Annotated in this window: 45 protein-coding genes and 1 pseudogene (2 of these 46 running past the window's edge); 24 read left to right on the top strand and 22 right to left on the bottom strand. The window is 62.4% G+C overall.

The genetic code is table 11. The features are described from left to right. From ACTHN9_RS22485 to ACTHN9_RS22475, 3 genes are all read left to right on the top strand, one after another. On the top strand, positions 1-420 hold the 3' portion of the coding sequence (locus ACTHN9_RS22485; RefSeq protein WP_440538983.1) for an efflux RND transporter periplasmic adaptor subunit. Its footprint begins 630 nt before the window's first position; the window shows 420 of its 1,050 coding nt (coding positions 631-1,050); its start codon lies off the left edge, out of view; it ends in the stop codon at positions 418-420. Then, the gene (locus ACTHN9_RS22480; protein ID WP_440538982.1) at positions 417-3,494 is read left to right on the top strand and encodes an efflux RND transporter permease subunit; all 3,078 of its coding nucleotides are present in this window, start codon (positions 417-419) and stop codon (positions 3,492-3,494) included. Before ACTHN9_RS22485 ends, ACTHN9_RS22480 begins: the two co-directional genes overlap by 4 nt. Before the next feature lie 226 nt (positions 3,495-3,720). After that, the gene (locus tag ACTHN9_RS22475; protein ID WP_440538981.1) at positions 3,721-4,698 is read left to right on the top strand and encodes a YncE family protein; all 978 of its coding nucleotides are present in this window, start codon (positions 3,721-3,723) and stop codon (positions 4,696-4,698) included. Positions 4,699-4,776: 78 nt separating this feature from the next. On the opposite strand, the gene ACTHN9_RS22470 is transcribed toward ACTHN9_RS22475, so the two are convergent. The 10 genes from ACTHN9_RS22470 to ACTHN9_RS22425 form a co-directional block, all read right to left on the bottom strand. Then, positions 4,777-5,151 (bottom strand): DUF3579 domain-containing protein, encoded by a 375-nt coding sequence (locus ACTHN9_RS22470; RefSeq protein WP_440538980.1) that lies wholly within the window; start codon positions 5,149-5,151, stop codon positions 4,777-4,779. 86 nt (positions 5,152-5,237) lie between these two features. Further along, the gene (locus tag ACTHN9_RS22465; protein ID WP_440538979.1) at positions 5,238-6,248 is read right to left on the bottom strand and encodes an ABC transporter substrate-binding protein; all 1,011 of its coding nucleotides are present in this window, start codon (positions 6,246-6,248) and stop codon (positions 5,238-5,240) included. Between the two features lie 72 nt (positions 6,249-6,320). Then, positions 6,321-7,697, bottom strand: coding sequence for a sensor histidine kinase (locus tag ACTHN9_RS22460; protein WP_440538978.1), 1,377 nt, complete (start codon positions 7,695-7,697; stop codon positions 6,321-6,323). Beyond that, positions 7,694-8,371 (bottom strand): response regulator, encoded by a 678-nt coding sequence (locus ACTHN9_RS22455; protein ID WP_440538977.1) that lies wholly within the window; start codon positions 8,369-8,371, stop codon positions 7,694-7,696. Before ACTHN9_RS22455 ends, ACTHN9_RS22460 begins: the two co-directional genes overlap by 4 nt. Positions 8,372-8,609: 238 nt before the next feature. Further along, the gene (locus ACTHN9_RS22450) at positions 8,610-10,172 is read right to left on the bottom strand and encodes a methyl-accepting chemotaxis protein (RefSeq protein ID WP_440538976.1); all 1,563 of its coding nucleotides are present in this window, start codon (positions 10,170-10,172) and stop codon (positions 8,610-8,612) included. Between the two features lie 424 nt (positions 10,173-10,596). Then, entirely contained in the window at positions 10,597-10,905 is a 309-nt protein-coding gene (locus ACTHN9_RS22445; RefSeq protein ID WP_440538975.1) for a hypothetical protein, read from the bottom strand. A gap of 457 nt (positions 10,906-11,362) precedes the next feature. After that, positions 11,363-12,412, bottom strand: coding sequence for an ABC transporter substrate-binding protein (locus ACTHN9_RS22440; protein ID WP_440538974.1), 1,050 nt, complete (start codon positions 12,410-12,412; stop codon positions 11,363-11,365). A gap of 84 nt (positions 12,413-12,496) precedes the next feature. Continuing rightward, positions 12,497-13,372: an ABC transporter permease gene (locus ACTHN9_RS22435; protein WP_440539051.1), complete on the bottom strand. Its 876-nt coding sequence runs from the start codon at positions 13,370-13,372 to the stop codon at positions 12,497-12,499. 5 nt (positions 13,373-13,377) lie between these two features. After that, positions 13,378-14,220 (bottom strand): ABC transporter ATP-binding protein, encoded by an 843-nt coding sequence (locus ACTHN9_RS22430; protein ID WP_102644655.1) that lies wholly within the window; start codon positions 14,218-14,220, stop codon positions 13,378-13,380. A 250-nt stretch (positions 14,221-14,470) separates the two neighbouring features. Further along, complete coding sequence (locus ACTHN9_RS22425) at positions 14,471-15,895, bottom strand: DcaP family trimeric outer membrane transporter (protein WP_440539050.1); 1,425 nt, start codon at positions 15,893-15,895, stop codon at positions 14,471-14,473. A 346-nt stretch (positions 15,896-16,241) separates the two neighbouring features. Here ACTHN9_RS22425 and ACTHN9_RS22420 point away from each other — a divergent pair, with 346 nt between their 5' ends. After that, positions 16,242-17,774: a methyl-accepting chemotaxis protein gene (locus tag ACTHN9_RS22420; protein ID WP_440538973.1), complete on the top strand. Its 1,533-nt coding sequence runs from the start codon at positions 16,242-16,244 to the stop codon at positions 17,772-17,774. A gap of 87 nt (positions 17,775-17,861) precedes the next feature. Here ACTHN9_RS22420 and ACTHN9_RS22415 read toward each other — a convergent pair whose 3' ends face one another. Next, the gene (locus tag ACTHN9_RS22415; protein ID WP_440538972.1) at positions 17,862-18,068 is read right to left on the bottom strand and encodes a hypothetical protein; all 207 of its coding nucleotides are present in this window, start codon (positions 18,066-18,068) and stop codon (positions 17,862-17,864) included. 463 nt (positions 18,069-18,531) lie between these two features. Here ACTHN9_RS22415 and ACTHN9_RS22410 point away from each other — a divergent pair, with 463 nt between their 5' ends. From ACTHN9_RS22410 to ACTHN9_RS22400, 3 genes are all read left to right on the top strand, one after another. Then, entirely contained in the window at positions 18,532-20,334 is a 1,803-nt protein-coding gene (locus ACTHN9_RS22410; RefSeq protein WP_440538971.1) for a methyl-accepting chemotaxis protein, read from the top strand. Positions 20,335-20,570: 236 nt separating this feature from the next. After that, positions 20,571-21,689 carry an extracellular solute-binding protein gene (locus ACTHN9_RS22405; protein WP_440538970.1) on the top strand — a complete coding sequence of 373 codons (1,119 nt, stop codon included), beginning with the start codon at positions 20,571-20,573 and terminating at the stop codon, positions 21,687-21,689. Next, positions 21,686-23,461 (top strand): diguanylate cyclase domain-containing protein, encoded by a 1,776-nt coding sequence (locus tag ACTHN9_RS22400; RefSeq protein ID WP_440538969.1) that lies wholly within the window; start codon positions 21,686-21,688, stop codon positions 23,459-23,461. Before ACTHN9_RS22405 ends, ACTHN9_RS22400 begins: the two co-directional genes overlap by 4 nt. A 74-nt stretch (positions 23,462-23,535) precedes the next feature. Here the strand turns inward: ACTHN9_RS22400 and ACTHN9_RS22395 are convergent, their stop codons facing one another. Together ACTHN9_RS22395 and ACTHN9_RS22390 are read right to left on the bottom strand one after the other, a co-directional pair. Further along, positions 23,536-24,471 carry an ankyrin repeat domain-containing protein gene (locus ACTHN9_RS22395; protein WP_440538968.1) on the bottom strand — a complete coding sequence of 312 codons (936 nt, stop codon included), beginning with the start codon at positions 24,469-24,471 and terminating at the stop codon, positions 23,536-23,538. Continuing rightward, positions 24,471-24,566: pseudogene (locus ACTHN9_RS22390) on the bottom strand (LysE family translocator); the annotation flags it as partial. The gene ACTHN9_RS22395 and the pseudogene ACTHN9_RS22390, both read right to left, overlap by 1 nt. A 265-nt stretch (positions 24,567-24,831) precedes the next feature. On the opposite strand from ACTHN9_RS22390, the gene ACTHN9_RS22385 reads away from it, so the two are divergent. Beyond that, complete coding sequence (locus ACTHN9_RS22385; protein WP_440538967.1) at positions 24,832-25,884, top strand: serine endopeptidase; 1,053 nt, start codon at positions 24,832-24,834, stop codon at positions 25,882-25,884. A 12-nt stretch (positions 25,885-25,896) separates the two neighbouring features. On the opposite strand, the gene ACTHN9_RS22380 is transcribed toward ACTHN9_RS22385, so the two are convergent. After that, the gene (locus ACTHN9_RS22380; RefSeq protein ID WP_440538966.1) at positions 25,897-26,514 is read right to left on the bottom strand and encodes a LysE family translocator; all 618 of its coding nucleotides are present in this window, start codon (positions 26,512-26,514) and stop codon (positions 25,897-25,899) included. 217 nt (positions 26,515-26,731) lie between these two features. On the opposite strand from ACTHN9_RS22380, the gene ACTHN9_RS22375 reads away from it, so the two are divergent. After that, entirely contained in the window at positions 26,732-27,874 is a 1,143-nt protein-coding gene (locus ACTHN9_RS22375) for a hypothetical protein (protein WP_440538965.1), read from the top strand. Positions 27,875-28,108: 234 nt separating this feature from the next. Here the strand turns inward: ACTHN9_RS22375 and glgX are convergent, their stop codons facing one another. Further along, a complete protein-coding gene (gene glgX / locus ACTHN9_RS22370; RefSeq protein ID WP_440538964.1) occupies positions 28,109-30,292 on the bottom strand; it encodes a glycogen debranching protein GlgX in 2,184 nt (727 codons plus the stop codon). A 194-nt stretch (positions 30,293-30,486) separates the two neighbouring features. Here glgX and ACTHN9_RS22365 point away from each other — a divergent pair, with 194 nt between their 5' ends. Beyond that, a complete protein-coding gene (locus ACTHN9_RS22365) occupies positions 30,487-30,906 on the top strand; it encodes an MEKHLA domain-containing protein (protein ID WP_440539049.1) in 420 nt (139 codons plus the stop codon). A 60-nt stretch (positions 30,907-30,966) separates the two neighbouring features. Here the strand turns inward: ACTHN9_RS22365 and lhpH are convergent, their stop codons facing one another. Beyond that, the gene (gene lhpH / locus ACTHN9_RS22360) at positions 30,967-31,980 is read right to left on the bottom strand and encodes a trans-3-hydroxy-L-proline dehydratase (protein WP_440538963.1); all 1,014 of its coding nucleotides are present in this window, start codon (positions 31,978-31,980) and stop codon (positions 30,967-30,969) included. A 37-nt stretch (positions 31,981-32,017) separates the two neighbouring features. Continuing rightward, the gene (locus ACTHN9_RS22355; RefSeq protein ID WP_440538962.1) at positions 32,018-33,148 is read right to left on the bottom strand and encodes a branched-chain amino acid ABC transporter substrate-binding protein; all 1,131 of its coding nucleotides are present in this window, start codon (positions 33,146-33,148) and stop codon (positions 32,018-32,020) included. 212 nt (positions 33,149-33,360) lie between these two features. On the opposite strand from ACTHN9_RS22355, the gene ACTHN9_RS22350 reads away from it, so the two are divergent. Continuing rightward, the gene (locus ACTHN9_RS22350; RefSeq protein ID WP_440538961.1) at positions 33,361-34,401 is read left to right on the top strand and encodes a lysozyme inhibitor LprI family protein; all 1,041 of its coding nucleotides are present in this window, start codon (positions 33,361-33,363) and stop codon (positions 34,399-34,401) included. A 20-nt stretch (positions 34,402-34,421) separates the two neighbouring features. Here ACTHN9_RS22350 and ACTHN9_RS22345 read toward each other — a convergent pair whose 3' ends face one another. Then, the gene (locus tag ACTHN9_RS22345; protein WP_440538960.1) at positions 34,422-35,177 is read right to left on the bottom strand and encodes an SDR family oxidoreductase; all 756 of its coding nucleotides are present in this window, start codon (positions 35,175-35,177) and stop codon (positions 34,422-34,424) included. Positions 35,178-35,346: 169 nt separating this feature from the next. Then, positions 35,347-36,885, bottom strand: coding sequence for a MocR-like pyridoxine biosynthesis transcription factor PdxR (pdxR, locus tag ACTHN9_RS22340; RefSeq protein ID WP_440538959.1), 1,539 nt, complete (start codon positions 36,883-36,885; stop codon positions 35,347-35,349). A gap of 326 nt (positions 36,886-37,211) precedes the next feature. On the opposite strand from pdxR, the gene flgE reads away from it, so the two are divergent. After that, entirely contained in the window at positions 37,212-38,441 is a 1,230-nt protein-coding gene (gene flgE, locus ACTHN9_RS22335) for a flagellar hook protein FlgE (RefSeq protein ID WP_440538958.1), read from the top strand. Between the two features lie 28 nt (positions 38,442-38,469). Here the strand turns inward: flgE and ACTHN9_RS22330 are convergent, their stop codons facing one another. Further along, positions 38,470-38,970: an Ohr family peroxiredoxin gene (locus ACTHN9_RS22330; RefSeq protein WP_440538957.1), complete on the bottom strand. Its 501-nt coding sequence runs from the start codon at positions 38,968-38,970 to the stop codon at positions 38,470-38,472. Positions 38,971-39,340: 370 nt separating this feature from the next. Here ACTHN9_RS22330 and ACTHN9_RS22325 point away from each other — a divergent pair, with 370 nt between their 5' ends. The 4 genes from ACTHN9_RS22325 to ACTHN9_RS22310 all read left to right on the top strand — a co-directional run bounded on the left by ACTHN9_RS22325 (position 39,341) and on the right by ACTHN9_RS22310 (position 45,078). Then, on the top strand, positions 39,341-40,336 hold the full coding sequence (locus tag ACTHN9_RS22325) for a LysR family transcriptional regulator (protein ID WP_440538956.1): 996 nt from the start codon (positions 39,341-39,343) through the stop codon (positions 40,334-40,336). A gap of 258 nt (positions 40,337-40,594) precedes the next feature. After that, the gene (locus tag ACTHN9_RS22320; RefSeq protein ID WP_440538955.1) at positions 40,595-42,157 is read left to right on the top strand and encodes a DHA2 family efflux MFS transporter permease subunit; all 1,563 of its coding nucleotides are present in this window, start codon (positions 40,595-40,597) and stop codon (positions 42,155-42,157) included. Between the two features lie 58 nt (positions 42,158-42,215). Then, complete coding sequence (locus ACTHN9_RS22315) at positions 42,216-43,754, top strand: efflux transporter outer membrane subunit (protein WP_440538954.1); 1,539 nt, start codon at positions 42,216-42,218, stop codon at positions 43,752-43,754. Between the two features lie 31 nt (positions 43,755-43,785). Then, positions 43,786-45,078, top strand: a complete 1,293-nt coding sequence (locus ACTHN9_RS22310) for an HlyD family secretion protein (protein ID WP_440538953.1) — start codon at positions 43,786-43,788, stop codon at positions 45,076-45,078. A gap of 3 nt (positions 45,079-45,081) precedes the next feature. Here ACTHN9_RS22310 and ACTHN9_RS22305 read toward each other — a convergent pair whose 3' ends face one another. Then, positions 45,082-46,089: a LysR family transcriptional regulator gene (locus tag ACTHN9_RS22305; protein ID WP_440538952.1), complete on the bottom strand. Its 1,008-nt coding sequence runs from the start codon at positions 46,087-46,089 to the stop codon at positions 45,082-45,084. A 238-nt stretch (positions 46,090-46,327) separates the two neighbouring features. On the opposite strand from ACTHN9_RS22305, the gene ACTHN9_RS22300 reads away from it, so the two are divergent. From ACTHN9_RS22300 to ACTHN9_RS22290, 3 genes are all read left to right on the top strand, one after another. Further along, positions 46,328-47,338, top strand: coding sequence for a hypothetical protein (locus ACTHN9_RS22300; RefSeq protein ID WP_440538951.1), 1,011 nt, complete (start codon positions 46,328-46,330; stop codon positions 47,336-47,338). A 10-nt stretch (positions 47,339-47,348) separates the two neighbouring features. Then, complete coding sequence (locus ACTHN9_RS22295) at positions 47,349-47,786, top strand: phosphate ABC transporter substrate-binding protein (protein WP_440538950.1); 438 nt, start codon at positions 47,349-47,351, stop codon at positions 47,784-47,786. A 66-nt stretch (positions 47,787-47,852) separates the two neighbouring features. Then, positions 47,853-51,068, top strand: coding sequence for a bifunctional diguanylate cyclase/phosphodiesterase (locus ACTHN9_RS22290; RefSeq protein WP_440538949.1), 3,216 nt, complete (start codon positions 47,853-47,855; stop codon positions 51,066-51,068). Between the two features lie 86 nt (positions 51,069-51,154). Here ACTHN9_RS22290 and ACTHN9_RS22285 read toward each other — a convergent pair whose 3' ends face one another. Next, positions 51,155-52,072 (bottom strand): DUF5621 domain-containing protein, encoded by a 918-nt coding sequence (locus ACTHN9_RS22285; protein ID WP_440538948.1) that lies wholly within the window; start codon positions 52,070-52,072, stop codon positions 51,155-51,157. A gap of 1,208 nt (positions 52,073-53,280) precedes the next feature. Between ACTHN9_RS22285 and tssB the strand changes: the two genes are divergently transcribed. The 5 genes from tssB to tssF form a co-directional block, all read left to right on the top strand. Then, positions 53,281-53,817: a type VI secretion system contractile sheath small subunit gene (tssB, locus tag ACTHN9_RS22280; RefSeq protein WP_440538947.1), complete on the top strand. Its 537-nt coding sequence runs from the start codon at positions 53,281-53,283 to the stop codon at positions 53,815-53,817. Between the two features lie 62 nt (positions 53,818-53,879). Continuing rightward, entirely contained in the window at positions 53,880-55,373 is a 1,494-nt protein-coding gene (gene tssC, locus ACTHN9_RS22275; protein ID WP_440538946.1) for a type VI secretion system contractile sheath large subunit, read from the top strand. A 78-nt stretch (positions 55,374-55,451) separates the two neighbouring features. Next, positions 55,452-55,940 (top strand): Hcp family type VI secretion system effector, encoded by a 489-nt coding sequence (locus ACTHN9_RS22270; protein ID WP_440538945.1) that lies wholly within the window; start codon positions 55,452-55,454, stop codon positions 55,938-55,940. Between the two features lie 73 nt (positions 55,941-56,013). Next, entirely contained in the window at positions 56,014-56,472 is a 459-nt protein-coding gene (tssE, locus tag ACTHN9_RS22265) for a type VI secretion system baseplate subunit TssE (protein WP_440538944.1), read from the top strand. A 5-nt stretch (positions 56,473-56,477) separates the two neighbouring features. Next, positions 56,478-57,671, top strand: the 5' portion of a protein-coding gene (tssF, locus tag ACTHN9_RS22260) for a type VI secretion system baseplate subunit TssF (protein WP_440538943.1). The gene runs 570 nt beyond the window's last position; 1,194 of the gene's 1,764 nt are visible here — the first part of the coding sequence; the start codon lies at positions 56,478-56,480; the stop codon falls past the right edge of the window.

Below are 57,671 nucleotides of genomic sequence, written 5' to 3'. Positions count from 1 at the left end.
AACGCCGCCAGCGTGAGAGCCGTCGGCGGGGACCAGGGCTGGCCAGCCACGGTCGTGCAGCGCGGCTCGATGGTCGATCCCGCCACGGGTCTGGTTCCGATAGAAATCGCGTTGCCGCCCGGCCGGTTTCTGCCCGGCGAGGCAGCCGATGCCACGATCACCGTCGGCCAAACTCAGGGCTATGTCGTCCCGCACGCCGCCATTCTCGTCGACGATCACGGCAGCACGTACGTCGTGCAGGACGACGGCCTGAAGGCGCGTAAGGTCGCGGTCAGTATCGCCGGTTCGCATCAAGACCAGGACGTGATTCGCGGCACCGAATTGAATCCTGCCCAGCCGCTCGTGCTGTCCGGCAATTATCAGCTCGACGACGGCATGAGCATGCGCGTCGAGCCGCAGGACAAGAAGGGGGCGCAATGACGTTCGCAGGATGGCTTCATCGTCATCGCCTCCCCGTGCTGGCGGTGGCGTTCGTGTTGACGCTGGCCGGTCTTTACGCTGCGATCAGCTTGCCTGTCGGCCTGTTTCCGCTAACGAGCTTTCCGCGCATTCGGATCGAAGTCGATGCGGGCAGCATGCCGGCCAAGCAGATGCTGGTGGACGTCACGGAACCGCTCGAAGCGGCGGCGCGCGCGGTGCCGGGCGCTGTCGACGTGTCGTCGACCACCTCCCGCGGTTCGGCGGAAATCTTCGTCGATTTTCCGTGGGGCTCGGATATGAATCGGGCGCTGCTCAGTGTCGATGCGGCGTTCGCGCAGAAGATGTCCGATCTCCCGCCAGGCATCACCTATGGCGCGCTTCAAATGAGCCCGAACGTCATCATGCCGTTCGTTTCGTATGCCCTGCAGTCCGACACCAAGACGCCTTCGGAATTGCGGCAAATCGCCCGTTACCAGATTCTGCCGATGCTCACGGGCATTCCCGGTATTCGGCGGGTGGGCGTATTAGGCGGGCAAACGCCGGAAGTCGAAGTGTCGATCGCGCCGCAAACGCTTCAAGCTTACGGGTTGACGATGGCCGATGTGGCGCAGGCGTTGTCGTCCGCGAATACCGTGGCGGCGGTCGGCCGGCTCGAGGATAACGACTTGCTCTACTTGGCCGTCAGCAATAACGCCTTCGCATCGCTCGATTCGGTTCGCCAAGCTACGGTGCGCACGGGCAAGGGCAGCGTCGTGCCGCTGTCGCAGATCGCGCAAGTGAAGCTGGGAACGGAACCGCAATGGCTGCTCGTCAACAATAACGGTCATCCGGCAGTGACGTTCGATGTCTACCAGCAAGACCGCGCCGATTCGCTGAGCCTCGCCAAGACCGTGCAGGGGCGGCTCGACGCCTTCATGAAGACGCAGTCGAACGCGATTCATCTCTACAAGTGGTACGACCAAACGCAACTCGTGCGTTCGTCGATCGCCGCGCTGGAGGAAGCGATTGCGATCGGGCTCGTGTTCGCCGCGGGCGTGTTGTACGCGTTCCTGCGCAATTGGCGTGTCACAGCTGTCGCGATGATCGTGGTGCCGATGTCGGTGCTCTGCAGCGTGTTGATTCTCTACCTGCTCGGCATGACGCTCAACATCATGACGCTCGGTGGGATCGCCGCCGCGATCGGGCTGCTGATCGATGATGTCATCGTCATGATCGAGCACATTGCGCGGCGCGCCGGGCATCCCGATCAGGCAGACCCGAACGCGGGCGTGCTTCATGCGGCGCGCGAATTTCTTTCGCCGCTATTCGGTTCGACGCTCGCCACCACGATCATCTTTGTGCCGCTGGCATTCTTGGACGGGGTGACGGGGGCGTTCTTCAAGTTTCTGTCGCTGACGATGGCGTCGTCGCTGATCATTTCGTTCTTCCTGACGGCGTTCACCGCGCCGCTCTTGGCTCGGGCGATGATCGACTTCAGTGCGTGGTCGGATCCCGGCCACGGCAAAGACACATGGATGCGCCGCACGCATGCGCGCTGGCTCGACGCGATGTTTCGCGCGCCGTGGCTTATCGTGCCGGGGCTTGTCGTGCTGGCCGGCGCGGGCTACTTGGCTTACCACCACGTCGGCACGGGCTTTTTGCCGCGCATGGATGAGGGCGGCTTCGTGCTCGACTATCAAACGGCTCCGGGTACCTCGCTTGTCGAAACGAATCGCGAACTGCAGCAGGTGGAGGGGATTCTCAAGCGTAATCCTTACGTCGATACGTATTCTCGCCGGACCGGCGCGGGTCTCGGCGGCGATTTGACCGAGACGTATCAGGGCGACTTCTTCGTTCGCCTCGTCGATCCGTCCAAGCGGCCGACCATCTGGAAGGTGATGGACGACATCTCGAGCCAGGTGACGCAGCGCGTCCCGGGCGTCGATTTCGATACGCACCAGTTGATGAGCGACATGATCGGGGACATGGTGGGACGCCGGCAGCCTGTCGTCGTTCAACTGAGTGCGAAAGACCCGGACGTGCTCGGCGCCATCGCGAAGAAAGTGGCGGACACGGTCGCGAAAGTGCCCGGCGTCGAACCCGCTTCGGTCGACCCGGGTGTGGTGCCCGCGGGCGACGCGCTCGACATTCGCGTCGATCCCGCCGCAGCGGCGCTCAAGGGAATGACGCCGGCCGACGTGAAGGAGCAGGTGGACCACTATCTGGAGGGCGCCGTGGTGACGCGTTACCTCGGTGCGGTACAGGATGTTGGCGTGCGGCTGTGGCTCAAAGCGCCCCATACGCCGATTTACCGCGATAGCCTCGCCGATCTGCCGATCCGCGCGCCGAGCGGTGCGATCTTTTCGTTGGGCGCGGTGGCCACGACGCGCTTCGTTTCCGGCCAACCGCAATTGACGCGCGACAATCTCCGGCAAATCGTCGCCGTAACGGCGCAAATTGGCGGTTCGCACGATCTCGGTTCGACGATTGCCGCGATTCGGAGTGCGTTGGCCAAGCCGGGTGTGATTCCCGCGGGCGTGACCTATACGTTCGGCGGCGCTTACAAACAACAGCAAATGGCCGTGCGCGGCATGATCAAGGTGTTTGCCGCCGCGGTGACGGCCGAAATCATCTTGCTGCTGTTCTTGTACCGCGAACTGTTCGTGCCGCTCGTCATCATGGGGACGTCGCTGTTTTCGACGGGGGCGGTATTCATCGGCCTATGGGCAACCGGCGTCGAGCTGAACATTACCGCCATGATGGGCATGGTGATGATCATCGGGATTGCGACGGAGATGGCGATCTTCCTTGTCTCCGAATATCAGTTGCTGCGCGAGACGATGGGCAAGCGCGAGGCGCTGCGCGAAGCCGCGCTCAATCGTTTGCGCCCGATCGCGATGAGTACGCTGGCGATGATTCTCGCGCTGGTGCCGTTGGGCGCCGCGGTCAGCGGATCGGGCGATCAAATGCTGCAGCCGTTGGCGATCGCCATCATCGCCGGGGCATTGGTGCAGTTGCCGCTCGTGCTACTGGCGATGCCCGTGATGATCGGATTGATGGGCCGGCGCGGCGATCGCGAGCCGGCCGCGCATTGATTCGAAACGAGGGGCGGCCGAGTACCGCCCCTTTCCCGGCGCACCGTCGCGCCGCGCTCAGGCGCCCGATCGAGTCCGGTCGGCGCGCAACTCTTCCCTTTTTCGAAAGGTTGCCATGACGCTTCGTTCTCAATTTTTCGCCCCCGCTCTGTGCTTATTCGCCCTTTGTGCCCAAGCGGCGCCATCCCCCGCTGCGCCGGGATTGTCCGGGCAGGGGCCGACGGCGGTGACCTCGACCGTAAGCCCATCGTATTTGCCCACGTTAGTGGGACGTAGCACCGCCTGGAACCCGAAGTACACCGGCGACTTCGACCATTTCGGCGTCGACACCAAACGCAACAAGCTGTTGCTCGCCGCGGAGGATCACGGCACGGTGGAAGTGTTCGATCTCATGACGGGTGCGCACGAGAAAACGCTGACGACCTTCGGTACGCCTCACGCGATCCTGTACCTGCCGCGACTCGATCGATTCGTCATCACGGACAGCGGCAAGGGCGGGACGAAAATTCTCGATGCGGCGACCTATAAGGTGGTGGGTCACATCGCGCTGGCGCCTGGCGCGGATTCGATGGCATACGACAAGGGAACGAATCGTCTGTACATCGTGAGCGGGGGCAAAGACGCCGGCATGACGTCGTGCTTGATCAACGAGGTCGATCCGGCAACGGGCAAGGTGAAGAGAATGTTGCATATCGATGCCGATCACGTCGAGGCGATGGTGCCGGAGGCATACGGCGATCGGCTCTTCGTCAACGTTCCGAGCGAGAACCTGGTAGCCGTCGTGGACAAGAAGACCCTGACGGTTGTCGCTCGCTGGCCGCTCGCAGGGGCGAAGACGAATCTGACGATGGCGCTGGACGAGGCCGATCATCGTCTTTTCGTCGGCACGCGCAACCCGAGCAAACTCTTCGTGCTGAACACGGAGACGGGTAAGACCGTGGCGACGCTAGATGCTCCCGCGACCTCGGATAGCCTTTTTTACGACAAAGCGCACAAGCGCATCTATATCGCGGGCGGGGACGGTCGTCTTGGCGTTTATCGACAAGACGACGCCGATCGGTACACGGAACTGGGGCAAGTCGCCACCGCGTCGGGCGCGAAATCGGGCATGCTTTGGGCACCGCTCGATCGCATCTATCTAGCCGTGTCACCGGGCGATGATCGCCGCGGTGGTGCGGTGATGTGGCTTAGGGTCCAGCCTTAAGCGCCGCCGTTTCGTCACAGTCGCCGGATGCCGATCGGCGCGAGGGGATTGCCCGTGCGGAATCACGGGGACGTGCGATCACTTTGTGCTGGCGGCAAGGGTCAAATCGTTGTCGTCCGCGAAACCCAAAAGGAAGGCAAAGGCATCGGGGCAGGCTTCGCGCAGCGTCGCGTCGATCGACAAGGATTTGACGCCATTGTGTATGATCGGGCCCGCGAAGTGTCGCGGGCCCGATGTCGTTCGTGCGCCGCGCTCGTCGACAAAAAGCGCGACCACACCGGCGAGTCGTTCAGCCCAGTCGGAGGGGCGAAACGTCCGGCCTTGGCGCGTGACGCCGATAATCAAATACCGCGTGGCCGCGGTGGCACATGCGCTTGAATCGTCATCGATCGGTCGTGGCCGACTCGCCTCGTGGCTGCGCGTTGGCGGCGGCGTGACCTTCTCATCTTGCATCGTGCATCCCATCGAACCGAATCAAGACGACGATGGTAGGTCATGCAAGCTGACGCCCGGCTGTCGGGCGATCTCGTTGTTTACGCCTATTTTGCAGGCTCGTCCAAGTACGCCGTGGTATACGTTTTCGACAGATCGATATCGGTGGATTTCACGCTCGGATCGATCGTCGACATGATGGCGAGTACCGTGCGCGGACCGCCGGCCGGCATCCGGCCGTCGATCGAGAACGCGGGCCGATAGCCTTTGAGCGCGGCCACGTAGAGCGCCTTTCGCTTCTCGTAGTAGCTGCGCGGCAATTGTGCGACGATCTGCTCCGCGCTGTGCGTATGGATGTATTGCAGTGCGCGCACGAAAGCATGAGCGAGCTTGCGCGCCGCGTCGGGATGCTCGTTCACCCACGCGGCGCGCATATAAAGACACCCGGCCGGATAGAGACCGCCCAGCGTTTCCCGTGTGCCCACCTCGGTTCGCAAATCGATCAGGACCTTGGCTTCGCCGCTCGAAATCAACTCCGACGCAGTGGGGTCGGTCGTCATTCCCGCCACGATACGGTGACTGCGCATGGCGTCGATGAAGGTCTTGCCCGCATCGACGGGCAACAAACGATAGTCGCTTCGATCGAGTCCGAACTTCTTGGTCAGATACTGCGTGAGAAAATCCGTCGACGATCCGAGTCCCGTAACGCCAAGCGATTTTCCCTTGAAATCGGCCGGGGTTTTGATATCCGCGGCGTGCGACGCGGCCACGAGTTCGACTTCGCCGGGTGCCGATGAGAACTGGACCAGCGATTCCACGTCGGTGCCCTTGCTTTGCAGATCGATCGTGTGATCGTAAAAGCCCACGACGCCTTGAACCGCGCCCGCGATCAATTCATCCTCGGCATTGACGCCCGCCGGTTCGGTCACGACGTCGACGTCCAATCCCGGCTGCTCGAAATAGCCGAGCCGCTTCGCGAGGATGGCGGGTAGATAGATGATCTTGTCGATGCCCCCGACCATGAGCGTGATCGACTCGTCGGCATAGGCGGCGCGCGTTGCCCAGGACGCGCCGAGCACGAGCGCGGCCATGGCCGCCGCGCGTCTTACAGTACTCATCGTGGTCTCTCCACTTCGTATTTGGTGTAGTTCGTCGCTCGGCAAAACCGCAAGCGACGTCTCGACTTTGGCTCAGATTTCATCCAACGGCAGCCGAACGGTCACGCTCAACCCACCCGTGGCAGGCGTCGTGAGTTCGATTTGAGCGCCGCATGCTTTCGCCGCTTCGCCGACGATCGCGAGGCCGAGCCCAAAGCCGTCGTTATCCGACATATTGCCGCGACTGAAGCGCTCGAACACGCGCGCTTTCAACACATCCGGTATGCCGGGACCGGTATCGTCGACTTGCAAGAGGGCGCCCCCGTCTTTATCGGGGCCGACATGAACGGTCACATGGCCGCCACGGGGCGTGTAGCGAATCGCGTTGTCGACGAGATTGAACGCGATGGCGTGCACGAGCGTGGGATAGGTCCAGATCGCAACCTCGGCGCTCGTGGCGCTCAGGCCCAGATCGATTTCCTTGTCGTCGGCGAGAACCGACAAATCCACCAGCACCTCTTGCGCGAGATCGAGCAGCTTCGCCTTCTTGCGCGGAAGCTTAGAGGCGCGGCTCGATTCCGCGTGAGACAGGCTCAGCAACTGATTGATGAGGTCTTTTTGCCGGCGCGCGCATGCACGCACGGCGCGCAAGGTCTCGCTCAACTCGGGGTCTTGCGTCAGATGGGCCGCGTAATCGAGCTGCGTACTCATGATCGCAACCGGCGTGCGCATCTGATGGGCCGCGTCGGCGATGAAGCGCTTTTGGATGTTGACCTGCGCGGTCAAGCGCGTCGCGTACTGATTGATGGTGTCGACGATCGGACGCAGTTCGCGCTGAAGCTGCATGGTGCCGAGGGGGCTGAAGTCGTCTGTTTCCCGGGCCTGCAAATCTCGGCGCAAAGCGAGAAGCGGTTTGAGTTCGAGCGTGAGCCCAATCACCATGAGCGCGAGTGCGATCGCGAGCAGCGCAGACTCCTGTACGAGCACGGGCCGCCATAGCGTTTCCAGCAGATGATGGAAGGCATGACGGCTCTCCGCCACGCTGACGAGAACGGCGGTCGTGATGCCACCCCGATATAGATGGCGAGTCAACGTGACCATGCGCAACGCGTCGCCGTGGTACTCGACGCTGCTGTAGCGAGGCGAATCTTCCGGCGTGGGAGAGCTTTTCGTCAGATCGGGCCAGCCGGCCAGCACTTCACCCGACGCCGTTCGCACTTGGAAGTAGACGCGGTCTTGCTCGCGGGAGGCGAACATTTGCAGCGCGGCGGGAGGCGTTTCGGCACTGATCCGGTCTTGCTGCCACCGGACTTGGCCGGCCATCACTTCGGCCGACGCAAGCAGGCGGCGGTCTTGGACGAGCAGGGCGGTGCGCCGGGCGTTTTGCCAAGATACGACGGCCATCAACGCCAGCACCAGCGTCATGGGTACGAGTACCCACAAGAGCAACCGCACACGCAATTGGTTCATGTCGCGGCATTCGCGTCGCGCAGCAGATAACCGAGCCCGCGCAAGGTCAGGATGCGCGCTTGCGAACCCGATAACTTTCGCCGTAGACGATGCACGTACGTTTCGATGGCGTTTTCGCTCGCTTCGCTGCCGATGTCGAACACCTTGACCATCAATTGCGCCTTGGTCACGGTTTTACCTTGTCGCAGCATCAGCGTTTCGAGCACGTGATGTTCGCGCAGCGTGAGTTCGAGCGTCCGGCCGGCGGCGCGGAATTCGTGCGTGTCGAGATCGAACTGAAGATCGGCGCATTGAACGACGGATTGGCTGCTGCGGCCGTGCCGGCGGATCAAGGCCTTGATGCGCGCCACCAGCTCGCGCATTTCGAACGGCTTGCCGACATAATCGTCCGCCCCGAGATCGAGGCAATCCACCTTGGCATCGATCGAGGCGTTGGCCGTGACGACAAGCACCGGCGTATCGTTGCGGCGCCGACGAATACTGCTCAGGACGTTGCGCCCGTCCATGCCGGGCAGGCGCAAATCGAGCAGCAGCAAGTCGTACTGGGATTGAGCGATGCGATCGATGGCGGCCGCACCGTCGTGCACGCACTCGACGTCGAATCGCTCCGCCTGCAGCGCCTTGCTGAGCCAAAGCGCGAATTCTAAATTGTCTTCTACGAGCAGCAGTTTCATCGAGGCCACCAACGTCTCACGCACATTATTCTCGGCGATCGGGATCCGGCGGCGGGGAGTGTGGCTGGGTTCTTTCCAGCGACTCACCTGCCATACCAACGGCTTCACGAGTGAGTGGAGATGTTCGCGTAGCTGAGAATATCGTTACCGCTATCGGGTGCCGTTTTACCGGGGGGCACTTATGGCAATTTAAGTGCCGCTCGGGGTAATCCACAATCGGTTATTTCCCTGCATCGTCCTACTTTATGACCCTCGCGTTCTGGTGGACCATGAATACCGAAATGGCGCTATTGAGTTCCGTGGCCTGCTGCTCGAGCGACTTCGCGGCGGCCGCCGCCTGCTCGACGAGCGCGGCATTTTGCTGGGTGACGTCGTCCATCTGCATCACGGCTTGATTGACCTGTTCGATACCGCGGCTTTGCTCCGTCGAAGCTGCCGCGATTTCGCCGACGATGTCGGCCACCTGCTTGATCGCTTGCCGGACCGAGCCCACAGTTTCGCCCACTTCGACGGCCTGCTGCGCGCCATCCTGAATCATGGCGACCGACGATACGATCAAATCCTTGATCTCTTTCGCCGCTGCCGCCGAGCGTTGCGCCAAACCGCGTACCTCGTTTGCCACGACCGCAAAACCGCGCCCCTGTTCGCCGGCCCGCGCGGCCTCCACCGAAGCGTTCAAGGCGAGAATGTTCGTTTGGAACGCAATGCCTTCGATGGCGTTCGTGATATCCGAGATCTTCGTCGAGCCGCCACTGATCTTCTCGATTGCCGCAACCATGCCTTGTACCGCGTCGTTGCCGCTCTCGGCCATCTCGGCAGCCTTGATCGCCAATGCATTCGCTTGCTGCGCATTCTCGGCGTTCTGCCGCACGGTGTCGGTCAACTGCGTCATCGTCGATGCAGTCTGCTCGAGTGAAGCGGCCTGCTCCTCGGTTCGCGCGGATAGGTCGGCGTTGCCGCTGGCGATTTCCTCCGAAGCGACTTGCACCGACTCGGTCGCCGACCGGATCTCGGACACCACGTCCGCCAGGTTGCCGTTCATGGCGCGAAGCGCATGCAACAGCATGCCGACCTCGTCGCGCCGATCGGTCTCGATGCGCGAGGTCAAATCGCGCGATGCTACGGTCTGAGCCACGTGCACCGCCTGCCGCAGCGGTACGGTGATGCTGCGTGCCGCCAGCCATGCGACGGCGATGCCGCCCGCGACACCGACGCCGCAGAGCGCGAGCAGCCATACGACGCTGTTGGCGTAAGTGCCGTGCGCTTCGGCTGACGTTTCGTTGCTCTGCGCGTTCTCGTAATCGCTGAACCGCACCATGATTGCGATCCAGCTGTTCAGCGCGGGGACTGCATCGTCCATCATGGTCTGGCGTGCGCTAGGATCGTTCGCTAGCCCGAGACCGAGCACCTTGTTCGCATTCGGTAGTGCGCTGTCGTGTGCCGCTTTCAACGCTTTCAGAAAGTTGCGCTCGTCGTCGCTGACGCCTGGATCGTCGCCGAACAAGGTGTCGAGCTTTTTCGCCGCGCTTTCATAGTTCGCGATGCTGCTATCGAATGTCCGCTTCTCGGCGCCTTTGCGCGAGTCGTCGGAGAGCGCGACGCAATTGCGCATCGCGGCGGCTGCCTCCTGGGCGCTTTCGAGCGCCCGGGAAACGAGGCGGTTCTCGTTGCCGCTGACATCGACGGCGTCGGTCAACGCGCCGTCCATGGCATTGAGTTGGACGATACCCACGATGGCCACGCCAATCATGAGGGCAATGAGTACGCCAAATGCCAAGCCGAGCCTGGTTCCGATCTTCATGTTCGACGGGCGCACGTTCATCGTCGTCCCATCCGAAAATGGCGGGGGGGCCAGAGGCTTTTGTTCAACTCGTACAGCGAATACGGCACAATCGACACTTCATGTCCCCCTGGGCGAGCGCAAGCGGTTCTGCGCCCGATACAAGCAACATGGCGGGCAAGTCCGACCGCCAAGTGCCGCGATTGATCTCCGATACTGACGCCCATCTTGTTCTAAAAGGCTGCACTGGGCCGGTGCGCGTCGTTGCCGTGCAGCGACGCCGCCGGGCGCACAGGCCAACACCCGGCTGAACGTACTTCGAGCACGACCGGGCGAACCTTCCGCGTTCACACTCCATTCGCTCGGTACAGGGATGGTAGAGAGGACAAGCTGTCTACCGGCTGTCAGGCAGCAAGCGAAAACGCCGGTATTTACCCCAGGCGCTTTACCGCTGTACGCTGCTGCGCTGCGCAAGCGCTGCCAGCATGACGTTCGTTTGCTCCATCAGGGTCGTGTGGTACCCGGGCGGCGTGACGATGTCCTCGGTGCGGGAGAGCAGCTCCTCGATGCCTTTCCGGAACGACGAATCGATCTTTAGGCACTGGTCGCCCGCGAGTTGCGGCACCACGGCGTCGACGAATTTGCACAACACGGCCAAGCGGGCACCGAACCGCGCCACCGCCTCGCTGCTTTGCTGCGCACCCAACTGCCTGCCGGGAGGCCGCCCTGTTTGCGCGGTGTCTTGTGTTTTCATGTGACGTCGCGTCCTATGGCGAAAGCGGCAATCTTCAAAATCTAACTCCCCACTGGAAACATCCCGATTCGGAAAGCCCGGAATCGACGCTCGATATATAGCACTCGAAGACTTGCACTCAGCTTGCGTGCCCAAGCACGCGTATGTGGGATTGTTCCGATTGTTCTGTCAGGAAATGCTTAACGGTTCCGGCGTCAGTCGATTAACCGGATTCCCGGGTGTCAGGTGTGGCGATGGTTCGCTTGGGTCCAAAAAAACAATGCTCCGCTCGGGAGGAGAGACCGAGCGGAGCGGATTCGTGCGGCCGTGAAAGGCTGGCCCAATCAGCGGCTGCACGAGTTGGAGAGATCCGATGAGCGGGTATGGCTCCAACGATTTGGCTTAACCTCTTACCGGGAGGCATTCGCCGCCATAGGCGATGGCCGGCGGCATGCCGTCCCGGGTGTTTCACCTTCCGTTATTTCCCTGCACCGCCCTCCTTTGCGAGCATCGCGTTCGCTTTGATCACATAGTCGTTCGTATAGGTCTTGGCCAAATCGACAGGCTTATCGATCTTGCCCGCTTGCTTTTCGACGGCCAGTACGGTTTCCGGTCCGTTCTTCGGCATCATGCCGTCGGGCAGGAACTGACCTTTATCCTGCGCGAGTGCGTCGATGTACTCTTGTTTCGTCGAAAGCTGATTGCTGACGAAATCGGGCGGCAGATGATCGGCGATATCGGCGGCGCTATGCGTGTTGATCCAGTGCATCGTGGCGACCATCGCATTGACGACGGCTTGCGTCTCGGTGGGATGCGCCTTCACCCAATCCGCGCGCGCGAGCACGCTGGCCGTGGGCCAATAGCCGCCGAGCCACTTGTTCACGCCGGGGCCCGTCGCCAGATCGATCGCGGAGACGCCGACCTTCATCTTCTCGACCGCGTTGACGGTCGGCTGCGTCGTCATCCCGCAGACGATGCGATGGTGCTTGAGCGCGCCGATCAGGGTCGGGCCTGCGCCCACGCCCACGCGCGTGAAGTCCTTCGAGGTCAGGTGATAGCGTGCCGCCAGATAGAGCGTCAAGTCGTCGGTGCCCGAGCCGACGTCCGTCACGCCGACGCTCTTGCCCTTCCAATCGGCCGGCGTCTTCACGCCCGAATCCGGCGTACACATTTCACGTTCGCCCGGGGCACCGCTCAATTGGACGATGCCGATCACGTCCTTGCCGTGCAACTGAAAATCGATCGTATGCAGGTACCAAGCGCCCGCCATATCGACTTGGCCCGACACCACGGCATCCTCCGCGCCGACGCCGCCGGCCGTCTCGGTGCTCAATTGCATGTCGACGCCGTACTTCTTGAAGTATCCGAGGTTTTGGGCCAACTGATACGGCAGATAGATCTGCTTGTCGATGCCGCCCACCATCATCGTGACTTTCGGCAGCGGGGTGGCCATGGCGGCCGAACTGAAGACGCCGGCTGCGCAAGCCAAGCCGGCCAGCAACATCGTCGCGCGTGATTTCTGCTTCATGACACACATCTCCTTGGTTATTGGAGATCCCGTGACGGGATCTCTTATGAAGTAGTCCTAACCGATTTACACGGAACCCGAGCGTTAGACGCCGGGCCGATTGCCGTCCGTCAGCGACGGCGGCTGCCATGACAGCAGTTTCTTTTCGAGCATGCCCATCAACACTTCCGCGCTGAGCGCGATGATGCCGATGACCAACATCGCGCCGAACACGCCGTTCGCGTCGAAGGTGTTTTGCGCCGTCGCGATCACGAGCCCGAGGCCTTGCTGCGCGCCGAGGAATTCGCCGACGATCGCGCCGATGATCGAGAAGCCGAGCGCGACGTGCAGGCTCGCGATGATCCAGGTCATCGCCGAGGGAAACACGACGTGCCAGATCACTTGGAAACGCGAAGCCCCGAGGATGCGAACGTTGGCGATCAGATTGCGATCGACGCTGCGCACGCCTTGGAAGGCATTGAAGAAGACCACGAAGAAGACGAGCACCGCGGCGAGCACGACCTTGGAGGGCATACCGAGGCCGAGCCACATGACGAACACCGAACCCAGCACGATCCGGGGCAGGGCGTTGACGACCTTGATATACGGGCCGACGACATCGGCAAGATACGGAATCTCGCCCAGTAGCACGCCTAAGAAGACGCCGCCCGTCACGCCGACGGCGAAGCCGAGCAACGACTCTTCGAGCGTCACCCAGATCTGCAGCCAGATCGAACCGTAAGCGGTGCCTTTCTGGGCCCAATCGACAAGACGCGCGACGATCCCGCTGGGGGAGCCGAAGAAGAACGGATCGACCACGCCCCAGGAGGTGAGTAGTTGCCAGCCGCCCACGATCAACAGGAACAACACGATGCGGCCGATCAACACGGAGGTTTTGCGACGCTGTGCCCTGCGCCGTGCGTTGCCTGCGACGTCGGTCGGGTCCGTAGGCGGCGATTTGAGTTTGACGCTGGAGTTCATGCTGGTCATGCCGCATTCCCCTTGAGATTCGAGACAGAGGTCGTGCGCGAATAGGCTTGCTCTACTTCCTCGCGCAGGGACTCCCAAATTTGTTGATAGAGATCGAGGAAACGCGGGTGGAACCGAATTTCCTGCACTTCGCCGCGAGGGCGTGGCAGATCGATATCGAAGACGGCCTTGACGGTCGCGGGGCCCGCCGTCATGACGACGACGCGATCCGCCAGGGCAATCGCCTCCTCGAGGTCATGTGTGACGAAGATCACCGACGGACGCGTGCGTTCCCACAAGCGCAGCAGCTCGTTGGACATGATCGCCCGCGTTTGCACGTCGAGCGCGGAGAACGGCTCGTCCATGAGCAGCATCGACGGCTTGTTGATGAGCGCGGCGGCGAGGCTGACACGCTTGCGCATGCCACCCGACAGTTGATACGGGAAATAATCTTCGAAGCCGGCGAGCCCGACGGTGCGCAGCCATTCGCGCGCTTCCTCGGTGGCTTGTTTTTTCGGCACGCCGCGAAAGATCGGACCGAGCGCGACGTTCTTCAGAATGGATTTCCACGGCAGCAATGCGTCGTTCTGGAAAACGAAGCCCGCCCCGTTCGTGATGCCGTCGACCACCTCGCCCGAAACGCGCACAACCCCGGCGCTGGGACGATAGAGACCCGCCGCCAGCGTGAGGGTGGTGGACTTGCCGCAGCCGGTGGGGCCAACCACCGCGCAGAACATGCCGGGCTCGATGACGAGGTCGACGTCGCGCAGCGCGGTCTTTTCCGAGCCGTCGCGCGTTGGAAAGCGCTTCGTTACGCCGGAGAACTGAACGCCTCCTCGCCGCGTTGATGTGTCTGACATAACCAACCTTATTTCGTGAGCCCATCGCCGATCGATGGGCGGATTGCATGGATGTTGCGCCGCCGGATTTTTCCGTTTCGCGCTTCTGGGTGTTGGCCCGCTAACGAGACGGGAATCGGAAAAAGCGGCGACTACTTCTTCTTGGTACAGCCGTCATTGCTCGAGTGAATCAATCGGTCGCTTCTCCTTTAAAGGGCGGCATACGGGACCGGGTTTTCCGCATGCCGCCGAAAGCTGAGGATCGTGAGGGTTAGAAATGCCAGATGCCGCCGGCTTCCATCCGCCAGGCCGATTGCGTGCCGAGGCCCGTGCCGGATTGGAACGTCTTTTGGCCGTACATCGCTTCCAAGCCGACGTCCACCGTCGGAACCGGGCGGTAGATCAAGTTGACGTGCACCGTCTTCGTGGTGACGGCGTTCGTCGGATCGGCGGGCAAGAACGAAGCGAGTTTCTGGTGGTTGTAGCCGAAGCCGAGATTCGAGCGCAGCTTGGGCGTCCACCAGTGTTGGAAGAACAGCTCGGCGCCCGCGTCGGGTTGGATCTCGATGTTCGTTGCGCCCGTGGGGTTCGCCGTGGTGCCGTTGTTGACCGCGAGCACCGACGCGACGTTTGCGCCGAAATCGTCGGGCAGGTAGCGGCCCAGCGCGCCGTACCAAACCTGGCCGCCGAAGTTGTCCTTGCTGTGCGGGAGATTGAACGTGACGCCCATCAAGGCCGCCGCGCCGAACTTCGTTTTACGCGAGCCGTTCTGATCGGTGAAACCGAGGTCGCGGGCGATGCCCGACACTTGGAAGTGTCCCCAGTTGCCCTCGCGTTCGTACTTCACGGAAAGGTCGGGGAACGGGTTCGTCTTGGTGTTGGCCTCGATGTTGTCGCCTGTGTCTTGATAGCCCGTTTGCGGGTTTTCCAGTGCGAAGGACAGCGCGCCGCCCTTGCCGAGCGGCATGGTGTATCGGACCTGCGGCGTGCGTGCGGCGGGCAAGCCGGCGGGGCCCGCGTTATCGAACGATTCCAACGAATCCGGATCGTCGATAAAGTTCGAATTGGCCATACCGACGAGGAACGGCCCGATCGTGCCATAGGCGGTGACGATCCGCGCACCCCAACTGTTGTTCTGAAGCGCTTGGTTGTTGTCGCCGCCCGATGTGAAGCCGTAGAAGTCGAGCCCGAAGTTCGTCGTGATATTGCCGTACGGGCTCGGTGTGCTAGAGCCGACGACTAGACGCGACACCTTGTCCTGGAAGTGAAACGTGCGTTCCGATTGCGCGCGGGCATTGCTGCCTTTGGGATCCAAGTTGCCGATTGCGAATTTCGGCCCGAGGTTTTCGGTCGGATCGTAGATGCCTTGGAAGTTGATGAACCCGCCGATACTCAGAGACGTATTGGTACCCGGCACGAGGAACGAATGCGGCATCGTTCCGCGCTGCACGTATTCCGCGGACGAACTCAGCTGCTCCGCTTTCATGGGCGTCAGTTGGACGCCGGGCGCTTGGGCCACGGCCACGGGCCGGGCCAATTGCTTGGCTTGCGTCGCTTGGGTGGCCGCTTGTTGCGCCTGTGTGGCCTTCAGTTGCGCAATCTGCGCCGACAGGTCATGGATTTCCGCTTCGAGCTGACTCAGCTGGTCCGCGTGTGCGGCCGGTGCGACAGCGATTCCGGCGATGGCAAAGCACATCAATTGCGCTGCTATCGATGTCGGCTTTCTCGTCCACCGCTGCCGTTGGTCGATTGAATTCGCCCACCTTTTCATCAATGTCTCCTGCATCTGATTGTTTTAGCGAGTACTGCTCGTGGAGTCGTTGCCGAGGAGCAGTGACCGCATAGTAGGGAGCGCAAGCTGTCTACCGGCTGTCAGGAAATGGCCGTTTCCGTCCGTACTTTCCCCAGGCGCACCGCGCTTCCTGGCGAGCGTGGCTGCGCTGTTACAAACCTGTCGAGCACTGACAGCTTTCTTAGGAGTGGGCTGAATACAATGCGTCGAAACGACCGCATGCCGGACGGAGACCCTTGAGTGTTTTTTTATGACGACAATTAAATTCAGGATTTACGCCGCTTTTATTGCGTGCGTCGCGTTAATGGTTGCCATCGGTTTGTCTGGACTAGTCGGTGCATGGCGAATCGCGAAGAATAATGAGGAGTCCTATGCGTCCGCGACGGTGCCGATTGTGCAACTGTCCAAGGTCCGGGCCGAGCAATTGAGGGTGCGCGTCGCGCTGCGGCGCATGCAGGCGTTGCGTACCGACACCAGCGTTCGCGAAAGCCTTCCGGGGTTGGAGAGGCATTTGACAGCGCTCGATTCGACGTGGAAGGACTACGCTCGAGGAAATTTCAACGATACGAACGAACAGGCTGCCGTCGCGGCAATCGAGCGGCAGATACCGGCTTTCAAGGCGAGCGTGGAAGCCATCGCCGCGATGCTCAAGGCCGATAACTTCGACGCGGCAGACAGCGCGGTGGCGTCGGCGGAGGCCCAGTCCAATGCGCTGGGCGCCGCGCTCGAAGAGGATGCCGCCGTCAATGCGAAGAAGGCTGAAGGCTTTGCGAACGACAGCAAATCGACCTTCGACGAGGTCCTATGGGCCAGTATTGCCTGCATTGCAGTTGGGGTCCTGATTGGCGTGGGCGTATCGATCTACATCGTGCGTGCGATTACGTCTCCGCTGGGCCAAGCTGTCGATGTCGCCGAGCGAATCGCCGACGGCAAGCTCGAGAACCGAATTGCAGCGTCGAGCCGCGACGAGTTCGGAAAGCTGCTGGATGCGTTGAGAAAGATGGATGGTCAGCTCAGCAAGACCGTACGCGAGATCATGGCGAGTTCCGAGACTGTCAACCTAGCGGCCGACGAAATCGCGAGCGGCAACGCCGATCTGTCCGCGCGCACGGAAACGCAGGCCGCTTCACTGGAAGAGACCGCGTCGAGCATGACCGAGTTGACGGAAACGGTGAAGCACAACGCCGACAATTCCCGCGAGGCAAATGCGCTGGCCGCGAATGCGACTTCGATGGCCGATGCGGGCAATCAGGTCGTGCAGAACATGGTGGGCACGATTGCACGGATCAGCGAGAGTTCGACGAAGATTTCGGAGATCACGGGCGTGATCGAGGGCATCGCGTTCCAGACGAACATCCTGGCCCTGAACGCCGCGGTGGAGGCGGCTCGGGCGGGCGAGCAGGGGCGCGGTTTCGCCGTCGTGGCGTCGGAGGTGCGAAGCCTGGCGCAACGCTCGGCCGCTGCCGCGAAGGAGATCAAGGATCTGATCGGTACCTCCGTCGAGATGATCGAAGACGGAGCGAGGCAGGCGGCCGATGTGGGCACGACGATGGAAGACGTCAAGAATGCCATTCGGCGCGTTGCGGAAACGATCGGAGACATTGCAATCGCTTCCGACGAACAAAGCCGTGGAATCGAGCAGGTGAGTCAAGCGGTCGTACAGATGGACGAGGTGACGCAGCATAACGCGGCGCTGGTCGAGCAGGCCGCGGCCGCCGCTCAATCGCTGACGGAGCAGGCCGCCAAGCTCCGAACGGCGGTGTCTTCATTCCGGCTCGAGTAGGGCGGAACGGAGGGCGATTGCACCGCGACGGCTTAGTGACGGCTCAGTGACGGCGCCTGCTCGAGCCGCGTTGGAGGCGCGGCGCGGTTAGCCGCGGCCGCGCGATCCGTCGCTGCCGAAGCCCGTGCCCCAGCCGCCGTAGTGTCCGTCCGAGCCGTAGACGGCGTGCGGCGCTATCGATGCACCGGGCGGACCGCCGCTCGTGGACGTGCAGCCTGCAAAGAACCCGATGGCAAGCAGGGCGGCGATTCCTTTGAGGATTCGTCTGGACGGGGAGGATAATGACGATGTCATAGCGAACTCCTATTCGTTGCGTTATTGGCCCCGCGGGGCGCCGGGATAGGGGTACGCGCAAATAGCGGGCCCTCGCCCGGGGCGATGGTGCGCTTTGGGCGTCCCATGCAAAACCTGTGGAATGAATTGTCGTGTTCGGACCTTAAATTTCACTGAGCTGAAGATGAGAAAACGGGTACGACGTCGGCACGGAAAATCCGCGATCCCTTCTGCCGCCGCAACCATCGAGGGCTCACGACATGCGCATCGGTGGACCACGCAGTCCAAACGCCGTTTGTCACATTGTCGTAACAATTAAGCAGTTGCATAACGAAACCGACGCATTGCAAGTCGCTTCGCCGCCAATGTCGACGCCAATTCTTCGCACGATCTGGCTCAAGTTCCCATTGCACTCTGCCGTTATCTCCGTCGTAGCGGTATCGCTTGACATTCGCTTTGTGCGAACTCTCGGAGACATATGGCAATGCTCGGAACCATTCGCGGTCGGATCCTCGCGACTTGCGTCGCAATCGTCGTCACTGCCCTCGCGGTGACAGGCGGGCTCCTCTATTACGTCGTCAAGATTCACAACGACGAGAGCATCGACCAGAGCTTCAAGGCGATCTTGACTGGCCAGGCCCTCGCCATCGACGGATGGGTCGAGAGCCGTACGCGCGAAACGCAAGCGCTGGCGGATACGATCGCCGTGGGCGAGGGCGATCCCGTGCCGGCGTTGAAACTGCTCGCCAAATCGGGCGGCTTCGAAGTCATGACGCTAGGCTTGCCCGATAAATCGGCGTTCTCGAACGTGCCGCTTGCCCCGACCTACGATCCGACGGCTCGCCCCTGGTACAAGCAAGCGGTCGCAGCCGGCCATCTCATCGTGACCGGGCTGTATCGCGACGCTTCCTCCGGCAAGCCTGCCGTCGCTTTCGCGGTGCCCATTATCCGTGACGGCAATGTGAAAGCCGTCATGGCGGCGAGCCTGTTCATGCAAAGCGTGAGCGAAATCGTCACGGCGGTGCACCCCACGCCGGCCAGCTTCGCGTTTCTGGTCGACGAAAAGGGCGACGTCATCGCTAGCGCGAAGACCGATCTCATCATGAAGCCGGCGACGAACATGGCGCCCGAGTTGACGCCGGAAGCATTGAAAGCGCTGCAGAACGCTTCGGAGTCCTTGGTCGTGCACATCGACGGTGCGGCGAAGCTGCTTCGCGCGCAGCCGATCAAGGGCAGCGACTGGAGCCTCGTGCTGGCGTTGGACAAATCTGACGTCACGGCCGGGATGCGCGCCGTCGCGACGACGACGCTCGTCGCGATCGTGCTGGTTGCGTTGATCGCGGCGGCGCTCGTCGGCATGTTGACGAATGCGGCCTTCAAGCGCGTGCTGCTCGTGCGCGACGCACTGACCGACGTTGCGAGCGGCAGCGGCGATCTCGCCCGCCGGCTGCCCGTCAACGGCAACGACGAGGCATCGCAAATCGCCCATGCTTTCAATTTGTTCGCCGAAAAGATCAGCGTAATCCTCAGACATATTCGCGATTTCAGCGAATCGGTCAATGTAGCGAGTGCCGAGATCGCGCAGGGCAATCAGGATCTGTCGAGCCGCACCGAACTGGCCGCATCGAATTTGCAGAAGACGGCCGCCGCGCTCGAAGAGATTTCGGGAACGGCGCGCAATTCCGCCGATGCCGCCACCCAAGTCAGCGAACTCGCGGAATCGGCATCGAACGTCGCGATGCGCGGCGGACGCGTGGTGGGCGACGTCGTATCCACGATGGACGCTATCACCAAAGCGTCGACCGAAATCGCCAATATCATCGGCGTGATCGACGGCATCGCTTTCCAGACGAACATCCTCGCATTGAATGCAGCCGTGGAAGCGGCGCGAGCCAGCGAGCACGGCCGCGGCTTTGCCGTGGTGGCCGGCGAAGTGCGTGCGCTCGCGCAGCGCAGCGCACAGGCGGCCAAGGAAATCAAGCAGTTGATCAGCTCGTCGGTGGAGCGAATCGAGGCTGGCTCGAGTTTGGTGCAAACGGCCGGCGCGACGATGGATGAAATCGTCGAAGGCGTGCGCGGGATTACGAACGTGATCGGCGAGATTTCGGTGGCCGCCACGGAGCAGAGCACCGGGCTCGGCCAAGTCAATCAGGCGCTCGCGCAGCTCGACAACACCACGCAGCAAAACGCTGCGCTCGTCGAGCAATCGGCCGCGGCCGCCCAAATGCTGCGCGAGCAAGCCGCAAAGCTGGCCGAAGCCGTGGGAGAGTTTAAGCTGTCGGCTTAATGTCGCCCTTGCGTTACGCCGGCTAGCCTCGGGCCGGCAAACGCATATCGGTAGCGCTTTTGCGACGGCTTACGTGTCGCTTAACGCTTCCTGTTGCGTGCATGACGGAGAACGGGCATATTGACGCGTGATCGTCGTAAAGGCGGCCCTCCGTCGTTTAGGACAGCTCGCCGGCCTCGCCGGCTCCGCGCCGACCTTCGAATGCATTCAATAACGTGTCATACGCGAGGCGACGCATGAGCGTGGTCGTTCTCCGAGCCATATGGGGATGGGTGGCCCGCCTTCGCGCAGGCCGCTTTGTGGCGCCGTTCGCCGCACTATTTTTCTTGCTTTGTTTTTTTTGGACCGAAACGCTGGCGGATTCCGCTTCGCCGCGTCAGGCCGTGCTGCGCGTGCTCGCTTGGCCGGGCTATGCGGACGACGATTGGGTGAAAGCCTTCGAAAGGCGCTTCCACGCCAGAGTCGAAGTCACCTTCGTCGATTCCGACGAAGCGCTATGGGCACGCATGAATAGCGCCGTGCCACCGCCGTACGACGTACTGGCGGCCAATACCGCGGAAATAGAACGTTATGCGCGTGCGGGGCTGCTCCAGCCGCTCGATCTTTCGCTGATACCGAATCGCGGCGGGCAGCAGCCGTATTTCCAGAAGCTCGATGCGATACGCGGGCTCGTGAACGCGCATAGTGCCTACGCGATTCCGTTTACCTATTCGTCGATGGGGCTCATTTACGATCGCAAGCAGATCGCAGTCGCACCGCATTCGATGCTTGCGCTTTGGGATCCGCGTTATCAAGGTAAGGTACTCGATTTCAATAGCGCGCAGCACAATTTTTCGTTGACGGCCTTGGCGCTCGGCTATGCCGATCCCTTTCATCTCTCGCCCGAGCAGATGCGCACGGTCGCGCACAAGCTCGTCGAATTGCGCCGCAACCTGCTCACCTATTACACGCTGCCCGAGGAGGCGACCGCCCTATTCACCCAACATCACGCCGCCCTGATGTTCGGCAATTACGGCACGCAGCAGGTCGAACAGTTGCGCCGGGCCGGGGCCGACGTCGGTTATGTGATCCCGGACGAGGGGGCGCTCGCATGGCTCGATTGCTGGGCCATCGTTACGCGAACGGGCAATCGGGAGCTGGCCTACGATTGGATCGACTTCATGCTCCAGCCGGCGATCGCCGCGCAACTGACGCAACGGGAAGGGCTGGCCAATACGTTGACGCCGGTGCCTGGCGAGCCTTCCACCGGGCGGCAGCGTCTCGTTTGGATCCAGCGTGTGGAGAGCATCGGCCAGCGAGAGGTGCTGTGGCGGCGCATCGAAGCGGGCGATCGGCTCGGGAGTTTTCCGAAATGATCAAGCTCGGTCTGACCTCCCGGCTTTCGGTCTTGCTGGTTTGCATCGGCGTGGCTGCCTCGGGGGCGACCGGCTATTACGCCTATCGTGCCAACCGCGCGATGATCATGCAGGAAGCGGAGCGCAGCTTGTTGACTTCGACGCAGTTGCTGAGCCAGCGCTTCACGGCGGCGCTGGGCGACGTCGGCGCCGATGCGCTCGTGCTGGGCACGATGCCGTCCGCCGTTGCGGTGGCGCGCTCGGATCAAGGTTCCGATGCCGGCCGCGCAAGGCTCGAACAGGTGTTCCTGCGCTTCATGGCGCACCACCCCGAGTACCTGGAGATCCGTCTCATCACGCGTTTTCGCCATGGGCTGGAGCTGATTCGCGTCGAGCGCGGCGCGAATGGCGCGCAAGGCGCCGTTGCCGTTCCCGATAGCGAATTGCAGGAAAAAGGGCAGTTCGCCTACGTGTTCGATACCCTTGCCGTGACGCCGGGCGATGTCTATCTCTCCCCGATCGGCCTCGCGCCCGCGTCGGCTTCGGATGAGAGCAAGCAACGGCCGTCGATGCGGGTGGCTTCGCCGATCGTCGACGAGGAGGGGCGCAAAGTGGGGGTCCTCGTCATCGATGTGGATTTGACGCAGGTGTTCCGGCGGCTGGAACTCGATTTGCCGGCGGGCTATCTCGTCTACCTCGCGAACGAATGGGGCGACTTTCTCATTCACCCGGATCCGAGTCAGACGTTCGGCTTCGAGCGCGGCCGGCGGGTGCTGATGCAAACGAGTTTTCCGGCCACCCGCGCGATGTTTGAAGGCGGCCGTACGACGCTGACGTTCGATGGGACAGGGCAAGGGGATTTAGCGTCGGCGCATGCGTTTGCATTCGTGCGGGCGCCGTTCGGCAATGTCGCGGGAAACCGTTTTGTCGTGTTGGGGCTCGGGCGCGCCATGGCGAACGTGCTCGTTTCCGCGAACGCGCTAGGCGCCCAGATCGTGCGTATCGTGCTGATCTTCAGCGCCGTCGCGATCGTTCTGGCGACCCTGTTCGCCCGAGCGTTGGCGCGCCCGCTGAGGACGCTGGCCCATGCGGCGACGCACGTATTCGACGATTCGGCCGTCGAGCGATTGCCGATCCGGCGCTCCGACGAGATCGGCGTGCTTGCGCGCTGTTTCGACGTCATGCGCGCGGAAATTCATTCGCAAATGAAGACCCTGCAAACGAAGCAGCAGGAACTGACCCATCTTGCGGGACACGACGTACTCACTGGCTTGCCGAATCGAATGCGATTCATGGAGCAGCTCGAAGCGTCGATTCGACTCGCGTCGGCCGACGGCGAGCGCCTTGCGGTCATGTTCGTCGACCTGGACGGCTTCAAGCAGATCAACGATCGACTGGGGCATTCCGCCGGCGATCGAACGCTCGCCATCGTTGCGCAGCGCTTGCGCGCGGTTTTGCCCGAGCGCGATGTCGTGGCCCGCCTCGGTGGAGACGAGTTCATCATCCTCGTGTCGGGCGTGCGCAGCATCGAGGCGATCCATGAGACGGCGGAGCGCGTTCAAGCCGCGCTGAACGAAGTGGTCATGCTCGGGGAGCATCCTGCTGTGGTGGGCGCGAGCGTAGGGATCAGCGAATTCCCGGTGGACGGCGACCGAGCCGAGGAACTATTGGCGAAGGCCGACGCCGCGATGTATGCGGCGAAGACATCGTTGCATCGGTCCTACGTTCGTTATCAAGAATTGACGGCAAACGAACCGTCGGCCGACTACGATGAAGTGAGCCGGCGCGCGTAATACGATACGTTGTGAAGATCCGAATAGGGCGCCGGCCGCTGACAGGATGGACCGCTTCATGGGCGAGCGCTAGGCTAGCCGCTGTGCCCGTGCCATGAATCGACCAGCCACTCGACGCGCTTTTGCACGAGCGGCACGAACGTCTCGGCCCAGAACGCGCCGCTTACGATCCCGCTGCTCATGCCGCCCCTAGCGAATCTTCGAATACTTACGTTCGATCGCGCATCCAAGGGGTGACCCGTGAGCGCGAGAAAGGCGGCCCGGACGATCGCATCGATTGTCTGCGGTTGCTCCGGTAATGGAACATGACACAGCGCCTGGCGCATCTCCATCCATAAAAACGGATCGCCTCGCAAGCCCCACTGCCGCGGTGCCGGGTCGAAAACATCCGACACCACAGCCCAATGTCGCTCGATAGGGATGCGGCACGCGCGTGCAGCGAGGCTTCGTAGTAGAGGCCGGAAGCGGTCGGACCAGAACTCGCGATTCGACGCGCCGCACGCGGCGATCGGAATCGCCGCCGTGGCGTTGCCCGTGATGGCCACGAACGCGCAAGACAGCCGTTCTTCGAAGTCGACGCCCGAGTCGACGTCCGGGTCGTGGTACGAGTCCGAGCCAAAGCAATCGAGCAGGCGGTCGAACACCACTTGATTGCCGTCGTACGGTTCGAACAGCGTTGGCGTCTCCGCAGCCATTTTTCGCATGAGCTGCGCCAGTGTCCGACGACGCTCGAGTAGCAAAAAGTGAAGGTCGTCGCGCCCGGGATGCCGGCTCGCCGCGATGTCTCGGGCGCTCTGGTGCCGATCGTTGGTTCTCAGCGTCGGGTCGGCGCCGAGGGCCAGGAGCTTGCCGACTACCGCGAGGCTTGCGCCATGCCACGCAGCTTGATGAAGCGGGGTGTAGCCCTTCGGTTCGCTTGCGCAATTCACCCCTTCGGGCTGCTCGGAAAGCCATGCCAGCAATTCGCTCCATTGGCCCTCGTACGCCAGCCTGGCGATTAGCGACTTCATTAAATCCCGGCCTTCGGCGCGGTCAAGATCAGCCTAAGCCCGAGCGCCGCGATCGCGCCTGCGGCAATCCGATCGACCCACTGCTTCGCGCGCACGAGCACGAAGCTCGGCCCGGGAATCATGGCGCCTAACCATAGCGCGACTAGAATGGCGAAAACGGCAGCTGTCGCAGTCATCGAACGCTCCTAGAAAGAGAGAAAGGGCTCGCAAAATGCGATTCTAAGCCGTCGATCGCACCCTGCGATAGCCATAAGTTCTGGCATCATGCCTCGTGGTGAATAAAGCGGGAAACGCGTTCTCTTTTGTTCGCGCTCCCCGCGCAATCGGCAATACGCAGGTTAAGAGCGGAAGGTAAAAGACATGACAAAATCCACCAAGGGGTTGCGGCTCGCGGAGGTATGGTTTCAGCGTGCGCTATGGATCATTGCGATCGTATTCGCGGGTTTTTTGATCGGATTGGGTGGGCGGATCGTCGACGATCTGCCGCGCGTCGAGAATGCCCCTGCCCGCGACACGTTCGTCGACCAGCAAGCCACCGCGCCGCTGCAACAGCGGCTCGCCAAAGTTCGAGCGGCTCTGACGGCGAATATGGATGCGACCGATCAAGCGTCGCTGCTGCTCACCGCGGCCGAGCAAGACACGCAGCAGGCGCGCGAAGCCTTCCGCACGACCATTGCCACGCGCCATGCCACCTCGAACGCGGAGCAAGATCCCGCCGTTATCGCGCACGCGCAAGCGCTCGAGGCGGCCACGCAACGCGAGCGTACCGCGCAGGCGCGGATCGATACCTTGAAGCAAGAACGGCTGACGCTGGATCGCGAGCGCGACACCGTAACGAGTTCGCTCGCGACGCTGGGCGCACAGGCCGACGACCGCTACCAAGCTTCGTTGCGCAAGTTGGAGTTGCGCGTCTTCGGCATGCGCCTGCTCTTTACATTGCCTTTGCTGCTGATCGCGGGATGGCTATTCGCTAAGCAGCGTCGCAGCCGCTATTGGCCATTCGTTTGGGGCTTCATTTTCTTTGCGCTGTTCGCCTTTTTCGTCGAACTGGTGCCGTATCTGCCGAGCTATGGCGGTTATGTTCGCTACACGGTCGGGATCGTGCTGACCGTCGTGCTGGGCCGCTATGCGATTCGCGCGCTTTCGCAATATGTCGAGCAAAAGCGAAAGGAGGAAGCGCAACCGGGCGTGACGCGACGCGAATCGCTCGATTTCGTGAAAGCCTATGCACAGATCGTGTCCAAAATCTGCCCCGGCTGCGAGCGTCCGATCGATACCGCCGATCCGCACGCGAATTTCTGTCCCCATTGCGGGATTGGCGTGTTCAACCTCTGCACGCACTGTCAGACACGAAAGAACGCGTTTAGCCGCTTCTGCCACGCATGCGGCGGATCGGAGGGGGCTTCGGCTTAGCCTGACCCTCGCTCACGCCAATCCATGCCGAAAGACCGGCACGATCGACGCGACTAGCAGGGCCGCCATGCTCCAATTGAACGCGCGCAACGCGCGAGCGCCCGACAGAAATCGCCTCACGCCGAGGCCGAATGCGGCCCAGATCGTAATGCTCGGCAAGTTGACGATCGCGAACGAGATCGTCAGTAACGCGGCGTTGATCAGTAAGTTGTCGTTGAGGTGAAATGCCGTGACACCGCTGACGGCCATCATCCACGCCTTGGGATTGACCCATTGAAACGCCGCGGCTTGTAGGAACGTCATCGGCCGCTCGTTGGCCTCGTCGACCGAAAACGAACGGGACGTCGCAATTTTCCAAGCGAGATAGAGCAGGTACGCCACGCTAGCGATTTCCATCGCGGCGTACAGCGCGGGCACGCGCGTAAAGACTTGGCCGAGCCCCAATGCGATCGCAATCATCATGATCATGCAGCCGCACGTAATGCCGAGCATATGCGGCAGCGTTCGGCGCAAGCCGAAATTGACGCCCGACGCGAGCAGCATCGTGTTGTTCGGCCCCGGCGTGATCGACATGACCAAGGCAAACATCATGGCGGCCGGGAGGGCGGTGTACGAGAGTGAAAGTGGCATTGCGCCTCGCGAATCGATCGGAAAGGGAGTCTGTCGGCAATAAAGTCTACGTGCAGCGAACCGTACAGTACCGATACAGATTGCGAGTTAATTGGCGGTACGGTGCAGGCCTATCCAGGGCACGGAACGTGCTGCGACCCCGATGCGTTCGATCGATTCGTCACGACCAACCCGCACGAGAGGGGCCGGCCCGTTGGGAGGCTCCGGGAGAGAAGCGATGGCTGAACTCACACCCTTGGCGTCCCCCGTTTTGCCGGGAGACATCCCCGAATGGCAGCCGCATCTTGCGGTCGTTTCTTGGAGCGCCGTCTTCGCGGGCGCGGTCGCGGCGGCGGCGTTCGGATTGATCTTGCTCACGCTCGGTGCCGGACTCGGGCTCGCGGCACTTTCGCCCTGGCGTTCGGCTAGCGCGAGCGCGGCCAAGTTCGGCATTGCCGCCATCGTCTGGGTGTGCGTCACGCAGATTTTGACGTCTGGGCTCGGCGGCTATCTCGCCGGGCGATTGAGGCATCGATGGCCGGCCGTGCACGTCGATGAAGTCTATTTCCGCGATACGGCGCATGGGTTTCTATCGTGGGCGCTTGCGACGCTCGCAACGGCCGCGCTCTTCGCTGCGATGTTGCCCGCGGCCGAACATGCAGGGGGACAAGCGGTGGCGAAAGCGGCGGCATCGGCGGTCATCGATCGAGGCGATGCGAACGCCGCGATGAATCGATGGCCCGTCGGCTACTACGTCGATGCGCTGTTCCGTCCACCGGCTTCGGTATCCGCCACCACCGCCTCCTCATCCTCCACTGCCGCGACATCGTCCGCCTCCGCGGCCGCTGCTCCAGCGATTTCGGCCCCTGCTTCGAGCGCCGCACCGAGCGCCGCGTCGAATGCGTCGGCGCCCGTCGCCGCCGCCCCTTCGGCGACGGCGGGTGGCAGCAACGCCGCCGCCGGTACGATCGTCACACCCGTCGCAACACCGGCGCTCACCGCCTCGGCCGCTTCGGAGCCCCCCGTCGCAACGGGCGAACCGGTGCCGAGCGGCGAGCCGCCGAAGCGCGAAGTGGCGCGAATCTTCCTGAACAGCTTGGCGACGAACGACGCACTCTCGGCCGCCGATATCGCTTACGTGGCCAGGATCGTGTCGCGCTACACCGGCATGGCGCCGCCAGCCGCCGAGGTGCGCGTCGCTGCCACCTACGCACAGCTTCAGCAAAAGATGGTCGCGATCGAAGGGGCGGCGAAGGACGCGGCGAACAACGCCCGGCGTGCAAGCGTATTTGCCGCGCTGTGGCTCTTCGTGTCGCTTTTGATGGGTGCGTTCTCGGCGTGCTTTATGGCCGTCTTCGGGGGACGCCTGCGCGATGTCTGATCCCGCGCCGAACGCCGCCCGAACGGTACGGAGGATTGGCGATCGGGGAGAGGATGGGTTTCATCCCCAATCGGATTTCAAATCGAACTAGGAGGCCGCATGCGCTCGATTCTGCTTTATTTGCTTGGTGTACCGATTCCGATCATCATCTTGATCGCGTTGCTTTATCACTAGCTAAGACAAAGCGATGAACGGCGCAGTCGCCAACGGCGCTGCGCCGAGCACGGTTCGCCTTCAATCGGGATCTTCCGTGAGCTTCTTTTCCAGGCTCATGAAGATCCGCTGCGTCTGGCCTTTCGCGTGCAGCGCGAATAGGAGCAGCGAGCGTCCCGTGACTTGATAGACGTCGCCCGATTCGAATTCGGGCAGTTCTTCACGCACGGGCACGTTCGTGTCGATGAGACAACTCCATTGATCGCTACCGGGGATGTCGGGCAATTTGAAGTCGACGATGTCGTGATGGGCGTTGAGTACGATCAGCAGCGTCGCGTCGGAAGCCGGCTTTCGAATGCCGCTCGTTTGCGCGCGGCCGTCGATGAGCAAGCCGAAGCACCGCATCGAGGGATCGCTCCAATGTTCTTGCGTCAGTTCGGTCCCAGCCGGACTCATCCAGCGCACTTCGCTGAGCTGCTGCCGTTCGTCGAATTGGCCGGTCAAGAACCGATTGCGGCGCAGGACCGGCAGCGTATGACGCAACGTCGTCAGCTTGATCGTGAAATCGCGCAATGCTCGCCCGTCGTCGTCGATCCCGGCCCAGTCCACCCAGCTTATTTCGTTATCCTGACAATAGGCGTTGTTGTTGCCGCGCTGCGTGCGCCCGAACTCGTCCCCGGCAACGATCATCGGCGTGCCTTGAGAGAACAGCAGTGTCGCGAGCAGATTGCGCTTTTGACGCTCTCTCAAGTCCCGAATTTGCGCGTCGTCGGTCGGGCCTTCGGCGCCGCAATTCCACGATTTGTTGTCGTCGTGCCCGTCGCGATTGTCTTCGCCGTTGGCTTCGTTGTGCTTTTCGTTGTACGAGACGAGATCGTTCAACGTGAAGCCGTCATGGGCCGCCACGAAATTCAGGCTGGCCCAAGGGCGCCGGCCGCGCCGGTTGAACTTGTCGCCGGAACCGGTGATGCGGCTCGCGAGTTCGGGCGCCATGCCGTCGTCGCCCTTCCAGAAGGCGCGCACCGTATCGCGGAAACGGTCGTTCCATTCGGCCCATCCGGGAGGAAAGCCGCCCACCTGATAGCCGCCCGGGCCGCAATCCCACGGCTCGGCAATGAGTTTGACGCTCGAGAGCACCGGATCTTGCCGGCAACTGTGCAGGAAGCCGCCGCCTTCGTCGAAACCATACGGTTCGCGACCGAGGATCGTCGCCAGATCGAAGCGAAACCCGTCGACGTTCATTTCGACCACCCAATAACGCAAGCTGTCCGTCACCATCTGCAGCACGCGCGGATGCGACAGATTCAGCGTATTGCCCGTGCCCGTATCGTTGATGTAGTAGCGCTGCCGATCAGGCATGAGGCGGTAATACGATGCGTTGTCGATCCCGCGAAACGATAGCGTCGGCCCGCGTTCGTTGCCTTCCGCCGTGTGGTTGTAGACGACGTCGAGCATGACTTCGAGCCCGGCGTCGTGATAGCGATCGATCATTTCCTTGAACTCCGCGATCGCCCCCGCCCCTCGCGCGAAAAAACGCGGATCGGCGGCGAAGAAGCCGATCGTGTTGTACCCCCAGTAGTTCGTCAGGCCCTTGTCGAGCAAGTAGCTGTCGTTGACGAACGAATGAATCGGCATCAGTTCGATCGCCGTCACGCCGAGGCCTGCGATGTATTCGACGACTTCCTTGCGACCGAGTCCTTCGAAGGTGCCGCGCAGTCGGGGCGGCACGTCGGGGTGAAGTTTCGTATACCCACGCACGTGGAGTTCATAGACGATGGTGCGATCCCATGGCACGCGCGTTCGCGTCGGGTGTGTCCAAGAGAAGTTTTGATCGACGACGACACATTTCGGCACGAAGGCGGCACTATCGCGCTCGTCGAACGTCAGATCGTCGCCGTCGGCGCCGATCGTGTAGCCGAATACGGCAGGATCCCACGTCAACGAACCGACATGCGCTTTCGCGTATGGATCGAGCAGCAGCTTATTCGGATTGAAGCGGTGACCCGCCTCGGGCTCGTAAGGGCCGTGGACGCGATAGCCATAGACGGCACCGGGTTCGAGGCCGGGGACATAGACGTGCCAGACTTCATCGGTATATTCGGGCAACTCGATCCGTCGCAGCTCGCGTTGGCCGTGCGCGTCGAACAGACACAGCTCGACCTTCGTTGCGTTCGCCGAAAAAAGCGCAAAGTTCACGCCTGCGCCGTCCCAGGTCGCACCGAGCGGAAACGGGAGACCTTCGGCAATCGATGTCGTGGTTTGCATGGCGGTCCTCGGCGGTTGGTTGGCGCGAGAGCGGCGCAAGGTTCATTCCCGATGCTTCGGGGCGAGGGCGTTCTTTTATTTCTATAATGGCGAGCTTTTTTCATCGAACCAGAACGATGTCCGACGATATATCCCCATCATCCCAAGGATCTCAATCGCTCCCGCTTCACAGCGATCTCGCCTTCTATCGATTGATGGCCGACAGCTATCTTCGATTGCTCGGTCGCCCGCTGGTGCCCGGCGACCTGCCTGTGGGAGAAGCCGCGCAGTGGCTTTACGAGCAAGCCCCTTTTGCCGTCCTCGCCCACAACGTCGCACCCGATCCGGTCTTCATGTATGCCAACAAGGCGGCCCAGCAACGCTTCGGATACAGCTGGGACGAAATCACGCGGCTACCGTCTCGGCTCTCCGCCGAGGCGCCGAACCGCGAGGAGCGTCAGCGATTCCTCGAACGCGTGCAGCGGCTCGGCTACGAGACCGGTTACAAAGGCGTGCGCATCACCCGGTCGGGGCAGCGCTTCATGATCGAGGAAGCCACGCTGTGGCAGCTCGTCGATGACGAGGGCAATCTGCACGGTCAGGCCGTCGCGATTCCGAGGACGAGCGATATTTGAACGGAGCGTCCGGATTCGGCCATGCGCCCCGCGTGCCGGAATACGCGGGGGCGGTCATCTTTAACTTCCCCGAACGAGAAACCCATAGGTCAGCGGATCGCGCTCGTCGATGATCCAATTCGCGAAGCCGCAGATATACGCGCTGCCCTCGACTTCGGGAATGACGGCTTCGATGTCGCCGACCTTCGTCTCGCGCAGCACGCGCCCCTTGAAGATCGTGCCGACGATCGATTCGTTGACGAGTGTGTCGCCGGCCTTGAGCAGCCCGCGCTGATACAACTGCGCCACGCGTCCACCGGTTCCGGAGCCCGTGGGCGAGCGATCGACTTCTCGGTCTGCGAATACGCAGCAATTGGCCTGCGTGGAGCCGGGATAGCGGGGTGCGTTCGCGACGATCGTGCCGTAGATATGGTTGATCTCGGCAATCTCGGGATGGACGACCGGATACTTCGCGTTGGCCGCTGTTTTTACCTCGGCGCCGAACCGAATCAGCCGCTCGACGGCTGCTTCGCGAATCGGGAGATCGAACGGCGCGCCATCGACATAGAAATAGAACGCGCCGCCATAGGCGATGTCGCCTGTTACCGTGCCGAACGAAGGCGTATCGACCGCCACGTCGCGCATCCAAATGAACGACGGCACGTTGACGAAGCGCACGCTCGATGCGTGTGCACCGTCCCACTTCACGAACGCCTCGATGAACCCGCACGGGGCATCGATTCCCACACGCGTTTCGGGCTGAGCCCGTTGCACCCATCCCAGTTCGACGGCCGCCGTCGCGAGTGCGATGACGCCGTGTCCGCAGTGATCGCTGTAGCCTTCGTTATGGAGGAAGATCACGCCGAAATCGGCATTCGGCGAGACGGGCTCCGTGAGATAGCCCCCATACATATCGGCGTGGCCGCGCGGCTCGAACATCAACGCGCGGCGGATCTCGTCGGCGTGCTCCTTGAGCCACGCGCGCCGCTGGACGATGGTGTCGCCCGGCAAGCGCGGCAGCCCGCTCGTGACGATCCGAAACGCTTCGCCGCCGGTGTGGACTTCGACGGTGGAAATCGATCGATTCAGTTTCATGCGGCGCTCGCGTTCGTGGGTGAAGACGAGCAGCCTATCACTTCGCGTCCTTGCTGTACGGGGCGGGCAGGCCGTCGCGAATAACATAGACCGTTGTCGGCGCACCCTCGAGATCGCCATTCGCATCGAACGAATAGGTGCCGGCCACGCCCTTATAGTGTTCCTTCTTCAACTGTGCGATCAGCTTGGCTTTGTCGGTCGTCGTGCCGGCCTTCGTCATGGCATCGGCGAGCATCTTCACGCCGTCGTAGTAGTTGACGCCATAGACCTGCGGTTGCGTATGGTATGCGTCGAGATACTTCTTCAAGAAGGCACGGCCGGCTGCCGTCGAATCGAGCGCGACGCCGCCTTGCGAGCAATAGACGATCGATGCCGCGGGACCGGCCACTTTGCCCATATCGGCCGAGCAGATTCCGTCGCCGCCGAGCAATTTCGCGCGCAGGCCGCGCTGCAGCATTTGCTTGGCCATCGGTGCGCCTTGCGACGCGTAGCCGCCGAAGAAAATCACATCGGGATTCTTCGATTTGATCGTGGTGAGAATGCCGAGGAAGTCCGTGGCCTGCGAGTTCGTATATTCGCGGTCGACGATTTTCAGATTGTTCTTCTTCGCCGCCTTGATGAATTCTTCGGCCACCCCTTGCCCATAAGCGGTTCGGTCGTCGATCACGGCAGCGGTTTTGGCTTTGAGCGTCTTCGCCGCGAATTCGCCCATCGTGCCGCCGAGCTGCGAATCGTTCGCGCCGATGCGGAAGATATTGTCGAAGCCTTGCTTCGTGAGGTCGGGGTTCGACGCGACGGGCAGCATCGGTATGCCTGCGCTGTGATAGACGCGCGACGCCGGAATGGCCACGCCCGAGTTGTACGGGCCAACCACCGCCACGACGTTTTTGTCGACGAGATTTTGCGCGACTTGTACGCCGACCTTCGGATCGGCCTGGTCGTCCTCCGAAATCAATTTGAAAGTCACCGGTTTGCCGGCGATTGTCACGTGCTGTTCGTTCAATTCTTCGATGGCCAGGCGCGCACCGTTTTCGTTATCCTTGCCGTTCGCCGCTTGCGGGCCGGTGAGCGGTGCGGAATGGCCGATCAACACGTCTTCTTGAGCCTGTGCCGCCGTTGCAATACCGAGTGTGGAAATCAATGCAATGAGCGTAGCGAGATAGCGCATAGTCGGTTTTTCATGTCGGGTTGATGGAAAAACCAATGTAGTTCACATTCCGGGCGAACGACAACCGCACTATACCGAGCTGTGCCTGCTAGTGCGGGTAAACTCTGCGTCGCCGCGGGCCGGATAGGCAGCCTACGAATAGTGGTAGGTGCCATTTCGTCAGCGCGCCGAATGGTAATCGCATCGATATGATTTTTTGACGAGGAATAGTCATGCTTGGACGTTCGCCGAAATGGCTTCGTAAGTTTCCGCTTCCCTATTTGATCGGCATCGCGGCACTCGCGACCTTCCCGCTCGCATGCGGCGCGGCAAGCTTCGATTGCACAAAGGCGGCGACGGGTACCGAAAAGGCCATTTGTTCGAATCCCGAAGTGTCGCGCTTGGACAGCGAACTCGCGACAGCATGGCGCGGCGCGCTTGCGGGAAGCCATGACGCCAAGGCGCTCAAAGCCGGCCAACTAACCTGGCTGCACGAACGCAACGCCTGCGGCGAAGATGCGTCATGCTTGAGCGACCGCTATCGCGAACGGCTTGCGGTACTGGCGGGGGCGCCGCTCGCGCCGAACCGCTGGGATCAAACTTGGATGCTCGATACGGATAGCCCGTCGGTAGGCGGAACGTTGACGTTTACGGGCACGCCGCCGCGTTTGCATTTTTCTATCTCGGGGTATAACGGCGGCCATTTGGGAGACAACGAGGGCGATGTCGTGCTCCAGGGCGAGACGGCCGTTTATCGCGATTCGGACGGATGCAAGCTGACGTTCAAGCGCGAGCACGACAGCATTGCCGTGACCGAAGACAGCGGTCCCCTCACTTGCGGCGAAGCGATGGGCGTATCGTTCGACGGCAAGTATCTGACCTTTGCGGCGGCCAACGCCAAGCCGTCCCCGGACCTCGTCAGCCTGAACGTGCTGGACAACCGCAGCGAAAACGACGCAGCCCGCGCACTGTTAGGCGCGGACTACGACACGCTGCTTTCCACGATCAACGTCGGCGGCGACGTAGACGACCTAGATCGTCTCGGGGCCAAAGTGCAAAGCTTTTTCGTGCGCGGCCTGGCCACGTCGAATGCCGCTATCGTCATGCATCGCGGCAATGCGCTTTGGATCGGCTTGCTGGTGATCGATGCGAAGAACGATGTTCGGATGCGCTACTACACGAACGTGCCTGAATGGAAGAAGCGCGTGCCGAAGACGATTCTCGCCTGGCGCGACCAGATCGATCCGAAGCTGCCGACCGATATCATGCGGTGAGTCCCGCCTATCGCCGGCATTCAAGCTTTCGCGGTGGAGCGGCGGCGCCACTCGGCGAAATCGATGCGACCTAGACGCGCCGGCCCCAAAGGAACGAGCGAATGCGCCTCGACGCGTCCGCCGAAATAGAGCGCGTCGGGATCGCGAATCACTTCTCGTGTGTCGCCGACGGCCTTGAGATAACGTGCGACGATTTCGTCGAACGGCGCACGCTCCGGGCCCGCGATTTCGATGGTGCCGTTTCTCGGCTGAGCGATGGCCGCGTCCGCGACGGCCGCCGCGACGTCATCCGAGGCAATCGGCTGGAATAGCCCCGGCGACACCCGTACCGTGTTGCCGTTCGTGCAGGAATCGGCGATCCCGCCGATGAACTCCATGAACTGCGTCGCACGCACGATCGTGTACGGTACGCCCGATGCTTTGATCAACTGCTCCTGCGCGACCTTAGCGCGGAAATAGCCGTTTTCGGGCGTTCGATCCGTGCCGACGATGGACAGCGCGACGTGATGGCCGACGCCGGCTGCCGTTTCGGCGGCGAGAAGATGACGGCCGGACGTTTCGAAGAATTCGAGCACGGCGCGATCTTCGAACGAAGGCGAATTCGAGAGGTCGACGACAACCTGTGCACCGCTCAGCGCTTCGCGCAGTCCTTCGCCGGTTATCGTGTCGACGCCGCTTTTCGGGGAGGCCGCGATCGCATCGTGGCCGCCTTGGCGAAGAATAGCGACAGTTTTCGAGCCGATTAGGCCGGTACCGCCGATGACGACGATCTTCATGGTCGATCCTCCAGAGTTCGTTGGCGGCAAGGAACCGCACTGAGTCCATCGTAGGTGGGTGCGGGCGGTCGCGGTAGATCCGCGAATGCGCTCACGGTGTTGTCCTTTCGGCACCAATCGAGATCGCGCGTCGCCGAGCGCCGCCTTGTTGCCGGTCGGCCGTACCCTTTCATACCGCCATGCGCAGCGCGGCGGCGGCCCGCTGTGCCGCTCGCTCGATCTCGCCTTCGTCGAAAGCGGCAAACCCCATGACGAGCGCGTGCTCGCGACGCTGCCGCAGCGTGTATTTGCCCAATGGGGCCGCGTCGATGCCCGCGGCCGCCAGTTTCCGTATGGCGTCGGGCTCGACGTCGCGCACAAGACGGGCGGCCACATCGAGCCCGGCCCGGATACTCGAGACGTCCACCAGGCCTTGCCAATACCTGGCCGCGGCCGATTCGAACGCCTGCGCTCGGGCCGCGTAGATTTTCCTCGTCCGACGCACATAGCGATCGAAACTGCCTTCGCGCATGAAATCCGCGAGGACGGCTTGCGTGAGACCGTTTGCACCGCGCGAGGTGATCGACACGGCTCGCGTAAAAGGCTCGACGAGCCGCGACGGCAGCACGACGAAGCCGAGCCTGATCGCGGGAAACATCACCTTGCTGAATGTGCCCGCCATCACGACGTGCGCCTCGGCGCCCGGCAGGCTTCGCAGTGCGGGCAGCGGGCGCGAATGAAAGCAATATTCGCTGTCGTAATCGTCTTCGAAAACGATCGCGCCGGTCTCGGCAGCCCAACGCAAGAGCGCCGCCCGCCGCGCTTCCGACATGGGCACGCCGAGCGGGGCATGGCGCGACGGTGTGACGTAGGCGAGCACGGCCGAAGCGGCTTGGCGTATGCCATCGTGCACGCGAAGACCCTCGAGATCGACGGCGACGTCGACCATCCGCACGCCGCTCGCGTGCATGATTTGCCGTGCCCCGACGTAGCCGGGGTCTTCCATCCAGACCGACTCTCCAGGCTTCGTCATCAATCGCAAGCACAGATCGAGCGCATGTTGCACGCTGCCGACGATGACGATCTGCTCCCACGGCACGCTCACCCCGCGCGCGCGAGCCAGATGCTCCGCGATGGCGGCGCGTAGTGCCGGGAGTCCCCCCGCGGGGCTCTCCCCGAGCGTGAGCAGCCGCGAGCGGCGCAAATGACGCGTGTGAAGCGAGCGCCAATGATCGATCGGAAATAGGCGGATATCGCCGCGATGCGGATGAAACGGGCGCGACAGCGTGTCCGAGACGGCCAGGGGAAAAGGGCTGACGTGCGCTTCCAATCGTTTGATCCAGGGGGCGCGCGCCGCCCGCCCCGTTGAACCCTCGACGACGGTCTCGGACTCGCCAGTTGGCTCGGGACGGTGCGGTGGCTCGGGGAGCAGGCGGTTGACCCGCGTGCCGCTGCCCTGGCGGCTCTCGAGATAACCCTCCGACAGCAATCGCTCGTAGGCGCTTGCCACGGTGCCTCTAGCCAGCCCGTATTGCTGCGCGAGCGTGCGGGTGCCGGGCAGTAGGCTGCCGGTGGGCAGGCGGCCCGCGACGATCGCCTGCCGCAGCGCTTCGTACAACCATCGTTGTAGGCCTACCGTGGCATCGGGAGCACCGAGGAGAAGGGACCATACGACAGTGGGCCGGCCGCGTTCGGCCGGCTCCGTGAGGGGACTGCATCGATCGTTCATACGAAAAGAAGTCGGACGCCTTTGCGTCGAATAAGGCTTCGGCGGGTGGCGCGGCGCAACGTGCTGCCCGCCTGAAGGCGGCTGCCCTTGCCGAAGGGCACGCCATGCTTAGACGCGCGGCGCACGCCGCGTGTGACATCCCTCATTCGATCGGCCTCGCGAAGTGGCCTATTGCGCAAGTGGGCAACTGGCTCATTACACGTCGTTGCGCCGGCTGCAAGATTCCGGCAACCGATTCGTCGGCCCTGAAAGCGTTCAGCGATATCGGGCCCGCGTAGTCAACGCGCGTTCTCTAACGGCGACTCGTTCGACCAAGGAAGCACACCATGAGCTATCAAACCGGCCTCAGCGGCTTGGATGCCGCCTCGACGGATCTCGGCGTGATCGGAAACGACATCGCCAATGCGAACACCGTGGGATTCAAGAGTTCCACGGCGCAATTCGCCGATATGTACGCCAATTCGATCGTCGGCGCGGTCGATAACCAAGTGGGTATCGGTACCCATCTATCGACGGTCGAACAAGATTTCTCGAACGGTACGTTCACGAAGAGCAACCTGCCGCTCGATATGGCAATCAACGGCAATGGCTTCTTTCAACTGTCGGATAACGGCGCGCTGACCTATTCGCGCAACGGCGTGTTTCATCTGGATAAGAGCGGCGCGATCGAGAACGCACAGGGTCGACAACTCATGGGCTATCTTCCGATGGCGAACGGTGCGATGAACACGGGGACGACCGGCCCGATCGTTATCTCCACCGCCGACGCGCCGCCTGTTGCCACCGCGACAATCGCCGCGCAGTTCAATTTCGATTCGCAAAACCCCACCCTGTCGAGCGCCTCGTTCAATCCCTCGAATCCGTCGACGTTCAACTACAGCCAAACGGTGCCGATCTACGATTCGCTGGGCGGGACGCAATCGGTGACGGTCTATTTCGTCAAACAAGCGCCGGGAAATTATGAGGTGTTCGCCACGTCGGGTTCGCCCCCGACGCCGGCCGGCCCGAGCGCGACGGGCGATCTGGGTACGATGACGTTCAATAACTCCGGCGCGTTGACGTCGGGCGCAAAGCTCAGCTTTACGATCCCCAACGGCGCCGATGGCGGCGCGACGACACAGGCGCTTGCGCTCGATTTGACCGGTACGACCCAGTACGGCGGCAAGAACGCCGTGCTGGGCCTCCAACCCGACGGCAGCAGCACGGGCCAACTCACGTCGATCGCCGTCGGCACCGACGGGGTGTTGACGGGTTCCTATTCCAACGGCGCGAGCCGCGCGCTTGGGCAAGTCGCGCTCGCCACGTTTGCGAACCCGAACGGCCTCGTGAATCTAGGAAACAATCTCTATTCGCAAACGACCGAATCGGGTGTGGCTCAGATCGATCCGCCGGGTTCGCCCAATCATGGGGTGCTGCAAGGCGGAGAAACGGAAGATTCGAACGTCGACCTAACCGCGGAGCTGGTCAATCTGATCACCGCCCAGCGCAATTATCAGGCGAATGCGCAAACGATCAAGACGCAACAAACGGTCGATCAGACGTTGATCAACCTTTGAATCTCGCACCGCAACCGAGCGGCCGTCTTCAATCGACGACGGTCACGATGTTCATCGTGCCTTGCCGGGCCATCTTCGCATAGGGGCACAAGCGCTCGGCGTGGCGAACCATCTCTTCGGCCGCGCTCCGTTCGATGCCCGGCATTCGCACGCGCAGTTCGATCAGCAGCGCGTAGCCGCCATCCGTGGGATCGCGGGCGAAGGCGACTTGAACCTCGACGGCCATGTCGGGGATGTTCGTCCCCATGCGTTTGCAAAGCAGATTGAGCGCGCCGTGGAAACACGCCGCGAAGCCCGCTGCGAACAATTGCTCCGGATTCGTGCCGTCGCCGGGACCGCCGAATTCGGTCGGAAGGCGCAGCTCGAGATTCAGATTGCCGTCGTCGGAGCGCACCACGCCGGACGCCCGGGCGTGCCCCGTCTCCCCGCCCGATGCCGTCACCGTGGTCGTATAGAGCGGATAGAAATCTCGGCCGCGATAGCGGTCGAGAAGAGAAAGCGGGGGCGCTTGAAGTTTTTTATCGTCCATCTGGCTGCTCGAACTCAATGAAACACGTTTCGTCGGCCCCGATCGGGGCATCGCGGTGCGGCACAAGGGCCGGTTTGGTCTGTCGCTTTTAACGGCGCCGCCGCCTCGATTCCCCACGAGCGTCATGGGCCGCCCCGCCGACTCCATCGTAGGGGAGCCGCCTGGAAGGCGGTAGGTCTCGGACAGGCGCACACTGTTTCCTATTCGACACCAATCCGGGCGTTCGGTCTCGCCTACAGTTCGTCAGACACGCATTGTTCATCTTTAACCGGTTCCGGATCGAATCGATGTGCTTTAGACTGGACGCTTGTCTACGCCGTATGCGCGGGCGGGCCGGTGCGCCCGCCGCGCCCAAGTGTCGGAGCCGTCGATGGATCAATCGGAGATCTCGGAGCGCGTGTTTCGAGTCGGCGCGCCTATTCGCGCCGACGACCTATCCGCCTGTTTCTCGACCAGTTACGCGGGCATCATCGCGTTCATGGCCGTGGCCACGGAAGGAAGCTTCGCGAAGGCCGGAGAACGCTTGGGGATCGGCCGATCGGCGGTGTGCAGAAACGTGCAGAAGCTCGAAACGCAATTGAGCACGCGGCTGTTTCTTCGAACCACGAGAACCACGCACCTGACGCTGGAAGGCGAGCGCTTCTTCGAGAACTGCCACCAGGGTGTCGCGCACATCGTGGAAGCCATGAACGACATGCTCGACCTTCGGGAGGGGCCCCCGCGCGGGCTCGTGCGCATCAGCTCCACGGTGGGCTTCGGCCGCAAGGTCGTGGCGCCGCTATTAGCCAAATTCATGGCCTTGTATCCCGAGATTGCGATCGAACTCCTGCTGGACGATCGCCCGACGGATTTTGTCTCCGAGCAAATCGACGTTGCCTTTCGCGACGGGCGTATCGAGGATTCGAGCATCATCGCGAAACAATTGGTGCCGATGGAGCGCGTGCTGTGCGCGTCGCCCGCGTATGTCGAAAGGCGTGGCTTACCCAGCACCGTGGAAGCGCTCGGCGAGCATGAGTGCGTCAACTTGCGAATCCCAGGCGGACGCGTTCACGAGTGGGAGTTCAAGATCGACGGCCGTCTTCACAAGTACGTGCCCACCGCGAAACTCGTTTTCAACGATGCGGATCTCGTGCTTAAAGCCGTCTTGGATGGGCATGGATTCGCGCAAATGCCCGGCTATCAGGTTCACGACCCCATCGCGCGAAACGAACTCGTCATGGCACTGAAGCGGCACGTGCCCGACGATCGCGGCCACTACATTTGCTATTTGAGCCGGCAGCATCTGCCGTCCCGCATTCGGGCGTTCGTCGATTTCATGACGGACGAAATTCGCGCGCTCGACCTGCTTTGCCTCGCCGATTTCTGAACGAACGCAAGCCGGTGCAATGCCGGCGCGAGGGCGATTGGTGTCTTCGCGGCAACGCTGAGTGTTCCGGTCCAGCTCTACCGCGAGCGAAGCCGGACACCTACGATGACGTCATGGCAACGCACTCGATCTGATTGAGTTCACCCCGCGAGCGATGTTCCGCAGCCACCGGCTTGCGCGGGAACGCTTTGCCTACGCCTGCGTACGCCGATGCGCTTTCGAGCATGGCGCTTGATTAGGATTCCTAAAGGACATGAGATGAGCCGATCCGCCCCGGTCATTCCACCCGCGCCGCTGACGGGCGCGAAGTTCGCGCTCGGGACCTTTGCGGTTGCACTGGCCACGTTCATGAATGTCCTCGATTCGTCGATCGCCAACGTCGCCATTCCGACGCTATCGGGCAACCTCGGCGTATCCGTCGATGAAGGTACGTGGGTGATCACGCTTTTCGCGGCGGCAAACGCCGTGTCGATCCCGCTCACGGGCTGGCTCACGCAGCGTATCGGCCAGGTGAAGCTGTTCGTCTGGGCGATCCTGCTGTTCGTGATGTCGTCCGCGGCTTGCGGCCTCGCGCCGAATCTCTTGATCCTGCTCGCGGCCCGCGTCGTCCAGGGGGCGGTCGCCGGGCCGCTGGTGCCCTTGTCGCAGGCGTTATTGTTGGCCTCGTTTCCGAAAGACAAGAGTGCGAGCGCGCTCTCGCTCTGGGCGATGACGGCGACGGTCGGCCCGATCGCGGGGCCCGCGCTCGGCGGCTGGATCACGGACAGCTATAGCTGGTCTTGGATCTTCTATATCAACGTGCCCGTCGGCTTGTTCGCCGCAGGCGCGATCTGGACGATATACAAAGACCGTGAAACGCCTTCGCGCAAGTTGCCGATCGATAAGGTCGGGCTGATCGCGCTGATCGTCTGGGTGGCCGCGCTACAGATCATGCTCGACAAGGGCAAGGATCTCGATTGGTTCCATTCGCCGACGATCGTGACGCTTGCCGTCGTCGCGGCAATCGGCTTTGCATTCTTCCTGATTTGGGAGTTCACCGAGGAGCGTCCGGTTGTCGATTTGCGATTGTTCGCGGGCCGAAACTTTCTGGGGGGCACGGTCGCGATATCGGTGGCGTACGCCATCTTCTTCGCGAACCTCGTGGTCTTGCCGCAATGGATCCAAGGTTATCTCGGCTACCGCGCCGTCGATGCCGGGCTCGTCACGGCCCCGCTCGGCATCTTCTCGGTCATGCTCGCGCCGGTGATGGGCAAGCTCATGCCGCGTTCGGATATGCGCGTGCTCGCCACGTTGGCGTTCCTGGGATTTGCGGGCGTGTTCCTCATGCGCTCGCATTACACGACGGGCGTCGATGCTTACACCCTCGTATTGCCCACGCTCCTGCAGGGCATTCCCACCGCGCTTTTCTTTACGCCGCTGACGGCGATCATCCTCTCGGGGCTGTCCCCCGACAAGATTCCGTCGGCGGCCGGCTTGTCCAATTTCGTTCGCATTTTCTCCGGGGCAGTGGGGACGTCGCTGGTGAGCACGGGCTGGAACGACCGGACGGTGCTTCATCACGCACGCCTAGTGGAACGCACGAGTGCCACGAATCCCGCTTTCGTCGGCGCGATCGATACGCTGCGCACGACGTTGCACGCGAGCACCGATCGCGCGACGGCTTTCTTCGCACGGTCGCTCGATGCGCAGGCCACGATGCTGGGCCTAAACGATATTTTCTGGCTGTCCGCCGCGATCTTCGTTTTGATCGTCCCGCTGATCTGGCTGACGAAGCCGGTCAAGGGGGCGGGCGCGGGCGCCGCGGGAGCGGGCGGGCACTGAGCCGCGCTCGGTCGAACATTCGAATCTTGCCGACTCATCGAGCGGATTGGGGCGAAACATGAAATCGCAAACTGTTGTACCCGGCGCACGCGCCCATGCCTTCAAACTCGGCGTGTCGGCGATCTGTCTGTCCGTGCTATCGGCTTGCGCGAACTATGCGGGCATTCACAGCGACAAGCGGATCGCGACGCCGCAACAGTTCGAGACCGATCGCAGCCTGCCGGCCGAGCATGGACTCTGGCCCGAGGCCGATTGGGCGGCGCAGTTCGGCGATGCGCAATTGGCGACGCTCATCGCCGAGGCGCTTAAACGCAGCCCGACGCTCGAACAGGCGAGCGCGCGAGTGAGGCAGGCGTGGGCCTATAGCGAAACGGCGAAAGCGGCGACGCTGCCGCGCGTCGATGCGAACTACACGCTCACGCGCGAGCAATTCAGCGGCACCGCGATGATCCCGCCGCCATACGCCGGCGCGTGGCAAACCGAGAACAGGGGATTGTTGACGGCGTCGTACGATCTCGATCTGTGGGGTAAGCGGCGGGAAGCGTTGAAGGCTGCGGTATCGCAGGCGCGAGCGAGCCAAGCCGACGCACAATTCGTGAAACTGACGCTGCAGACCGCGATCGCGCGCAGCTATAACCAATTGGCGCGCTTGTATGCGTTGCGCGACATCGCGGTGCAGGAGGTTGCTCGCCGCGAGCAGATCGATCGCATCGCGGCCGGTCGCGTTGCAACGGGCCTCGATACCGAAGAAGAACGCCAGATCGCGCAAGCGAACCTCGCGACGAGCCGAGCGGCCGTTGCCGCGCTCGACGGCAATCTATTGAGCACGCGTTATCAGTTGGCCGCGCTGATCGGAGCCGGCCCGGACCGCGGTCTCGCCATCGCGCGGCCGACGCTTGGCGTCGGCGGCGTGCCCCGTTTGCCCGACAACCTGCCCGCCGATTTGATCGGCCGCCGGCCCGATATCGTCGCGGCGCGGTGGCGCGTGGACGCGATGACGCACGAGGTCAAGGAGGCGAAGGCGCAGTTCTATCCCGACATCAACTTGAGCGCGGCAATCGGCCTCGATGCGTTCGGCTTCGGGCACTTCCTGACGGCGGCCAGCCGCACGGCGTCGGTAGGGCCGGCGATCCATCTTCCGATCTTCGACGCGGGCGAGTTGCGCGCGCAGTTGAAGGGCCGGTATGCGCAATTCGACGATGCGGTTGCCGCATACGATCAAACGCTCATTGCGGCGCTGGCCGATGTGGCCACGCAGATCGGGCAGATCCGCTCGAGCGATGCGCAATTGGTCGATGCGACAGCCGCCCAGGCGGCGGCGCGCAGTGCGGACCAACTGGCGATCGCCCAGTACCAGGCGGGGCTGACGAGCCAATTGACCGTGCTCAGCGCCGACCTCGCTTCGCTCGACGCGGATCAAGCCGTCGTGAACCTCGAGACGAATCGGCGCGACCAGCAAATCGCGCTGGCGTCGGCGCTCGGCGGCGGGTACGCCGACCCATCGACCTCGACCTCGACCTCGACCTCGACCTCGCCTTCCTCGTCCGGCGGTGCGGATGCCGTCGCTTCCACGCGTCCCGTCGCTAGCACCCGCTGAGCGACGAACAGCCATCGTCAGGAGATTCGATATGAGCGATACCACTACCCCCGAACTCGAACGCGTTCATCGCGACAGCGCAACCGGAGAGGACAGCGCAGGCAACGCAAGGCGCCCGGCCACGGCCAAACCGACTGAGGGAACCACGCCTCCCGGACGGCGCAAACGCCTGCTGGCCGCGCTCGCGCTGGCAGTCGTCGCGGGCGGCGCCGCGTATGCAGCCTACTACTTCGACTATGGCCGCTATCACGAGTCGACCGATGACGCCTATGTGAGCGGCAACCTCGTGCAACTGACGCCGCAAGTGACCGGCACGGTGGTGGTCGTGAATGCCGACGACACCCAGATTGTCAAAGCGGGCGCGCCCGTGGTCGTGCTCGATCCGGCCGATGCGCGGATCGCGCTGGCGAATGCCGAAGCGGCGCTGGGCCAGACCGTGCGGCGCGTCAGCAAACTGTACGTGGAGAACGATTTCTATGCGGCGACCGTCGCGCAGCGGGCATCGGACCTGAACCGGGCCAACGACGATCTGCGCCGCCGAGAGGCTGTTGCGACTTCCGGCGCGGTATCCGCGGAAGATATCGCGCACGCTCGGGATACCGTGAGCGCGGCCAGGGCCGCCCTCGACGCGGCGCGTCGGCAGCAAGAAGCCAATCGCGCATTGACCGATCGCACGACGATCGCTCAGCATCCCGACGTGCAAGCCGCGGCATCGAAAGTTAGGGATGCCTACTTGGCGTATGCGCGCGATACGCTGCCGGCGCCGGTCACTGGGTACGTTGCCCAGCGTTCGGTGCAGGTCGGCCAACGGGTGTCGCCGGGCTCGCCGTTGATGGCGATTGTGCCGCTCGACGGCGTATGGGTCGATGCGAACTTCAAGGAGGTTCAGCTCGAACGCATGCGAATCGGTCAGCGCGTCGCATTGCGCGCCGATGTATATGGCTCGAGCGTCGTCTACCACGGCCGCATCGAGGGCTTTTCAGCGGGCACGGGCAGTGCGTTCGCCACCTTGCCCGCTCAGAACGCGACCGGCAATTGGATCAAGATCGTGCAGCGGCTGCCGGTGCGCATCCGCATCGACCCGCGCGAATTGGCTGCCCATCCGTTGCGGGTCGGGCTGTCGATGCAGGTCGATGTCGATACGCACGACGACACCGGGACGCAACTCGGCGCGGCGCAAGACACGAGCTATCGGACGGATGTCTTCGCCGGCTACGGCACACGCGCCGATGCCGAGATCGCGAAGATCATCGCGCGCAACGAACCGTCGGTGCAAGCGGCGGCTGCCGCTAGGCCGGCAACGAACGATCCGTCCGCTCGGTAACGCTCAATCGATCAGCGTCAGCAAGGCCGGCGGTTGCATCGCTAGGATACGTCGATCGAGCGCTCGCACGTGCTCGATCGTATAGTCGACGAACGCTCGAATGCGAGCAGGAAGATGCTTGCGGCTCAGATAGCACAGGTAGTGCCCCCCATCGTCGGGGGCCTGGTGCGCGAGGCAGCTCAGCAATTGCCCGTCGCCGAGCAGATCGGACACCTGGTAGGCCGGCAACTGAGCGATGCCCAATCCGTCGAGCACGGCCTGCATGATCAGCCCTTCGTCGTTGAACGTATGGTGCGCCGTGGGGCGATGCCGCTCGGCACGCCCGTCGACCTTGAATTCCCACTCCTTCGGCCGGCCCGATGCCGTGCGCAGGTTGATGCAGCGATGAAGCGCCAGATCGCCCACGTCACGCGGCAACCCGTGCGTTCGCGCATAAGCGGGCGACGCACAGACGATGAGCGGCATGGGAATGAGCGGGCGGGCCACGATCCCGCTGTCCTCCATGCGTCCGTCGCGAAACGAAACGTCGACGCGGTCGGAGGTGAAATCGGCAGGGCGATCGTCGAGCACCAACTCCACGGCGATCTCAGGGTATCGCTCGTAAAAGCCCGGTAGCAGCGGGGCCACGATCTTGCGGCCGAAGGCGGGTGCCGAGGCAATGCGCAAATGACCGCGAGGCGGGCCGTTGCGCAATTCGCGCATGTCGTCGAAGGCATGCGCGATCCGTGCGATGCCCTGTCGGCAGTTTTCATAGAAGCGTTCGCCCTCGCGCGTGAGCGTCGTTTTGCGGGTCGTGCGCAGGAAAAGGCGGGCGTCGAGCCTGGCTTCCAATTTTCTTACGCTCCGGCTGACGGAGGAACGGCCGATACCGAGGCGATCGCCGGCACGCGCGAAACTGCCTTCCTCCGCCACGGCCAGAAAAGACACGACGCCGGCATAGCTGGCCGCGAAGGTACTCGAAAACGGATCGTCGAGGGCGACGATCGGGTGGCCTCTGGTGCAATCGGACATGAAACCTCGGGGCGAATAATCGGTAATGCACTAGACGTAAAGCCTCCGCCGTTTGTGACACCCGTCCTCGATTCGACTAAAGAATTGCGGCGCGCTGCCGTTATTTGAGGTGCCAAACCGACAATACGCAGTAATGTTTCGACCCTTTCCATTGAGCCTAACGCGCGCATACATCTTGGGTGTGGTTTTCGCGATGCTGTGTTCGGCACGGGGCGCCTATGCCGGCGACGGCTCGTCGATGTTTACGCTCAGCGGTTTCGGTACGCTGGGCGCGACCTACTCCAGCCTGCGGACGGCCGACTACGCGGGCGCGCCGTTCGAGCCGTACGGCGCGGGCGCGAGCCGCACCCTCGACTTCGGCGACGATTCGCGGCTGGGCGTGCAAGTCACTGCCAAATTCACGAGCAAGCTCTCCGCGCTGGTGCAAGTCGTCTCGCACAACAACTACGACGACAGCTTCACACCCACGTTGGAGTGGGCCAATCTCAACTACGCTTTCACCCCCGACCTGAACCTGCGGGTAGGCCGTATCGAACTGCCCACGTTCCTCACGTCGGATTACCGCGAAGTGGGCTATGCGAACCCTTGGGTGCGCGTGCCGCCCGAGCTGTACGACGTGGTGCCGATCACGCATAGCGATGGCGTCGACGGCTCGTACCGAATGCATTTCGGCCCGGTGACGAATACCGTGCATCTGATTTATGGGGAAAGTACGTTTCACGCTGTGCCCGGACCGTTGCGCGTGCAGGGAACGGGCATTTTCGGCGTGTTCGACACGACCGAATACCGCGCGTTGACGACGCACGTGGGCTACCTTCACGCGCATGTGTCGGTGCCGTTTGCGAGCGGGTGTCCGGTTGCCCTATATAGCGCCGCGGCCAGCCTCGACATGGAGCATTGGTTCGTGCAGGCGGAGATCGCTCGGGCAACCGTGGATGGGCTGACGCCGGGCTATGTCGCCGGCTATGCGACGGGCGGATTGCGACTGGGCAAGTTCACGCCGTACGCGACCTACGCGGTGGAGCATTCGCTCAACCGGCCGGTCGTTTTCCCGAATCTGAACGACGGGCAGCGCGCGGCGTCGGCCGGCGTGCGTTGGGACGTCGCGAAGAACCTCGATCTGAAGGTGCAATACGACCACGTCTGGACGAGCGCGGGATCGACCGGGCTCTTCATGAACGAGCAGCCCGATTTTCGGCTAGGCAGCGGGACCGACGTGGTCACCGCGACGCTCGATTTCGTTTTCTGAGCGAGGGGCGATGAGACACTCGTTGCGGATTCTATGGTCGACCGTGGGCGGCGCGGCACTCGCGCTGTGCGCCTCGCTCTGCGACGCCCAGTTGGTGGTGATCGTATCGGCGAAGAGTTCGGTGACCGCCCTGTCCGAAAATCAAGTGGCCGATATCTACCTCGGCCGCACGAGCCGCTTGCCGGGTATGGATGCAGTCGTACCGGTCGATCTCGCCGACGACGCGGTCAATCGTGCGGCGTTTTACCGGATCGTTTGCGGCAAGTCGCCGGCGCAATTGCGCGCGTATTGGTCGAAGCTCGTCTTCACGGGCAGCGGGCAGCCGCCCAGCGAGGTGGCGGATACGGATGCCATGAAAAAACGAGTGGCCAGCGCAACGAACGTGATCGGATACATCGACAGCAGCCAGCTCGACCCGAGCGTCAAAGCCGTATTGGCCTTGCAATGACCGGAGCAGCGAAGCCGAATGCCGATGAGCGAAAGGACCTCGCCCCCATGCCGTCGAGTCCCTGCCATGCTTCATAAGGCGGGCACGCAAGCGCGTTCGCTGATCGCATTCGCGTGGCCCCGCCTGGCGGAGACCTGGCTTTGGTTTCCGCTGTTCGCGATCGTCATGCTTGTGCTTGCCTGGGGGGCGTTGATCGACGTCCTCCAAGTCGAGCATACGGCGGCGACGATCGCCGCCGTCAAATCGAGCCGCGAACTGGCCGATACCTACGAGGCGCAAGTCGTGCGCAGCCTTGTCTCGATCGATCAAACGCTCAAGACAATCGCTTACGCCTATACCGTCAGCGGCAACGCCGCGCTTGCCGACCTGCAAAACAGAGATATGTTGCCGTCGGCGATCGTCTTTCAGATGACGATCACCGATAGCCGCGGCGAAGTGACCGCCAGTACGCGCGCGGCATCGCCGCGCAATGTCGCGCAGGAGCCGTACTTTCTCGCGCAGCGGCGCGCCGATACGCTATACATCAGCCGAACCCGAACCAACCGTGAGACGAACGCGCCCGAGCTGGTATTCAGTCGCCGGCTGTCGAGCGCGGCCGGCGAATTCGCGGGGGTGGTCATGCTGACCGTCGATCCGTCGTACTTCACGAGCAGCTACGACTTGCTGCGGCTGGGCGAGCATGGCTTGCTCGGTTTGCTCGGCACCGACGGCTCGATGCGCGTGCGGCAGACCGGCGAAGACCTGTCGTGGGGCGGCGCGGTGCCGGCCAGCCCCGATGCCGCGGATGCCACCGAGGAACTCGCGATCCAGCCCTGGGACGGCGGGATCGAGCGCTTCACGAACATCCGCGCATTGCACGGCTTTCCGCTCGTGGCGATCGTCGGGCTGTCGCGCAACGAACAACTGGCGCGCTACCGGCACGATCGCTTTGTCTATATCGGCGAGACCGTCGCCGGCAGCGCGCTGCTGGTGGCGCTGACGACGATTCTCAGTCTGAAAAGCCGTGAATTGTCGCGCAGCCGCGCACGGGCCCGCCGGCTGCGCCAAACGTATTTCGCCGCGTCCGAAGCCAGCTTGGATGCGTTCTTCGTTTGGGAACGCGTGCCGAGCGAGAGCGACCGTTCGGCGGCGGCGCTGCGCCGATCTTCCGGCGGCGATTGCCGCTTCGTGTTGACCGACGTCAGCCGCCGGGGCGGCGAGATGATGGGCCGGCCACGCGACGCGCTGATCGGCACCGTTTCGGACGCGATATTCGACGATCAGGGCGAAGGCGGGATGACCCGCGAGTTCGCGCGCGTGTTCGAGACGGACGAGGTGGCCGAGCGAGAGTGGCAGCACGTGCGGCCCGACGGCTCGCGCGTGTGGCTGCACCGCCAGGTCGTGCGCGTGGAGGACGGCGTGGTCGCGATCGTGCGCGATGTGACGGCGCGCAAACGCGCTGAGGCGATGCGTGCCGAGCAAAACCGCGTGCTGGAAATGATTGCCACGAGCACGCCGCTCGAGGACGTCTTGTCTGCGCTCATGCTTTTGCTCGAATCGCAGATACCCGACAGTGCATGCGTGGTCATGCTGCGCGACGAAGACGGCATGCACCTGCGGGTGGGCGCGGCGCCGAGCCTGCCCGCCGCGTTCAGCCAACTCGCGAACGGCTGGACGATCGGGCCGGACTCGGGACCGAGCGGCGTAGCGATCTATACGCATCAGAGCGTATCGGTCACGAACCTGCTTGCCAGCGATCCATACCGGGAATTTATCCTGAAGGCGCAGATGCACGAGTACAACGCCTGCCGCTCGATGCCGATTCTGTCGCACGAGGGCAGCGCGCTCGGCGCCCTCACCGTGTTCGCGCGCGGCGAGCGCGTGCCCGATGCTGCCGAAGCGCAAACGGTGGCGATGGCGATCCGCATTGCCGGTATCGCGATCGAGCGCACGCGTGCCGAAGACAGCATTCGCCATATGGCGAATCACGATGCGTTGACCGGATTGCCGAACCGTACGCTGCTCGCCGACCGCTTGAGCCAAGCGCTCGCGCATGCGCAGCGCTATGGGCGCGGCGTGTCGGTGGCCTTCGTCGACCTCGATAATTTCAAGCTCATCAACGATAGCTTGGGTCACCATGCCGGCGACGAATTGCTCAAGACGGTTGCCGTGCGCATGCGCGAGTGCCTGCGCAGCACCGATACGGTCGTGCGTCTTGGCGGCGACGAATTCGTGCTGGTGCTGTTCGACGATTGGCTCGACGAGCAGGCGCTGCGAGCCGTGATCGAGCGGTTGCGCAAGGCGATCGCGGAGCCGGTTCAACTCAATGGGCAGACGTACAAGGTGACCTGCAGCATGGGCTTCGCGCGCTATCCGACCGACGGCGACGACGCGCAAACGCTGCTGATGAACGCGGACGCGGCGATGTATCGCGCCAAGGAACTCGGCCGCAACAACTACCAGTTCTACACCTCGGAAATGAACGGGAAGGTGCACGAACGGCTGCGCCGCCGCGAGCAATTGCGCGAAGCGTTGGAGCAGCGGCAATTCCGGTTGGTGTATCAGCCTCAGGTCGACGTGCGCACGGGTGCGATCTTTGGTGTCGAGGCTTTGTTGCGCTGGGACCATCCGGTCGAAGGCACGATTTCGCCGGCCGATTTCATTCCGATCGCGGAAGAGACGGGCTTGATCGCCCCGATCGGCGATTGGGTATTGGAAACGGCGTGCGCGCAAAATCGCCGCTGGCAGGATGAAGGGCTGCCGCCGATCACGATGTCGGTCAATGTATCGGCGCACCAGTTCCTGCAGAAGGGATGGATCGAGAATGTGGCCAATGCGCTCGCGCAGGCGGGGCTCGCGCCGGAATATCTCGAACTGGAACTGACCGAGAGCCTGATCATGCGCGATTTGGAAGCATCGATCGACATGATGCGACGCTTCCAGCAGATGGGTGTTCGCCTATCGATCGACGACTTCGGCACGGGCTATTCGAGCTTGAGTGCGTTGAAGCACTTCCCGGTCGGCCGGCTCAAGATCGACAAATCGTTCGTGCGCGAACTGCCGCACGGCGAAGACGACAAGGCGATCGCCATTGCCGTGATCTCGCTGGGTCAGCGATTGAATTTGAGCGTCATCGCCGAAGGCGTCGAAACGCAGGCGCAAGTCGAGTTCTTGCGCGAGCACCACTGTCACGAAGTTCAGGGCTATCACTTCAGCCGGCCCGTGTCGCCCGGCGAGATCGAAGCCATGCTGCGCGATGCGAGGCCACTGCCCGTGGCTCAAGAAGAAGGGTCAGTCCGATAGCCTTCGCTATCCCGATCCCAAACAGATCGAGCTCGATACGCGATGCGATGCGGCGCGGCGTGAATCGGCGGGCCGCCCTTCGATAGTTACACGTAAAGCCCCATGCTCGACATGCTTGCCGTCAGCTGCCGCGCCGAGATGTCCACGGCTTGTTGTCCGCCGCCACGGATCGGAAGCAACACCGTGGGGACGCCGCTGAGCGTGGTCGGCTGGAAGCCGATATCGATCAGCGATTGTTTGAGCACCGGATAGAACGCAGCCTTCTTATAGTCCTGAATGACGGCTCCAGTGTCGATGCCCTGATTCTCGAATACCCACATGTACAGCGCGGGCAGCGTCCGTTTGAAGATTCGGCGATGGTGCTCGCTGATGAAAAAATCGGAGAATTTGACGTATTGATCGATGCGATGGTTCAGGTAATCCCGGGTTTTGCGGGCACCTAAAACGGCTTGCGAAAATCCCGGACTCGTGTTCTTGTATCCAGGAATTTTATATTTCATTTTTGCATAAAGATCGCATTGCTCCAGTCCGTCGTAGTCGGGCGCGGGCGGGGTCGTAAATTGCGTGCCGAAATGGTCGAGGAATTTCCATGCAAGAAACCAAACCATTTGCGCTGCTTCGCCCAAATCCTTTTTTACGGTTTTGTCGAGATTCACTTGGCCGCTGTGATTGCCCGGAAATGGAACGTATATTGCGTTCGTTGCGCGATTGGTAAAGGTGACACGCTTGGCATCCTGTGGCTTGAAAAACCCCCGAGTCTCGTGCATCGACAGAACGGCCAAGTAATTCTTGACGTTGCCGCGGATCGTGCTGGCGTCCTCGTCGCCCTTGTTCCCTATGCCGGCGACGGGATCGACGGCGAAGATGTTGACCGCGATATCCGGAAAAATCTCGCGAAGCTTGTATGCCAGCTTCGTGCAGGTCACCGCACCGCGGCTCCACCCGAGCATATTGATCGTTTTCGGGGCGGGATTGAGTTCCGCGATGGTGGCAACGGCATGCATGACGTTATCGTCCCAGCCGGCTCCCGTCATGACGCCTGTCGTTTGCCAATTGTGATGGGTGTGGCCCATCTCCTTGCTGCCAAAAAACGCCTTTTTCTGCTTGTCGCGCGTAAACGGATTGAATTGTCCCGGGATCGGACTCGACGTCGGGTGGCTGCCGGGGCCGTCGCAGATTAGGAAGTTTTGATATTCGGCACCCGCTGCGAGGCGGCCGAACTCGGCGACGATTTCGCCTTGGCCGTCCCGGCTCGCGCACGTTCCGTGGTTAAAAACGGTGAATACGGGCGGTTGAAACGCGGGCATGGCGATTCACCTTCGGTCGACTATTGCAATGTTGTTGATTAGGGTTTTCCCATGTGCGTAAGCACGGACTGCCCCCTGGGATCGCAGTCCAGCATAGCAGCGGGACCGCAAAAATTGCAATGACAATGCGGCGCCTGCAGACCTGGCGACGCACGATGCAGCATCGGCGGCTCGCTGGTGTGCGTGTCATTGAAGTGAAAGAAAATTCGGGTACGAATCGGATTTGGCGCAAAGTGGGACCGGTTTCGCCTTTCTGTACTCAATTCGGCTAACCGGCCGGTGTTATTACTAATCGTACGAAAAGTCGTGCGTGAAGGCTCGGCGACGCAACAAAGGCACTTATCGAACCGAGTTGCGTGATGCAACTAGGGTTTTCACGTAATTTTGCGCGCAATGACCGCGCAAAAATTACTTCCGCTTACTTCAAAGCGGCTTCACGCCTTGTCGTTATAAAAGCGAATGCCGCGTGTCTGTGGGATACGCCACACTTTTTAAGTTTTCTATGCTAGAGTCCGGCAACAAAGACATCAGAACAGAATTTTGCTAAAGCGTGACGGACCACAGCAAGCTTTCTAACCACAGGACCAACCCACGGATAGTCGAACGTCGACTGTTTGAGTAAATCATCACGGGGTCGGCAAGTCGTCTTTCGACGGCTGCGCTGCCCCCGGCAGTGAACCGGTGTGCGGTCGGGGGGCGTGCCGGATCATCGCTATAGCCGGAATTCGGTGCGCAGCAACGGCCAATCGGCAGGCCTGTCTCGCGTATCCGCCGGCGTCTTCAGGGGAATGCCTTCTCCCCGCTTCGAAGTACCCGCCCCCTAAGCATCCGAACCATTTCGTCGCGAAGTGCTATGCACGCCGCTATGTCGATTGCGTTTTGTGTTTTCCAGTCCGGAGGGGACCATGTCCAATAGTTTGCAGAAGTGGGTCGGGCGCAATCGTCCGCCGCGTGTTCAGATCACCTATGACGTCGAGATCGGCGACGCCGTGGAAAAGCGCGAGCTGCCGCTCGTCGTCGGCTTGCTTGCCGATCTGTCGGGCCAGCCGGCCACGCCGCCGCCGAAAATGAAGGAGCGCCGCTTCGTCGAGATCGATCGCGACAACTTCGACGAAATCATGGGCAAGATCGCCCCGCGCCTCGATCTGTCGGTGCCCGACGCGATGAAGGGCGAAGGCAATCTGAAAGTCGAACTCAAGTTCAACCAGTTCTCCGATTTCCATCCGGAAAGCATCGTGCGGCAAGTGCCGCGCTTGGCGAAGCTGCTGGAAGCGCGTCAGCAGTTGCGCGACCTGCTCGGCAAGCTCGACGGCAACGACGAACTCGATTCGATCCTCGAGCGCATCGTTCAGAGCGCCGAGGAGCTGAAGAAGGTGCAGAGCGAGGCGAATGCCGGCGGCGCTGCCGTCGAGCCGGCCGCCGAAGGCGCGCCGTCGGCATGAGCGGCGCGACGCGGGCCCGCGCCCGTTGTCGCTGATGCAACGAACTCACAGAGGACTACCAGATGGAAACCAATTCCGCCGTCGAATCGTCGGCCGCCGGCGCCACGACGAACGCTGAACTGAGCTTGCTCGACCGTATCGTGCTCGAAGGCAATATGGCCGTCGAACCTTCGCAGGGCGTCTATGCGAAGAAGCTGATCGGGCAGCTCGCCTCGCAGATTCTCGACGAGGGCATGCGCACGAGCCCGGACAAGGGCGTGGTCGCGATGATCAACGAACGCGTGGCCGAAATCGACAAGCTGCTGACGGATCAATTGAACGCGATCATGCACGACGAGGCGTTTCAAGCGCTCGAAGCGTCGTGGACGGGCCTGCACGACATGGTGTACGGCACCGAGACCAGCACGCGTCTGAAGCTGCGCTTGCTCAACGTCACCAAGAAGGAACTGCTCAAGGACTTGGAGACGGCTGTCGATCACGACATGAGCGTGCTCTTCAAGAAAGTTTATGAAGAGGAGTACGGCACCTTCGGCGGCTATCCGTATTCGCTGCTGATCGGCGATTACACGTTCGGCCGTCATCCGCAGGACATTGCGCTGCTCGAGCGTATTTCGAAAGTGGCCGCCGCCGCGCATGCCCCGTTCATCGCCGCAGCCGCCCCGAGCCTGTTCGACCTCAAGTCGTTCACGGAACTCGGCGTGACGCGCGATCTGGCGAAGATCTTCGAGAGCGCCGAACTGGCGACCTGGCGCAGCTTCCGCGCCTCCGAGGATTCGCGCTACGTGTCGCTCGTGCTGCCGAGCTACGCCGCGCGTTTGCCGTACGGCGCGAAGACCAAGCCGGTCGAGACCTTCAATTTCGAAGAAGACGTGGACGGCACGGATCACAGCAAGTATCTGTGGGCGAACTCCGCTTATCAGATGGGGCTGCGCATTACCGATGCCTTCGCCAAATATAGCTGGTCCACGGCGATTCGCGGCGTGGAAGGCGGCGGCAAAGTGGATGGCATCGCCGCGCATGCCTACAAGACCTCCGAAGGCGACATCGTCCTCAAGTGCCCGACCGAGGTGACGATCACCGATCGTCGCGAGAAAGAACTCAGCGATCTGGGCTTCATCGCGCTCGTCAATTCGAAGGGCTCGAACTTCGCGGCGTTCTTCGGCGGCCAGACGACGAACAAGCCCGTGCTGTACAACAAGGACGAGGCCAATGCGAACGCGCAGCTATCGGCGCGCCTGCCGTACGTGCTCGCGGCGTCTCGCTTCGCGCACTACTTGAAGGTGATCATGCGCGACAAGATCGGCAGCTTCCAGACGCGCGGCGGCATCGAGGCGTATCTGAACAACTGGATTTCCGACTACGTGCTGATCAACCCGTCGGCCTCGCAGGAACAGAAGGCGCGCTTCCCCCTGGGCGAAGCACGCGTGGACGTGACCGAGGTGCCGGGCAAGCCGGGCTCGTATCGCGCGACGTGCTTCATCAAGCCGCACTTCCAGATGGAAGACCTGACGGCTTCGATTCGGCTCGTGGCCGATTTGCCGGCGGCGGCCGCCTAACGGCGGGCGACGATTGAACGCGCGGCGGGCGCCTCCGCGCCCGCGCTTAATTTCGCTATTCATCGAATCGGATCAGACATGGATACAGTCATCCTGCAGTTCAAGGACATCAAAGGCAATTCGTTGATCGACGGCTACGCCGACGGGATCATCCTCTACTCGTTCAGCCATAGCGTGGCCATGCCGATGAACGCGGACACGTCGAACACCGAGCGGACGATGGGCCGTCCGACCTTCAGCGAATTCTCGATCACCAAGGCCACCGATCAAGCGACGCCCGCGCTCTACGCCGCTTGCGCCGCGGGCACGAAGCTCGGCGATGCGACGATTTCGATTGGCCGTAACGAAGGCGGCAAATTCATGCTGCTGATGAAGTACGTGCTGACGAACGCGATGATTTCGCACATCAGCACCGGCGGCGGCAGCTCGGAGATGTCGGATTCGGTCACGCTCCACTTCACGCAGATGACGTCGCAGTACACGCAGCAGAGCACGGATTCGACGAAGAAGGGCAATGCGTCGTTCGGCTGGGACCTGGCCGCGAACAAGGCGGTGTCCGCCTCGTGATGAACCTGGACGCGGTGTGCCCGCGCTACGTTGAGGGGGCGCATCCGTCCATGTTCCATCGCATGCCTACGTGATGTCGATCCATCGTCGCGGCTATCCGATTCCGCTGTTCGAGCGCCTCGTCGAAGATGCCGACGCCTGGCTCGAAGGCGAGGGCGCGCTGAAGCGATCGGTGGCGCGCGAACTCTCGCGCCTGCTCAACGCGCGTTCGCGCTTGACGATGGCCGAGTTCGCGCATAGCGATTGCGGCGTGCTCGACTACGGCGTGCCGGATTTTTCCGAGCGATCGCTGCGCTCCGGCGCGGATCGCGACGCGATTCTCGCGGCCGTTCGCCGCGCGATCGCGCTGTTCGAGCCGAGGCTCGTCAACGTTGCCGTGAAGTTCGGTTTCAAGGACGAGACGAGCCGCGAGGCGGTGCTTGTCGTCGAAGGCGACATTCGCGTGGAGCGCTCGGTCGAACACGTGTTTTTCGAATTGGCGGCGGGCGCAGGCGCGAGCCCGGACGACCAGGACGACCCGGACGGATGCTGACCGACATGGCGCCAGACGACATTTTGCAGTACTACAAGCGCGAGCTGTCCTACCTGCGGGTGCAGGGGGCCGACTTCGCACAGCGCTACCCGAAAGTCGCGGCGCGTCTCGCGCTGCACGGCACGGAATCGCTCGACCCGCACACCGAGCGGTTGATCGAAGCCACCGCGTTTCTCGCCGCGCGCGTTCATCGCGATCTCGATCAAGCATTTCCGCAGATCGCGTCGGCGCTGCTCGAGAACGTTTGCCCCTCGCTCGCGCAGAGCGTGCCATCGATGACGGTCGCGCAGTTCGAACTCGATCCGACGCAAGGCAAAGTGACGGCGGGCTTTCGCGTGCCGCGTCATACCGGGTTGTCGGCGCTCACCGAAGCGGGCGATGCGTGCCGTTTCCGCACCGCTTGGGACACCGTGCTGTGGCCGATCAATGTCGCCGACGCGCGCTTTGGCGACGACTCCACGCTGCGCCTGCGGCTCGAATGCGAACCGGGCGTCGATTTTTCCGAGCTGGAGGTTCGCCAGCTACGGCTGCATTTGCACGGCGATTGGCGGGTGACGATGCCGCTATACGAGTTGCTCGTATCGGGCGTTGTCGGCGTGTCGCTGGCGCCCGCCGGCGCGCCGCTCGTGCGCTTGTCGCAATCGGCGTGGCGCGAAGTGGGCTACGCCGAAGAGGACCGCGTGCTGCCGCAGCCGGCGCATGCGCACCCGGCCTACGGGTTGCTGCAAGAATATTTCGCGTTCGCGCGCAAGTTTCACTTCTTCGATTTGAACGTACCGGCAGGGGCCTTCGGCAGCGGGCGTAGCTGCGAAATCGTGCTGCATCTGGACCGCATGCCGCGCGCGCTCTCGCATATCGGCGCCCAGCATTTCCGTCTCGGTTGCACCCCGGTGGTCAATCTGTTCGCGCAAACGACCGAACCGCTCGTCGTCGATGGCCGCCGCTACGAACACCGTCTCGTCGCCGAGCAAAAACGCGAGGCAATGACCGAGATCCATTCGATCGTCTCCGTCATCGCCTCGGATCCCGTCGCGGATCGCGCGATCGTGTTGCCCGGCTACACGGCCATCGACCGCATGGATTGGGACAGCGCGGATCGGCCGTCGACGTTCTGGTTCGCGCGGCGCGAGCGCAGCGTGCGGGGTAACGTGTCGGGCGTCGATACCTATCTGAGCTTCGTCGATGCGAGCCGCAACTTC

This window comes from Trinickia sp. (genome assembly GCF_051953405.1).
GTDB lineage: Bacteria > Pseudomonadota > Gammaproteobacteria > Burkholderiales > Burkholderiaceae > Trinickia.
The sequence above is the reverse complement of the archived record's forward strand: the minus strand, read 5'-3'. Positions and strand labels throughout refer to the sequence as shown.

Coding starts and splice junctions, on each gene's coding strand:
- ACTHN9_RS22480 (WP_440538982.1), top strand. CDS start 417: ATGACGTTCGCAGGATGGCTTCATCGTCATCGCCTCCCCGTGCTGGCG.
- ACTHN9_RS22470 (WP_440538980.1), bottom strand. CDS start 5,151: ATGCAAGATGAGAAGGTCACGCCGCCGCCAACGCGCAGCCACGAGGCG.
- ACTHN9_RS22465 (WP_440538979.1), bottom strand. CDS start 6,248: ATGAGTACTGTAAGACGCGCGGCGGCCATGGCCGCGCTCGTGCTCGGC.
- ACTHN9_RS22460 (WP_440538978.1), bottom strand. CDS start 7,697: ATGAACCAATTGCGTGTGCGGTTGCTCTTGTGGGTACTCGTACCCATG.
- ACTHN9_RS22455 (WP_440538977.1), bottom strand. CDS start 8,371: ATGAAACTGCTGCTCGTAGAAGACAATTTAGAATTCGCGCTTTGGCTC.
- ACTHN9_RS22450 (WP_440538976.1), bottom strand. CDS start 10,172: ATGAAGATCGGAACCAGGCTCGGCTTGGCATTTGGCGTACTCATTGCC.
- ACTHN9_RS22445 (WP_440538975.1), bottom strand. CDS start 10,905: ATGAAAACACAAGACACCGCGCAAACAGGGCGGCCTCCCGGCAGGCAG.
- ACTHN9_RS22440 (WP_440538974.1), bottom strand. CDS start 12,412: ATGAAGCAGAAATCACGCGCGACGATGTTGCTGGCCGGCTTGGCTTGC.
- ACTHN9_RS22435 (WP_440539051.1), bottom strand. CDS start 13,372: ATGAACTCCAGCGTCAAACTCAAATCGCCGCCTACGGACCCGACCGAC.
- ACTHN9_RS22430 (WP_102644655.1), bottom strand. CDS start 14,220: ATGTCAGACACATCAACGCGGCGAGGAGGCGTTCAGTTCTCCGGCGTA.
- ACTHN9_RS22425 (WP_440539050.1), bottom strand. CDS start 15,895: ATGTGCTTTGCCATCGCCGGAATCGCTGTCGCACCGGCCGCACACGCG.
- ACTHN9_RS22420 (WP_440538973.1), top strand. CDS start 16,242: ATGACGACAATTAAATTCAGGATTTACGCCGCTTTTATTGCGTGCGTC.
- ACTHN9_RS22415 (WP_440538972.1), bottom strand. CDS start 18,068: ATGACATCGTCATTATCCTCCCCGTCCAGACGAATCCTCAAAGGAATC.
- ACTHN9_RS22410 (WP_440538971.1), top strand. CDS start 18,532: ATGCTCGGAACCATTCGCGGTCGGATCCTCGCGACTTGCGTCGCAATC.
- ACTHN9_RS22405 (WP_440538970.1), top strand. CDS start 20,571: ATGAGCGTGGTCGTTCTCCGAGCCATATGGGGATGGGTGGCCCGCCTT.
- ACTHN9_RS22400 (WP_440538969.1), top strand. CDS start 21,686: ATGATCAAGCTCGGTCTGACCTCCCGGCTTTCGGTCTTGCTGGTTTGC.
- ACTHN9_RS22395 (WP_440538968.1), bottom strand. CDS start 24,471: ATGAAGTCGCTAATCGCCAGGCTGGCGTACGAGGGCCAATGGAGCGAA.
- ACTHN9_RS22385 (WP_440538967.1), top strand. CDS start 24,832: ATGACAAAATCCACCAAGGGGTTGCGGCTCGCGGAGGTATGGTTTCAG.
- ACTHN9_RS22380 (WP_440538966.1), bottom strand. CDS start 26,514: ATGCCACTTTCACTCTCGTACACCGCCCTCCCGGCCGCCATGATGTTT.
- ACTHN9_RS22375 (WP_440538965.1), top strand. CDS start 26,732: ATGGCTGAACTCACACCCTTGGCGTCCCCCGTTTTGCCGGGAGACATC.
- glgX (WP_440538964.1), bottom strand. CDS start 30,292: ATGCAAACCACGACATCGATTGCCGAAGGTCTCCCGTTTCCGCTCGGT.
- ACTHN9_RS22365 (WP_440539049.1), top strand. CDS start 30,487: ATGGCCGACAGCTATCTTCGATTGCTCGGTCGCCCGCTGGTGCCCGGC.
- lhpH (WP_440538963.1), bottom strand. CDS start 31,980: ATGAAACTGAATCGATCGATTTCCACCGTCGAAGTCCACACCGGCGGC.
- ACTHN9_RS22355 (WP_440538962.1), bottom strand. CDS start 33,148: ATGCGCTATCTCGCTACGCTCATTGCATTGATTTCCACACTCGGTATT.
- ACTHN9_RS22350 (WP_440538961.1), top strand. CDS start 33,361: ATGCTTGGACGTTCGCCGAAATGGCTTCGTAAGTTTCCGCTTCCCTAT.
- ACTHN9_RS22345 (WP_440538960.1), bottom strand. CDS start 35,177: ATGAAGATCGTCGTCATCGGCGGTACCGGCCTAATCGGCTCGAAAACT.
- pdxR (WP_440538959.1), bottom strand. CDS start 36,885: ATGAACGATCGATGCAGTCCCCTCACGGAGCCGGCCGAACGCGGCCGG.
- flgE (WP_440538958.1), top strand. CDS start 37,212: ATGAGCTATCAAACCGGCCTCAGCGGCTTGGATGCCGCCTCGACGGAT.
- ACTHN9_RS22330 (WP_440538957.1), bottom strand. CDS start 38,970: ATGGACGATAAAAAACTTCAAGCGCCCCCGCTTTCTCTTCTCGACCGC.
- ACTHN9_RS22325 (WP_440538956.1), top strand. CDS start 39,341: ATGGATCAATCGGAGATCTCGGAGCGCGTGTTTCGAGTCGGCGCGCCT.
- ACTHN9_RS22320 (WP_440538955.1), top strand. CDS start 40,595: ATGAGCCGATCCGCCCCGGTCATTCCACCCGCGCCGCTGACGGGCGCG.
- ACTHN9_RS22315 (WP_440538954.1), top strand. CDS start 42,216: ATGAAATCGCAAACTGTTGTACCCGGCGCACGCGCCCATGCCTTCAAA.
- ACTHN9_RS22310 (WP_440538953.1), top strand. CDS start 43,786: ATGAGCGATACCACTACCCCCGAACTCGAACGCGTTCATCGCGACAGC.
- ACTHN9_RS22305 (WP_440538952.1), bottom strand. CDS start 46,089: ATGTCCGATTGCACCAGAGGCCACCCGATCGTCGCCCTCGACGATCCG.
- ACTHN9_RS22300 (WP_440538951.1), top strand. CDS start 46,328: ATGTTTACGCTCAGCGGTTTCGGTACGCTGGGCGCGACCTACTCCAGC.
- ACTHN9_RS22295 (WP_440538950.1), top strand. CDS start 47,349: ATGAGACACTCGTTGCGGATTCTATGGTCGACCGTGGGCGGCGCGGCA.
- ACTHN9_RS22290 (WP_440538949.1), top strand. CDS start 47,853: ATGCTTCATAAGGCGGGCACGCAAGCGCGTTCGCTGATCGCATTCGCG.
- ACTHN9_RS22285 (WP_440538948.1), bottom strand. CDS start 52,072: ATGCATGCCGTTGCCACCATCGCGGAACTCAATCCCGCCCCGAAAACG.
- tssB (WP_440538947.1), top strand. CDS start 53,281: ATGTCCAATAGTTTGCAGAAGTGGGTCGGGCGCAATCGTCCGCCGCGT.
- tssC (WP_440538946.1), top strand. CDS start 53,880: ATGGAAACCAATTCCGCCGTCGAATCGTCGGCCGCCGGCGCCACGACG.
- ACTHN9_RS22270 (WP_440538945.1), top strand. CDS start 55,452: ATGGATACAGTCATCCTGCAGTTCAAGGACATCAAAGGCAATTCGTTG.
- tssE (WP_440538944.1), top strand. CDS start 56,014: ATGTCGATCCATCGTCGCGGCTATCCGATTCCGCTGTTCGAGCGCCTC.